We start from the raw sequence: 56975 nt of genomic DNA on the forward strand, positions 1-56975 counted from the left end.
AATTCACGCTATTTAACTTAAAAGTTGAGGTTGTCGCTACCGATCAACCAATGGTATGCAGGCATAAGGAAGGGGACTATTTCTTAGTGATTGGGGAAGACCTGATCTTCCCGGAAACGAATTCATTTTCCATGTACGCTTTAAGCGCTATTTTGCCATTACTGCCGGCCAAGCAGCGGCCATTGCACGCTAATGACTGGATGCTGTCTGATAGTTTAATAGCCTGTCCAGATCCAAACTGCGGTGCCAGATTTAGAATAACCCGCACCGGAACGAAAGAATTTAGTCATGCTGAATGCACAATTGAACCTATACATAAAGGGGAGTAACCATAATGGCAGAACGATTCGAATTAGCAAAAGATTATAAAATCAGCAGAGTGATCAACGGCTGTTGGCAGCTATCTGAAGGCCATAGCTTAGAAACAAAGTTAGATATGCAAGATGCTATGAAGGCCTTCCATATGCTTGCTGAAAGAGGATTTACGACATTTGATTGTGCAGATATCTATACGGGTACGGAAGAATTCCTTGGTGAATTTTTAACGGAACTAAAAGCTGGGAGCACCCTTTCACCGCATGATATCCAAATTCATACCAAGTATGTACCGGATATCAATTTGCTTAGTGAGGTTGATTACAACTACACAGAAAAAATAATCGACAGAAGCCTCCAACGTCAAAAACGGGAAGTCTTGGATCTGGTGCAGTTTCATTGGTGGGATTATGATGTGCCTGGCTATATTGAGACAGCGGGGGATTTGTTAAAACTTAAAGAAAAAGGAAAGATCCGCAATATCGCCGTTACCAACTTTGATACCAAGCATTTGAGCGAGCTCGTTGATGCCGGTATACCGATTGTGTCCTGTCAAAATCAATACTCTGTTTTTGATCGACGTCCAGAAAAGGAATTACTCGATTATTGTAAAAGCAAAGGAATTTCCCTGCTGTGCTACGGTACATTGTCAGGAGGTTTGCTAGCGGAAAAATGGATTGGCCAACCATCGATTCAACCTGAAACTCGCTCACATGTTAAATATTTTCAGGTGATTGAGGATACCTTGGGTTGGGATGACTATCAAGACCTATTGTTAATGCTGCAAAGAATCGGCAAAAAGTATTCTGTCAAGGCTTCTCAGATTGCAACAAAATATATATTAAGCCAGCAAGGTGTCGGGGCATCTATTATTGGCGTTAGAAATAGCCGGCATGTGGAGTCAAATGCGCAAATATTTACTTTTGAACTCGATCACTCCGACATCGAAGAAATCAAACAATTCTTAGACCACTATCCAATCTTAGACGGTGAACCCTTTGAGTTAGAGCGTACGGTTGGTTCAAAATATCGCAATATTATGAAGATGAATCTAAATGAAGAGTAAGTGAGAGTGTACGTTTAGTCTAGAATAGAGAGTTTAGTAGAGGAGAGGGAGTTTAGATATGAATCAGAGACTTGAATTTAGGGGTGGCTGGGGAACAGCGTTTATTCCAGTTGTGATCTTTCTTTTTTTCTGCGTATTGTATTTTATTGTCTTTAAAGCGTTTGAAATGTATGCTCTCGCAATGGGTGCTTTCGTCGCACTGATGGTCGGTGCCCTTTTTGTAAAAAAGGGTCACTACGATCGCTTCTGGGATTCGGTATATGACGGCGTAAAGGAAGCCGTTCCGATTGCCATTTTGCTGTTCGTCATTGGGATGTTCTCGGAGTTGATCAAAAGCACGAACATTTCATCAGGTTTCGTATGGCTTGCCGACTTGCTGGGCGTGGATGGGGGATTATTCACTGCGTTTACCTTCTTAGCGGTTTGTGTCATTTCTACTGCTACAGGGTCATCGATTGGGACCATGTTTACTTGCTTCCCAATTTTCTATCCGGCAGGAGTATTGTTGGGATGTGATCCTGCTGTTCTTGCGGGTGCCATCGTCAGTGCTTCTATTTTTGGTGATAACTTAGCGCCAATATCAGATACGACCATCATCTCTGCAGGAACGCAAGCATACACGAAAAAAGAAGGTTTTGCTGATGTGGGCGGCTGTGTTTCCAGCCGACTGAAGTATTCCTTGGTCGCAGGGTCTATCTCTTTTCTTCTGTTCTGGATCTTCGGGGGCGGCGGCACGGTAGGTGAGGGCGCTTCGGAAATTCTTGCGAAGAACATGAATCCTACCACACTGGTCATGCTGCTTCCAGTCGTCGTCATGTTAATCGTAGCAATCAAAACCCGCAATATCTATAAAGCTATTACGATCGGTATCATTTTAGGGACCATAACAGGTCTGGCATTTAATCTCTTAACTTTCGATAATGTGATCTCAGTTAAGGATGGTGCTCCAAAAGGATTCCTAACGGGCGGCATCAGCAGCATGATGGCAACCGTCACGTTGGTTATTTCTGTCTACGGTATAATGGGTGTGCTCAACGGTGCGGGAGTGCTTGAAAAAGTAACAAACGGCATCCTTACCAGCAAAATGGGCAAGACGGTTCGCGGTGCTGAGATCGCCATGATGTTAGGTATTTCGTTTACAACTTTGATCTTCGGCGGTGTCACCAGTGCATCGATGACGACTTTTGGAAAAGTACAGAATGAGATTGGCAAACGCGTTGGATTGCATCCATACCGTCGTGCCTACCTGCTGGATGGTTTTGCCAATGCAATCGTGCTAGTCATACCATTTTTAAGTGTTTTTGTATTCATCGGTGCGTTGCTTTCAAAAGGGTATGATTTTGTTGCACCGTTATCACTAACACAAGTCAGCAGTGGCATGATCTATTGCATGGTCCTGTTCTTGGTTCTACTGTCCTCTGTATTAACGGGATGGGGCCGGGAATATGAGGGGCCTGGTGGGAAAGTGGTTAGAAATTCTCAAGAAGATACAAACCAAAGTGCTTCAATGTAGAGGGTGACTTCCACACCTTTCTTTATCATAAAATATAGAACACGCGGTAGCAGAGCTAACCGCGTGTTTTTCTTAAATATTCTCCTGTTCCAAGCCATCAATAATGTTTTCTTTCTTAATTTTTGAAAGTAAGCGGAGATTTTCCGGTTAGATACAGAATGAAGCCCGTTTCGGGGTATATAAGCGGAGGTTTTCCGCTTATGCAAAGAAAAATCCCTTATTTTCATGTTTTTCGAAATAATAAGCAGAATCTCTCCGTCTATTTAAGCCTGTTTTATTAATAATTACTAAATTAGCGGAATTTTTCCGTCTATTTATCAACTCGGGCACATAACCTGATTCCCCAAAAGAAAAAGCATATTACACTCATAAAAAGCAACCCAAAAGGTAAATCAATGTTTACTATGTGGTGAAATAAATATTGATTATTAATTAATATGGTAATAAAATTATTACTATTAATTGAAAAGGGGTCATAATTTATGAATGATAAAATCGCAATAGAATACATTGCGTTAATCCCTAATTTATTTCAAAGCTTTAAGGAATTAAACAAAAATGCCCCAGAATTAACTCATATTCAGAATCATGTAATCGAGTTTTTATATATGCAACAAAGGGCAGTAAATATCAAGGATATCAGCAGAGGGTTAAGTATAGCCAAGCAGCAGCTAACAAATGTTATAAGTGATTTGGAAGCAGGCCGGTATTTGGTTAAAGTGCCAGACCCAAAAGATAAACGCGCTGTGCAGGTCTTGATCACATCGAAAGGCAAAGAAATCCAAGATAAAAAATGGACTGAAATCTATCAAGCATTCACCAATAACTTATCAAAGCTATCAGACGAAGAGAAGTCGGATTTAGCTTTTGCTCTTCATAAAGTAAATGTTCTATTAAAAAAGATGGAGGAATAATATGAGCCAGAGTGAACGAAATAAGTTGAAATGGTCTGGATTAACTTTTGGAATATATCCATTAAGTCTGGCAGGAACTCCTTTTGGTTTAGCTCAGGGACCAGAGGATCAATATAAAAAGATTCAAACCACAATACGTGATCTTAAAGGTGAATCCAAAAAACTAAATTCGAGAAACTATCTTATCTATACAAAGAAATGGGAAGCAAAAATGCTCTCGCGTGCTGAGGAGTATATGGCTGCCGGTTTATTAGAAGACTTGACCGTGGGTGTCGGTGATTGGACGGATGAGCAGGAAACAGAAATCGAAATACGTAATTGGCTTAATTTTATTATAACCATCATAAACAAGTATGGCTCTCGATTGGTATCTCTGCAAATAACAAACGAACCTAATCTGTCCTTTATGGAAGGCTCGAAGCCCTATATCATGCAAGCCCTGGTGGAAGGAGTCATTACGGCAAAACAAGAAGCTAAAAGGCTCAATCTGCCCTTAAAGATTGGGTTCGGATCGGTGCCGGAAAGTCAGGCGGCGGTTCCTCGTTTTTGGGAGAACCTTGCGAAGGCAGGGGGAGAATCATTTATAAACTCCGTTGATTTTGTTGGGCATAATTTTTATGTGGATGTATTCGACGAACAGCCTCTCGATTTAAAAGACATACAAGCTTCAGTGGAACGAATGCTTCGTAACCTTAGAGAAATACATCTTTGTACTGCTGGAATACCTGCTTCAGTTCCCATACGAGTGACAGAGAATGGCTGGCCAACCGGGAAGAATCCAATGACAAATAGAGAGAGAACCTATGAGCATCAAGCGAACGTTCTTGAAGTCCTGATCCAAACTATTTATGATTTGCGTGCGGACTTGAATATCACCCACTATGAGCTGTTTGGACTCCGAGATGCAGATAGTACGAAAGCGGACCTATTCCATCAATATGGTATTATGCGGGATGATTACTCTCCCAAACCGGCTTATTATACTTTTAAAAAAATGATAAAAGAACTTGGAGAATGAAAAGGGGAGCTGATGATTAAGAAACCATCAGCTCTTTTTCTTTTTTGAAGGGTGGCTCAAATTAAGCTTTAATCCTACTGCCAAAAATCTATAGACCATTAGTAAGGAAGGTCTAAATCAGGTTTATCAAATAGCAATCACCTTGAGTGTGTTGTACAACTCGAAGAAAGGCAAATAGCCCTCCGGCGTTGCCTTTTTAGGTACTAATAATTAATGAAAGAAAGTGTTCACATAATTGTTGAAAAGCTTTATATAGGATTAATTTTATTTGAAATTTAATGTGATATTATTTTTTTAGTAGGAATGAGCAAGATGATTTTTTAAAATTTTGGCGTTTCTGTCCTTCATAATTTTCTCCATCAAAACCACGGTATCATAGAATCCTTAAGAATGTAACACCTCATGAATTATTCAAACGTTTCCAAACACCCTCTTAATTGAATCTCCACATTTTCTACCGTAGCTTCCTTTTTCCTTGCGTAATGTTTAAACAAAAGGTTCTGAATATATTAACAAACGTGAAAGGAGTGATAAGACATGTAGTTTATTTATTATCATTTTTCAACTCCCTAAGGCGCAGTATATCATTTCTGGTTTACAAATTTATTTTTGAAGGAGGATTATAAAATGGGTCACGATATTTCAGGATACAATAAAGCAGGAGAAGAAATTGCTTATGCGCGGTTTAGCATGGGGAATTATAATGCTATCTTACTGTACAGTTTTTTTGATGCAAATGATTACAATGCAGGGGTTAGTGGATCAGGCGACAGTTCTACGTACTCAATACAACAAATTGAAATGGCCTTGAATTCCTACAATCATTTATTTGATAAAAGTGATTCCCAATCAGATAATGATCCTTTAAATTGGGATCAAAAACAAATCCTGAATTTTATACTAAACTGTTTAGCAACAGCGCAAAAAGAAGGGAGTGTAAGAGTGTTTTTTGGTTAATCTTTGAAGACTGTTGCTGAATTACTCCATTTCGCTGCCGATCTCTATAGCTATTCAAAGTAGGCATTACTTTCATATTTAACAATTTGCACTGCATCCCAGCCAATCTTATGTATATATTTTCCCCTCAAAAAACACCTGCTAGTCTTAGACATTTATTCCTTATTAACAAAACCACACCTTGTACTCTATTAAATATCTCTATCGACAAGCAGCATAATAATGCAAAAAACTCTGGAAGTAGGTCTTGCTACTCCCAGAGTTTTATTTTTTTTTAGAAAATAAAGAAGGGGAGATTTTGGATAACTAACTACTCTACGATAAAAAATTCCTTTCCGCATTATTATTAATTTTGGTGGAAAATTCGATCATTCCTATGTTTTGCAGTGCATTTTGGCAAAATGAAAACAAATAAAAATTTTTACTATTTAAACGTAGATTTAATAAGGTTTACAGAGTTGGCATATCTTTTGCATATACTGCTAATAGGTAGAAATATTAACGGCAGCATTTTCAGATTAACTAAAATTAGGAGGCATCATAATCATGAACTATTCATCAAAACTCGTAAAAGTAAATAAAGATCCAGGCCATGGCTCACACATTCCCCCTGTTTATTTGACCTCAACATTTGTTTTTGATAATGCAGAAGTAGGAGCACAACGTTTCGCAGGAGAAGATCCAGGATTTATGTATTCACGTCTGGGAAATCCAAATGTAAGAGAACTGGAAGAGAAGGTAGCGGAACTGGAATTCGGTGAAGGGTGTTTGGCTTTCTCCTCCGGAATGGCTGCCATAACGGGCTGCCTTTTCGGTGTTTTGCAGGCTGGGGATCACGTTGTCGCACACACAGCGTTGTATGGGGCGACACACGCATTTCTATCCAAAACGGTAAAAAAGTTTGGCATTGATGTAACATTTGTACCGTTTAAGACAGGAGAAGAGCTTGAGCCACACATTACAGACAGAACAAAAGTGATTTACTTTGAAACCCCTTCTAATCCTACGCTTTCCTTAGTGGATATGAAAAGTGTAGCGGAGGTAGCTAAGCAAAAGGGAATTTTGACTGTTGTCGATAATACGTTTTTGTCCCCATATTTACAAAATCCAATTCTTTGCGGCATTGATATTGTCGTCCACAGTGCAACGAAATATTTATCGGGGCATGGATACCTTATTGGCGGACTTGTGATTTCCAACAAGGAGATTATTGAACCGATGCGAAAAGAAGTGCAGAAGACGATGGGAGCCAATTTGTCCCCTATGGATGCCTGGCTTCTCTATCAAGGAATACGTACATTGCACATTCGTATGGATCGCTCACAAGAAAATGCACAAATTTTGGCGGAGCGCTTGGAAAAACATAAGGCTATTGAGAAGGTTTATTTTCCAGGGTTAGCTAGTTTTGAAGATAAAAAAATCATGGAGAAACAAATGAAAGGTCCTGGAGCCATGATTTCTTTTGTCTTGAATGGGGGATACGAGGCTGGTGTTAAACTGATGAACTCAGTAAAACTGAGCACTTTAGCAGTTTCGCTGGGGGATGTAGGCACATTAATTCAACATCCAGCTTCGATGACACATGCGATTATCCCTAAGGAAGAAAGAGAAAAAGCAGGTCTCGTTGATGGACTCGTTCGTTTTTCGGTCGGAATTGAGGATGTAGAAGATATCTGGAAGGATCTCGAAATGGCCTTGCAATAACGGTGCGGCTTAAGGAATTTGTTAAGCGGAGCTGGTAGGTGATGACACCGGCTATCACGATCCATGTTTATGGAAAGCAATGAAGGAAATTTTTCCGGTATTCGTTCCTTTCGACGAAGAAGGGCTATATCTTGCTGGAGTAAAGCAGGCTGGATACTCCCCTGCCTAGTAATGGACAATTTACCCTGATTAGTCATAACACCTAGAGAAGGTTATGGGTCTTTCATTACGACCGGGTGCTACAGTTTTAATAGCGCTCGGGTGTTATGAGCCTTTCATAACGACCGGGTGCCCCAGTTTTTTTAGCGCTTGGGTGTTATGAACCTTACCATAACACCCGGGGACCTCTGTTTTAATAGAGTTCGGGTGTTATGAGCCTTGCCATACCTACCGGTGCCTACAGTATAAGTACCGAAAAAGTGAAAAGAGAGTTTTTGCGGATGTTAGCTAGAATGGAGTTAAACCCTGCAAAAATGGAATTGGTCATTGGCTTCTTTGAAACGTATTTAAAATTGAATGAAAGCGAGGAGAAGGAACTAATGGAAGAGAATAAACAATTGTACAAAGACGAATCTGAGCAATTTTTTAAAATTACCTAATTCGTGGAGAGAACAGGGAATACTTGAAGGTATTGAATAATTAATACAAAAGGGGAAACTTGAAGCCAAAAGGAAAATTGCTCTCAATTTGTTAAAAGAGGGATTACTAATTAAGCTGATTGTAAGAGCAACAAATCTTGATTATGCTGCAATTGAAGAGTTGAGTGAAAAATTGTAATACTCAAATACTATGGCTATTATGGTCTTGACTCTTTTTGGGATCTGATCCCGTTTTTGGGCTAGAATAAACTATGGAGAGGGGAAGTCCCTCTCCATAGTTATTTTAAGTGGTAATTACAACCATATAGGCGATATTATAAAACTTTATCCTTCTGCTTCAATCCAATCCCAATTTCCAATTCACCTGATGCCACTTTATCCAAGTGCCACCACCATTCTTCAAGTGGTTCGGCCGAAAGTGAGAAATCATAGACCTTTCCGAGATGCTCCACCATTCGTTCTACATTTTCGAGCAGCTTTAAATCATATTTCATCAGAAGAATTCGCTCTTGCTGTGTCATGTTTGAGGAACCTTTGTAGAGTCTGCTGCGGCGGTGCAGCATATCAATTGTTTCAAAGGGGCTTACTTCAAAGTCAGTAACATCTTCTCCGTAATATTCGATATCCTTTAAGAATTCCATGTTTGCCACACCTCTTTAATTACACCAATATATCTATAACCTTTTGCTTCGTCTAAGTAATTAAAATAATTATCATCAATCATCGCTGTATCAATAATACCATCTTCTCCAATTATAACAATCCAAGCGTTTCCATCTGCAAAAATAAAGTAATTCTGTAAAAAGCCTTCTTTAAAATAGATATAAATATCGTTCTCCTTGTCATTAAGTATATTCATAATCAATCTTTTATAATCCTGTAGTTCCCAATCTAGTGGAATGTGTCGGCGTTTCTTTCGTTTTAATAAGTGATAATATTCCTTCCCGGGTTTCCAAGAAGGACCATTTTGATTAATGATTAAAAGAATTTGTTTAATTTGATTTTTTAGTGCAATGTTCAAGTTATTACACCTTCTGTCCAAGGCTATTTCCTTAATTATAATTGCAATTTTTGGCATTACGAGTCTTCAATCATGGAGATTTTATGAAGGAATATTGATCTAACGACTGTATTAAATAGCAAGAAGGTATAGCCTAAATTTATATTATAATAAAGGTATCTTTGGGACTTTTTTGAAAAGGTGTGAGGGCTTTGGAAGAGGCACTATTACATGGCGATATCATAAACATAGAAGCTAAGAGAAAAGAGCTTGAATCTGAAAATTTTAGTAGAGACGATATAATAAGCAAGCTAAATGATCAATACCGGGCACTTTCGAAGAAAAGAGCATTTACCTGCCGTTGCTGCAATGAATCCGTCAATATGAATTTAACAAAAGAAGAAGGCTGGCCTTTCTACTTTAAACATTATGATGGAAAAAAGTGCTCCTATTCAGAAAACAGTAAAACCTATGAAAAACAAATGTCCTTGCAACAAGATAAGAAAAAGAAAGACATTGGCTTAACTGTCTTTAGAGAGATATTAGAAGGGCAGCTAAAACCCATTGGGGCAGAAATTGAACGGGGATATTTTTATAAAAAGAAGCTTTCGTTTATTCCGGACTTTATTGTCCGTTTTCTACATTCTAAGGAACGCTGGGCCATTGATTATTACACCTCAATCACACAAGGCAGCTATGCCCAAAACATTGAAAAACGGTTAGCAGCCTATAATAAGGAAGGTTTTAAAGCATTTTCTTTTATTGACGATGCCTGGCTGGCAATTGATCCTGAAACCAGCAAGGGGACGCTGCTTACACCTGAGATGCAGGTCACAAGGAAGAGTCAAGAAGATGAAGTGTGGGACCATGCATTAAACCATGACCTGCCATTGGATCTTCAGACTATCATATCTGAGGTTACTGACCTTCCGTTTCCCGTGGAAACTAGGAGTATTGCTTATGTCGACACTGCATCAAGCAGTTGTAAAATCATTAGGTTTGCCATAATCAATCGAAATAACAGCAATGTAACCTTTTTAAAACTATCAGAACCGACAATTCCGTTGGAAAGGGCATTAACTTTAAATGCTAGGCAGGACGACTTCCTCCTGCATCTTGATCATGAAGAAGAACTAAGACTAGCATTTCTCAATGAAATAATGGACAAGCAGCAACAAGCAGAACGTGAAGAAATGGCTAAAAGAGAGGCTTTGGAAAAACTAAAGCGGGAAGAAGAGGAAAAGCTAGCGGTTGAAAACTTTTTAAGATTAGAAGCACTGGAACGTGCTGAATCTGTTAAAAAGAATAAACAAATAGATGATGAACAAATAGAGCAGGAAATGGCTCGACGTGCAGAGGAAGCAAGGAAGCGGCCAATTGATATGACGCCCGAACAATGGGAATGGCGCAGAAAAACAGGAAGAATATATACATCAAGAGAACCTGGGGCCGTTCGGCGTTCATCTAATCAGGCAGAAAGCGTATATACAAAACAACAAAGAGAGAAATTTTTAGAGAAGTTACTGACACACCCAATCAGGGGAGACCAATTCATCGATGGCCCGCCATCAAAATGGCGTGCGTTTATATTGAAATGGATGAATACTCATCAAGAGGAAGACAATTTAGTAGTTTCCATGAGGGGGCTATTAAGTGACATGAAGGCTGGTGAGATTACCTTTAACCAGATAGATTCCCATGTTCAGCATCCAGTGAGGGAATTTTTGATGTTTTACCAAAATGGACTGAAGAGAGAGATGAAAAAAAGGGTAAATATTATCTTTCTAGATTGAATTAACAGGTAGGTGCATGGGGACGGTTCTAGAACACTTGTTGTGGAGTATTATGAGAGGATTAAGTGGAAGGGGACTCTATATTGGGAGATTACCAAAAGCTATTAGAATTCATACCTTACTTTGAAAACAACGAAATAGAATTCTGCCTATAGAATTCTGGCTATCCACAATATGATGAGAAGTTAAATGAATTTATTGACACCGTCTATAGCACAGATTTATTAAAAAAAGACTACCTCGAATACTTGGAGGAAAGTGTAAAAGACCGAAACTTACCTGCTGCGATTCCAACCGCTGATTTGGAATTATTAAAAGCGATATTAACCTATTATGTTCGTCAAGAACGTTTCTGTGATGGAACATGGGCAACAGCGGCAAAAGACAAAGTGTTTCTACGGATTCTTTATCGATTAAGAGAGAGTGATGGAGGTACTTCGATGAAAGCCATAATAAATGGGAATACACTTGAGCTCGTACTTGGAGATATTACCAAAAGAAATACAGAAGCAATTGTAAATGCTGCAAACGGTTCGCTTTTAGGGGGCGGCGGTGTTGATGGGGCCATCCACCGGGCAGCAGGGCCAGAGTTATTGCAAGAGTGCAAAAAGATTCGTTATGAGGTATTAAACGGAAATAATCTGCCTACCGGTGAAGCTGTTATTACCAAGGGGTACAACCTGCAGGCAAAATATGTGATCCACACGGTTGGGCCGGTATGGAGAGGAAATACGAACAACGAAGAAGAGTATTTAGCCAACTGCTTCCAAAACTCGCTGAAGCTAGCTTCGGAAAAAAACCTTAAAAGCATTTCATTTCCTTCTATTTCTACAGGGATTTTTCGTTTTCCAATTGAATTGGCAGCTGGCCATTGCTCTTAGAACCATCATCGAATTTTTGAAAACGAACCAGTTAGGTGAGATTGCCATGGTTTTATTCTCTAAGGATGATTTTGAGGTATATGAATCTTCCTTAAAAAGAATTTTGGCGGAAAAGTAGCAAAAGGTCAGTTTGATTTAGGCAAAACAGTAAATCTGTTAGTAATGGGTTTTGCCTTATTCAAATGAAGTAATACTAGTAGATAAAATCAGAAAGGATGGCAAAATGTCAGAAATGAAAGATGAAATCATTTTAAGAGGGCTTAAAGAACATAATTTAAAAAATATAGATTTAAACATACCAAAAGAAAAAATCATCGTATTTACCGGTCTTTCAGGCTCAGGAAAGAGCTCAGTCGTCTTTGATACATTGGCAACGGAAAGCCGAAGACAAATGACTTTGAACTATCCTCTTTATGTGAGAAATCAAATGCCGAGGTACGAAAGACCTCACGCCGATCTGATGCAAAACTTAAGCCCGGTTATCGTAGTAGAACAAAGGCAAATAGGGGGCAATTCTCGCTCAACAGTTGGCACCTATATGGATATAAATCCATTAATTAGACTGTTGTTCTCGAGAATAGGAAATCCGCCAATAGGGTCTGCCAACGATTTTTCGAGCCAAAGTTCCTTTGGCAGATGTCCTGAATGTGGCGGATTTGGGGAGGTCATTGCGCCCGACCTAAATAAGATGATTGATTTTGATAAGTCACTTCGAGAGTATGCAGTGCAATTTAAACCATTATCGCCTTCAGGCTGGCAAGGTCATTGGATGATGACCTGCGGATTATTTGATCCGGATAAACCGATAAAGGACTACTCAGAAGAAGATCTCCACCTGTTTTTATATGGTCCACGAGAAGGTGAAAGAGCCTATGCGCCGTTTCATACAAAAAATGGACCCCATAACGCAGAATGGGATGGGTTATTGCCTAGATTTACGCGCGTTTATATCAATAGAGACATCTCAAAACTAAAACAAGTATCCCAAGATGACATTTTAGCCGTCTCAACACATTCATTATGCCCAACCTGCCAAGGTTCAGGTTTAAACCCAAAGGTATTAGAGTGTAGAATAAATGGCCTAAATATCGCAGAATACGATCAATTAGAGCTTCCAGAAATACTGGAAGAACTAAAGAACATAAAAGATCCTATGGGAGAATCAATAGCCCGACAAGCAATCCCGCATGTAAAACAACTAGTCGACATGGGACTAGGATATTTGAGTCTATCAAGAAAAATGGGCACCCTGTCTGCTGGCGAAGCTCAAAGGGTAAAAATCGCCCGTCATTTGGGAAGCAGTCTTAACAATATCACCTACATTTTCGACGAACCAAGTGCAGGACTCCATCCAGAAGAAGTGGATATGTTAATACAGATGCTTAAAAGGCTAAAAGACCAACATAATACTGTCATCGTAATCGAACATAATCTATCAGTCATAAAAGTAGCGGATGAAATAATAGAGATGGGGCCGGGAGCAGGTGTCAATGGAGGGGAAGTTGTCTATCAAGGAAAATTGGAAGGGCTAAAAAACTCTCCGACCGCCGCAGCCCTAACCCACAAGCTAAAAATAAATAAATATCCAAGGGATATAAAAAGTTATTTTTCAATAAAAAGAGCAAGTAATAATAACTTGAAAAATATAAGCGTAGATATTCCTAAAAATGTTTTAGTCTGTATAAGTGGAGTATCTGGTTCAGGTAAAAGCTCCCTCATGTTGGAAGCCTTCACGAAAAAGTATCCGGGAACCATCATGGTAGAACAAGGCGGTATAGGAATCTCCAGCCGTTCGACCCTGGCTACATATATGGGAATAATGGACGATATTCGCACCATATTTTCAAAAGAAACCGGACAGCCAGCAGGTTTGTTCAGCTTTAACTCTTTAGGAGCATGTCCTATCTGCAAAGGAAAAGGAGTCCTAACGCCAGAAGTGGCATTTGCAGATCCGGTGACAATCCCTTGCGAAGCGTGCGCCGGAACGAGATATTCAGACGAGGCACTTTCATATCGATATCGAGATAAAAATATAGTAGAGATTTTAGATTTAACAATAGACGAGGCTATTAAATATTTTGAAATACCAAAAATCATAAAAAGAGTGCAAACGCTAAAAGATGTAGGATTAGGGTATCTGACCTTAGGGCAGACGACAAGTTCCCTAAGCGGAGGAGAAATCCAACGTCTAAAACTTGCAAGCCACTTACAAAAAGAAGGACAAATCTACCTATTAGACGAGCCATCCTTAGGACTACACACGGAAGATAATGAAAAACTCCTAGACGTATTTCAAAAACTCGTAAACAGAGGAAATTCTGTCATCATAATCGAACACAATCAAAACTTTATAGCGGCGAGTGACTGGGTAATCGAATTGGGTCCAGGCGGAGGAAAACAAGGCGGACAAATTATATTCGAAGGCACACCGGAAGAGATGTTACATGCAGAAACATTGACAGCGAAATGGTTAAAGGATGGAGTTAGAAAGCATTCAGGACAGGCGGTATGGTGATACTATAGAGTGCGAGAGGTACTAGGAGTATTGAAAAAGAAATTTAAAGAAAGGCAACTCACAGTGCGTTGCCTTTTTTCGTTTCTTGTACCGGCTGCAAAGCTGTATTGAATATGGACGGTGTCATCATAAAACTGTCTGAAGGAGGTTAATCAAAATCTACTGATTGTTCCCAATAGTATATTGAAAGGTTATAATGGTTATATATTCCAACAAAAGAGAGAACATCTGACACTGAAAACGTAAAAGGCAACTTATCCACTGCGGACGTTGCCCCTTTAGGTCTTAACTTATTTTACATATCGCATCAAGGTTTCAGGATCAAAGCCAAGGACCCAGTGGCCATTGACCTTTGTCTGCGGTACGCCCATCTGTCCGGTTTCCTGGAACAGCTTTTGGGCGGCGATAGGATCTGACTGTACATTCACTTCTTTGTAGGTTAATCCCTGAGCCTCAAGGAATTGTTTCATCATTGTACAGTACGGTCAAGTATTGGTCGAATAAACAGTGATATCGTTCATTGTGTATACCTCCTTATTTTTTTCATACCCCGTTATAAGGTATATTATTAGATTTTCCCGGTAATGGTAATTTAATCAACCGTGTTGTACCAAAAAAATTTAACACCTGGGTGTTGCCTTCTTATGTTTCTTGTTTTACTAATTTTAATTAGCAGTCATCTAACAAAAAAGGAGAGGAAGCAGTTGGAATCGTTAGGTAGATTAAGCTCGTTATTAAAAAGATTTGTAGAAAATGGTCCTGCAGGCTGTGCTTTATCGGTCATGCATAATGGCGAAGTTGTGTTTGAAGATTATGTTGGCAATATGGACCAGGAAACGAAAAAGCCAATTGCACCCGACACCATTTATCGAATTTATTCAAACTCAAAAGTGATTACCTGCGTGGCTGCTTTAATGTTATATGAGCGCGGTCTTTTTTTGCTAAATGATCCGCTTGAAGAGTATTTGCCAGAATTTAAACATCCTCAAGTCTATCAAACTGGCAAAGATAATGAGCTTGAAATAGTACCTGCCACAAGGTCTATCACCATTAAAGACTTATTTATGATGACTTCTGGGCTGACATACGCAGGAAACCAGTTTGAAACGGAACGCCAAGTGGCCAAGAGGTTAGAGACAGATGCTGAACGCGAGGATTGGAATGTACGAAGCTTGTCAAAAGCCCTTGCATCCATTCCACTCGCATTTGACCCGGGGACCCGTTGGCATTATGGATTTAGCCATGATATTCTTGGCGCCCTGATTGAAGTGTTGTCCGGTAAAACCTTTGGTCAATTTTTAAAGGATGAAATCTTTGAGCCGCTTGGAATGAAGGACACATTCTTCAAGATTCCTGAAGAGAAGAAGCACCGGCTTTGCAGCTTATATGACCGCAGCGAAGAAGGCCAGTTAATCAAAAATACCAGCATGGATGGACGATACCAGCCGGGTACTCTAATTGAAAGCGGAGGAGGGGGGCTACTGTCTACACTGGAGGATTATAGCCGCTTCGGGCATATGCTGGCGAATGGAGGAGAGCTGGATGGTGTCCGCATTTTAGGGCGGAAAACCATTGAGCTTATGTCTACCAACCATCTATCACCAGAACTTTTGCAGCATTATAATTGGGATGCTCTGAAAGGTTATGGATATGGCCTTGGTGTTCGCACGATGATCAATCCAGCCGCCGGTGGCAGCAATAGCTCGTTAGGCGAATTTGGATGGATGGGCAGGGCCGGTACATGGCTAATGGTCGATATGAAAGAAAATTTATCAGCTGTTTACATGCAGCAAATGGTTCCGAACTTTGAAGCAGTTCACCACCCAAGGCTGCGGAATGTTATATATGGTGCGGTTTAGTTAAAGTACGCTGTTAACTCCTGCATTTTGAAAATGGATATTTTGGCGGTTTTTAAACATGAATATTTCATAAACAACCAGAATACTATTTTGGAAGGATTAAAACGGTAAGTAAAAGAGGGTGGGGGAAATACATGGGATCCTTTGGAAATTACTATCGTATTTTAGACGTGCCCTATGATGCAACTTTTACTGAAATTAAAGAAGCTTATCGAAAAAAAGTAAAAGAGGTACACCCAGATACAGAAAAAGGGAATGCTGAACAGTTTAAACGAGTCAAAGAAGCATATGAAATTCTTAATAACGCTGAAAAAAGAAAGAAGTATGATAATCTCCTTTTTTACGTCACACATAAACCAAAACAGGAAGCTCATGGTTCCATAAAAATACTAAACATGCGGAAAAGCCGAAAACAGAGCACCCTTTCATCTGTAATCATGAATACGGCTATTATTTTAATTGGAATTCTAGGTAATGTGTATTTAGATAAAAAGAAATAGAAAAAATATACGGTTAGTTTGAATGCCTGTCACATCCCCCCATTTCGCCGAATTCTTCGGCACGGGGCGTGACAGGCATTGTTTTAATTCTGAAATTAATTCTATCACCTTGTAGCTTATTTCGTATAAATGTCATAGATTGATAACATTGTATTTCATCTCATTTATATATAATGAATTTAAACAAATTTGTGGAGGTATTTCTATATGCTGGAACAAGACTTGACAGGCAAAAGGATCGTTATTACCGGAGCAAATAGCGGGATTGGCTTGGAGGCCGCTAAGGTTCTCGTTCAAAAAGGTGCTGAGGTTATTCTGGCAGTTCGTAACGATCAAAAGGGGGCGATTGCCAAAGAAACGATACTAAGTGGGAATCCAAAAGGTTCGGTTTTGGTGATGGGGCTCAATTTGGCGGATTTAAGCAGTGTTAGGGAATTTACGCAAAGTTATCGCAGCCGTTTTGACACATTGGATATTCTAATCAATAACGCCGGTGTGATGGTTCCGCCATACCAAAAAACGAAAGACGGCTTTGAGATGCAATTCGGCACCAACCACTTAGGCCATTTTGCTTTAACTGGATTATTGCTGCCGTTACTAAAGAAGACGCCTCATTCTCGCGTCGTGACACTGAGCAGTATTGCCCACAGAGGCGCACGCATCTTTTTTGACAACTTGGACGGCGCCAAGGGCTACAAGGCGATGAAATTTTACGGACAAAGCAAGCTTGCTAATTTGTTGTTTGCCAAAGAATTGGATCATCGGTTAAAGCAATATGGAATGGCGACAAAAAGTATAGCGTGTCACCCAGGCATTTCCTCCACAAACCTGTTCAAAATAGGGAATAAAGATGCTCCTCGATATGTAAAGGCTTTAATGAAGCTATTTCTACAGCCAGCTGAAAAGGGAGCACTTCCAACACTCTATGCTGCAACAGAAACGAGCTTAAATGGAGGGGAATACATAGGTCCAGATGGAAGGGGTAACCGAAAAGGGAACCCTGCGATTGAAACCCCTCGATCAGGTGTATATAATCCGGAAACCATGAAAAAATTATGGGATGTTTCGGAGAAGTTAACGGGAGTGACTTACAATTTTAGTATAGGGCCCCGGGTGTTATAAAAGGCTCATAACACCTGAACAGTTTGAAAAGCTAGAGCTCCTGTCGTTATAAAAGGCTCATAACGACCGAACAGTTCGAAAAGCTAGAACCCCGGTCGTTATGAAAGGCTTATAACGACCGAACAGCGAGGAAAGGCAGAGTTTCGGTCGTTATAAAAGGCTTCATAACATCCGAAATGCATGGAAAGGCAGAACCCCGGTCGTTATGAAGGGCTCATAACACCCGAAATGCATGGAAAGGCAGAACCCCGGTCGTTATGAAAGGCTCATAACACCCGAAAGGCATGGAAAGACAGAACCCCGGTCGTTATGAAAGGCTCATAACACCCGAAAGGCATGGAAAGACAGAACCCCGGTCGTTATAAAAGGCTCATAACACCCGAATGGCGAGGAAAGTCAGAGTCCTAGTCGTTATGAAAGGCTTAAAACACCCGAATAGTGAGGATAGGCAGAGCCCCAAAAGGAATTTCATCAAAAGAGCTTGTCAGTGAATAAAGGAGAAATAAGATCAAATGCAGAAATAAGAATCTATCTACCAAATTTTATTTAAGAGGAAAGTTATGAAAAAGCTCCAGTTCGATTTTAACGATTACTCCGTTTTATTTAATAATGAAAAAATACTATTACTACCTAAAGAATACCACCTTCTTAAATGTTTATATGAAAATAGGAGTCAAACACTATCCAGGCAAATCTTACTAGATAAGGTTTGGGCAATGGAGAATCCTACAGACCGGACGATTGACGATCATGTGTACCGTTTACGAAAAAAGTTAGCTTTTTTAGATGATATTTTAATAGAAACGGTTCGAGGCATTGGGTATCGATTAACCATGAAACAAAATCAGCAAGATAATCCCCTCTATCATGATAAAGAGTTTAGAGAAAGTATGGATGTCTTATATAATAAATACATTCTTTACGGGCAAGCAAACGGGTTAAAAACCATTGTGATGCAGCATGAAGCATTAGATATTCCCATTGAAGTACATAAGAAAATATACCTTCATTTTGTACAGGGAGATTTTCAATGGTTTGTGACCAACTTGGATATTCCTCTTTCGCAAAAACTGTTCTATCTCCTGCATATTTATTGGATGATCCAATTTAATATTGATAAAACTTATGCATATGTTCAAAAGGCACTCCGATTAAAAATGGTTCCATTCCAACAACAGCAGGAGTTAGAAGAATTGGGCATAATCGGCATAAACATCGATAAGGGTAACTTTGAAAATGCTAAAAAGAGGATCAATTTAGTACGTTCACAAATTGATCAGGGTGCCGTTCATGAAAGTATAGTAACGTACCTAAAGATTCAAGAGATGAAAACTGAATTGTTAACAAGAAATTTTCATTCCGTTGAAACCCATATGGCAGAAGGTGATCAACTCTTTGAAAAATATCCTTATTTGCGGGAAAAGGGGAGGTATCTAATGTTAAAGGGGTTTATCAAATGGATGAAAGGAGATGGGAAAGAGGCCCTTCAACAAATGGATGAAGGGTTCATGATCTTATTGTCTTCTAAGTTTGTTCCCCATATCATAAATGGAGTAAGAGATATCATTTTACTAAGCAATCATTTAACCATCGATCTTCCGCACGATTATAAAAATAAATGGGAAAGTTTCTCCGAACAGTATGATTTTCCAACATTAACAGTAAAGATTGAACAATTATTAAATAAATCCATCTGATATTCCTCTGACATTTCCTTGCTATCCTTTTCTTACCTGAAAATTAAAGGTAAGAAAGGGATGTTTTTTTTGAAAAAATCACAAACATTTTCCTTATTAAAACGAAAAAATTTTTTATTGTTATTTTCCGTTCAGGTATTTTCAAGCTTTGGAAATTGGCTTGATTTACTTGCGGTTAATGCCCTCATTTCCTTTCAGTGGGGATTAGACTTACGGGCGAACGCTGCGTCTGTCATCGTCATGTTTCTCCCGTATATTGTCATTGGGCCATTGTCATCAGTTTGGATTGACCGATGGGATCAAAAGAAGGTCATGATGTTTTCTACTTTGTTTCGTGTCATGGTGATTGTTGGTTTCTTTGTTGCACCTAACATATGGGTCTTGCTTGCTCTTATTTTCCTGAAATCATCCTTGGCTTCTGTTTTTGAACCAGCCCGACAATCTTCTACTCGAAAAGTAGTTCCTGATGAGTATATGGCAGAAGCTTCGTCCCTTAGCCAGATTGTGCTGAATGTAACCAAGATTGTTGCCCCCTTAATGGGTGGAGGGCTGCTGGTTATGACAAAACCACAAATGATATTTTTGATAGAAGGAATCATGTATGGTATGGCACTAATGTTGATTTTCAAATTTCCACCCTTAGAAAAGGAGGAACAAGACAATTCTTCTGCCAAAGCTTCCTACTGGGTGGAGTTTAAAGAAGGCTTTTCGCTTATTCGATCTAATAGACTTTTATTATCAGCTATTTCGATTACATCCATTTCCATGTTTATCATCTTTCTTTATGATAGTTTTTTTGCTCCTTTATCCTTGTCATTGGGGCTAGATAAAACAGGTTATGGATTAATCAGCAGTGCACTTGGAGTGGGTTCTGTCACGGGATCTTTCTTATGCGGCACCTATACTAATTGGAGAAAAAATCCACTGAGGTTTATGTCCATAGGCAGGATCATATCTGGAGTATTCATGCTTTTAGTTGGATGGGGCTGCTATGGTCTTGCTCATGGGAACCTTCTATTTTGGATGATGGTTTTTGCCATGATTGGTTGTGTTGGAACGGCTCTATTTGTTCCATATGGTTTTATTTTAACGACTGAAACACCAGCGAATATGCTAGGGAGAGTTAGTGCTTTTTCAACAGCCGTTCAAAGTGCATCAAGTCTTCTTGCCCCAGTAATAGGATCGCTCCTTGGGAAATGGCTTGGCTTAGCTAGTGTATTTACCGTTTCTGCCGTTACTTTTATCTTATTAGGAAGCGTTTCTTTGTTTGTTACAATCAATAAGAAAAGTTATGAAAAGAAAAATTTAGAAGTTTAAGTGCCTGTCACCTCCCGTATTTTGTCGATTTCGTCGGCACTATTCGGGGCGTGACAGGCACTTTTTTCTTCGCAACGCTTTTAATTCTTAGTTAAGAATGATTTTTTATATAATTGAGAACTTTTTGTGTACCCCAACTGGATAAATAAGGTAAAATTAAGAAGTACATAATTTTCAGATGGGAGTGTGGGAGAGAATTGATTTTTTTAAGAAAAAGGAGAAATTTGTTCGCTAAGTTGACAACGCTGATTCTACTATTTTCATTACTATCTCCGGTGTCCAAAGGAATAGCAGCAGGTGACGTTACACCTCCAAAGTTAGCTAGTATTTCGTTATCCGGAACTAGTGCTACTCAAGGCGAATCCATCACGCTTAGTGCAGAAATACTCGAAGAGGAATCAGGGGTGGATGTAGCGTATGCCTATTATGATGGCCCAACCGGTTATTCAAAGACTGTTTATTTAAGTTTTAACCCTGAAACGACAAAATATGAGGGGTCGTTCGATGTGTCCACGTATGATGGTGCAGGCGTATGGGAACTTTCATCCATCTATTTGAGGGACAAACAGGGGAACAAATATAGTATTTATTACAGAGAGACACCGTATCAGGGATCAACCTATGAATATAGGAATCTATCACAATACAATATTGAAGTGTATGGTACTTTAGTCGATAATACAGCACCAAGACTAGGTGATTTATCTCTTTCTTCAACAAGGGTTGCTGGCGGAGAGTCCATAACAGTGTCAGCAGATATCATCGAAGAAGGTTCTGGGGTGGAATATGTACACCTAAGTTTTGTACCACCAAATGGGGATAGCGAAGGTGGCAAAGGTATTGAGTTAACCTATAACCAAGAAACCGGTAAATATGAAGGCACATTTTATGCCGACCCATATGATGTTCCTGGAATTTGGTCGATTGGCACAATCCAAATGGGGGATAAGCTCTATAACCATTATTACTATCGAAATGGGGAGACACCGTCTCAAGATAGTTACTACGAAGTAAAAGATTTTAGTGCTTATAATATTGAGATCTATGGAACGGTAGGTGACGTTACCCCGCCGAAATTAAACGGATTTTCCGTTTCAAAAACAACCATCATGCAGGGTGAACAGGTACAGCTATCGGCAGACATTGTTGACGATCTCTCAGGGGTTGACCATGTCTATGTTTCGTATAGTTTTCCTGTCGGCTATGATACTAAAGACGTAGAATTAACCTACAATGCGGAGACTTTAAAATACGAAGGAACATTTGGGACAAGCCCCGATGATCCAGCGGGCACCTGGCCGCTCTATTCTATTGAAACCGTTGATAAAAAGGGCAATTTTTACACGTACTATAATAGCAAGGAAGATTCCGAAGGCAGTACTTTTAAACATAGGGATCTATCTCAATACAACATCCTTGTGAATGCGCCCGATACCACTAAACCTGAGACATCGCTGAATGTCCAGGGCCAAACAGGAACGAATGGCTGGTATGGGTCGGGCGTGACGGTTTCACTCACTGCTGCCGATGATGATACAGGAATCGAAAAAACGCTTTACCGAATCAATGGAGGAGAATGGCAGCCATACGCTGTGCCGTTTAGTCTCTCGGTTGACGGCACAACGGTCGTTGAATATAAGAGTATCGACAAGGCCGGTAATGAAGAGGTTGTAAAATCAGCAACCATCAACATTGATACACAAAAACCGGAGACAAAAATCGGTGATATTCCTTCCTATCCGGTAAAAGTAGATGTGCCGCTGTCCTTTCTTGCACAAGATGGAACGTCCGGTATAGCACGGACAGAGTACAGAGTGAATGGAGGAAATTGGATAACCTATCAGGCTCCAACGTATGTCCGAACGGAAGGTACAAACACCGTTGAATATCGCAGCATCGATATGGCAGGCAATGTGGAAGATGTAAAAAGAGTGGAGTTCGTCATTGATAAATCAGGTCCTTCCACTACCACTTCCACGCTAGGGACTGTCTGGTACAACAGTGATGTAGAAGTTAGCCTGACTGCAACTGATTCTATTTCAGGTGTAGCAAAGACCGAATACAGGCTAAATGGAGGGAGTTGGACTGCCTACAGTAGTCCGGTGAGGATCAGCGGGGAGGGTATAAATACCCTTGAGTATAGAAGTATCGATAAGGCCGGCAATGTGGAAGCAACTAAGCAAGTCCAAGTGAAAGTAGATAAAACGGCCCCGACGACCACAACTTCGGTGAGGGATGGCTGGTATAACAGCGACACGACTGTAAGCCTTGTAAGCAGTGACTCCTTTTCTGGTGTAGCCAAAACTGAATATAGGCTCAATGGCGGTGCATGGGCAACGTATACAGGCAGCATCGTTGTTTCAACGGAAGGAATCAATACACTGGAATACCGCAGTGTGGATGTTGCAGGCAATACGGAAGAGATAAAGACAGTCCAAGTGAAAATTGATAAAACCAAGCCAGTGTTGAATGTTACGTTCAATCCGTCAGTCATGATTGGCAACACCGGAAAGCTTATAAATGTGAAGGCTGCTGTGGATGCCAGTGATGCAGTATCAGGTATTGCTTCGTTTGAGCTCGTATCGATCACAAGCAGTCAGCCCGATGTGGTGAAAGGCGGGAAAATTCCTGAACCGGATATTCAGGGCGCGGAATATGGAACGGCGGATACCGACTTTTATTTGAGGAATGAAATAAGCGGTTCGGACCGAATCTATACCATCACCTATAAAGCATTCGACAGCGCAGGAAACTCAATAGTTACATCATCAACTATATTGGTGAAAAAGAAATAGAAGAGCAGTTCCGGGTTTAATAAACAAGTTTAATTTATGACGGTAGAGGTTGAAGGGAGAAGTGTACAGCACTTCTCTCTTTATTTTTATCCATTAAATTTGGGTGGTGACAGGCGGTATGAAACCCACTTTTAATAAAAATAATAATTTTACAAATAATGTACTTAAGGTGTAGACATTTCACCGAGGAGTATTAATTTGTATGTGAATAAAATGTCAGCTGGAAAGGAGGTGTGCTTCATGAATACCCTGCAAAGAATTGCCTTAGCATTAACCATCATTGGGGCTATAAATTGGGGATTAATTGGTTTCTTTCAATTTGATTTGGTTGCAGCAATATTTGGCGGACAAGACTCTTTCCTATCAAGAATTATTTACAGTCTAGTTGGTCTAAGCGGGTTAGTTTGTTTAACTCTCTTGTTTAAGCGATGGGAAGCGACGGATGCCAGCAAAGAAGTGAACCGGAGTAACTATAGTGGACAACCAAATTATGGAACGGAATTTGGTGAGGAAACGGACGTACCTGACCTTAGAAAAACTGCCAGGGAAAAGGAATAAAAAAGAAAATGAAGAAAGCCATGGACGCATGGCTTTCTTCATTTTCTTTTTGACCAGATTTCCTCAACTAAAAGGCTGTTAGCATGGTTAGAGAATTCTAGCTTATTACAGCCGTCGGCACCATTCGGGTGGTGATAGGCACTTTTTTTACCATTCTTTTGGCTCATAATGAAGTTCGTTAAATAATTGAGTACGTTCTTTCTTGGATAAATCTCTCCACTGGCCAATAGGGAGGTTCCCTAAATGGATATTCATGATTCGTATTCGTTGCAGTCGACAAACCTGGTATCCCAAGGCAGAACACATACGGCGAATCTGCCGGTTTAACCCCTGTGTCAAAATGATTTTAAAAACATATTTAGAAAGCTGTTCTACTTTACAAGGCAGCGTTTTTGTATCAAGTATTTCTACACCTGCTGCCATTCTTTTTAAAAACTCTGGAGTGATGGGCTTGTCTACTGTCACGATATATTCCTTTTCATGCTTATGTTCAGCCCTTAGTATTTCATTGACAATATCTCCGTCATTAGTCAGGAGGATCAGACCCTCTGAATCCTTATCCAGTCTTCCGATATGAAATATTCTTAATGGATGGTTGACTAAATCAATAATATTTCCTTTAATATGTCGTTCTGTCGTACTAGTAATGCCAACAGGTTTATTTAGGGCGATATAAACGTAATTTTTAGCCACTTTGACCGGATTTCCTCCAATTCGAACATCATCGCCTGGTTCGACTTGGCTTCCTAATGTGGCAACTTTTCCGTTAATGGTCACTTTTCCTTCACTAATCAATTTATCTGCACCGCGTCTAGATGTTTTTCCAGACTCGGAAATATATTTATTTAATCGCAGGTTAGACACATCCTTAAAGGGAGATTGTGCTTTAAGAATACCCAACCAATGTCGTATTTTCAAGCACATATTAAATCTCATTTAGAAGAAAGAGGAGAAACGTATAAATAAGTAAATGAGTTTTTTTAAGTAGAATTAATGAAGTGCCCAACACCAAATAAAATAAGTGACAGGCACTTTTATTTACTTTATGGGGGACTGACCTAATTTTTAATATTTAAAATGCTGAACGAAATGAAAAAAACCAATGAGGATTCTCGGTGAGAGTTGGCGGGTAACTGGGGTACTAACATATATAGAAAACAACATGATTAAAGATGCTTGTAGACATCACCGCGGCTATCGATGTCTTGAATGAAAATCAGAAGTATTTCATTTACTATCTGAAAAATGATTCTAAATTTTCCTATCCTTACCCTATAGGTATCTTCATACCCAGCCAATCTAATAATTCCAGGGTATGAATATGGATTTTCTGATAAAGCGTGAATCACATTAATAATTCGGTTTCTTGTTACTTTATCACTTTTATCAAGGAATTTTTTCGAGCTTTTAGATAATTGAAGTTGATATCTACTCATTTCCTAAAAACTCCTTACGCAAATCCTCTATTGAGTAAGAATGTGTTTCTCCATTTTCATACTCCTTACGTGCTTCCTTAATCGCTTCAACTTCATCCTCAGTCGGTGCCTCTTCGGGAATGGTGAGAAGTTTAATCCATTTTACCAACTCTGATAATTTTTCATCCGGGACTTTATCAATTAATTTATAAACATCTTCTCGTCTGATTGCCATTTGATCATCTCCTTTGATTTAAATTATATCGTATCCTTTAAAGGTTTAACATATTTCTACATTAAATATTCTTAATCAAGATTAGTAAAGAAAGGTAGTGCCAGGCACTCTTATTTAAATGATACTTAGTTAGTTAATAGTGAACAACATTAGTCCAGAATCGATCCTAACTTCGTAGTATCAGTCCATTTATTGGTCCAGGATCGGTCCAAATTCTCGTAGTATCGGACCATTTATCAGCTCATGTTGTTCACTAGCTGGGAGAGGCTTTAACATAATATGGGATTTGAAGAAGGATACCAGGCCTTTATGAATGCTCGCTTGCAGGCAAGAACCTGAGAACGGTTGATGCTTATACGAAGAAGACAATCATGTTGTTTTTGAAGGAGTAGGGTGGCGTTTAGTTTACCATTTCCGATATATCTGATAAATAGACGGAAAAATTCCGCTTACTTTCTAAATAGCTTTGAAAATAGCATACATAGACGGAGAGATTCCGCCTATTGACACGAAAAATGCGAAAATAGGAGATTTTGCTTTGCATAGTCGGAAAATCTCCCCTTATTTTCCCCGAAACGAGCTCCATTTTGCATTTAGTCGGAAAAACTCCGCTTATTTTACTTTTGGTTACTTAATTAAGGACAAAACCTCTTATTTAATTGGAATGAAGATAAAAACATCATGATGATTATAAAAAAACACATTGAATTCCCTAATTCAATGTGTTTTTCAGGCTCTCTATTATTATTTAGGCGTAACAGCTATAAATTCGTCAATCGTTTCAGGGGTATTTTTACCTTCTTTTCCTTGGAAAAGGTCGATATTAACGGTCACATCCATACAGCCAAGGTATTTTCCATTTTCATCACGTACAGCCATGAATTTTTGGTAAATTTGGCCGGTTTCACCCGTGCGTTTTGGGAACCAAAATTCCCATTCATCGCGTGTACCCGAACGGAAATCATTCAACAATTTTTCAACGTGGTGAGCCACTTTTGGGTGAAGCTCAAGTACAGGGCGACCAATCGCTTCTTTACGGCGACCATGCACGCGGTTTGGATTATTTGAATACCAACGGAAAATATCGTTGGCATCGCAAAAGCCCATTTCAAATGGCAAAAGGTTGATGATTGAATCCAAAGTGCTTGCTTTAATCGCACCAGTTTCAAAGTTAATCACAGCTTCAGGACTAATTAATTCAGACAACTTTTCTTTAGACATTTAAAAAACCTCCTATATATGATCTTCTGATTATGAGAAGAATAAAATAGTACAATTATTAGTGAGAAAAAAATCGGGCTCTTCTGGGTAATTGTTTCCTAACTTCATTAATAATGATAGCATTAATAATGATTGCCAATTGTGATGTATCTCACAAAAGTTGTTTTTTATAATAATTGTGAATGAGAGACTGAAAGGACCATCACCAAATTAAAATGCGATCCTATTCGTATGTTCAAATGTCAGTTATTATTGTTCAAATAATGTTAGTGTATAGGTTGCGAATTTTTGTAAAGATATACTGCTAGGTGCAGCTTACGATAAGTAAATAAGGTCTTTTAGGGAAATGGAACAACACCAATCCATAATAGGACTGGTGTTTTGCCAGGCACTCTTTTTTATCTTATTAGGCAGCATTTCTTTGTTTATAACGATTAATAAGAAAAGTTATGAAAAGGAAAGTTTAGTGAAGGAACCAGCATAATAAAAGCAAGGGTTAAGCTATTTTTTTCAGCCGGCTAAAAAGGGAACACATCCACCCCTCTATGTTTGCAACAGAAACGAGCTTAAATGGAGGGGAATACATAGGTCCAGATGGAAGGGGTAACGGAAAAGGGAACCCAGCGAATGAATTCCCTCAATCAGGTGTATATAATTCGGAAAACCATAAAATGAAATATAAGCGGGGCAGCCCCATTAAGGACATAATCCCACGTAAAATTTTCAAAGATTACTATTTAACAACAGTAAAAGCCGAATATCAAGTGGCATAAAAACATCTTACCCGTATAGACCGACTAAACCGACCATGGTATTCAACATGATATGGATTGCGATGGGGACAGATAATCGGTTTGTATAATAATAGGATGTAGATAGAACAATGGATGTCCAAAACCGCTGAGGTAACCCCGTCAGTGTCATGTGCCATCCGGCAAAGAGTAAAGAGGTCAACACAATGCTTACTATAGGATGAAATTTTTTATGAAAATAGCGCTGAATAGTTCCTCTGAAGATCACTTCCTCCAAAACCGGTCCGAGGATGGCCTGAACAAGAAGCAGCAGAGGAATTGACTTTAGAAGGTTTTCACTGTCAGGGCCTGCTGCATTTTGAATATGAAAAACATTTGTTAACAATACCATAATCATCTTTTGACCTATAAACATTAAAATGAATCCGCCTATCACTGCTAGCAGGGACTTCATTAACGAAGCCTTTTTCGTCTCCACCCCTTTTTTTAGTTCATCCCTTAAAAGAATCAAAGTAATGAGCAACAAAACAGGAATGACAGTCAGGAGCAATGCGGCTCTCTGGTGGATGTCAAAGGTAAAAAACAACTTTGTGATATCAAGTACGATATATACCCCGAAATAAACCAATAGAGAAAGAATTACATTATTATTAATTATATATTTTCCTGCATGTTCTTTAGTAACTTGTCTCATTCTATTACCTCATTAAAATTGGCGTAATAAATGCTTCGATTGCAGCTGAAAGTACCACCAAGGGCACACATACAACCAAAAACGTCATAAGGTTGGCTTTTACTTGCTGCCAGATTAAAATTTCACTTTTTCTATTAAAAATTTTCTTTGTAATCGTGTGGCTTAAGTAAATCGACATACTTACCACTATGAGAAACTCAGTAAATTCAGTTATTCCATTTGGAAGAATACTGGTGCAAAATACCCAAAAAGGATTTTCTTCATCCATTTTGGCATTCGCAAGAACAACGCCGATTATTGCAATAGATGGTAAGCCAATCAACGTGACAAAATAAAAAGGGATCAACCCGCTTATCAGTACGATCAGAGAGACTTTTAGGTTATTTTGCAAAATAAAAAGAAAGGAACTATTTTGACTTTTCATCTTTTCATGTATAGCCTGTTCGCCGCCAAGACTATCCACGACCCCCTCCATAAACTGGTCAATGGTTTCTTGTCCGATGGCCATCATGGTAAAATAAGTTCCCAAAATGACAATAAAAGCTAGTCCTGCATAATAAAAAAGTATCTTTTTGTAGGTCTGAGTAAATTTCACAAATTCATTTTTTGCAAGATACATATTCACTTTCCTTTCATTTATTGAACAAATCTAAGGCATAAACGTCTTTTTAAGTACTGTAAATTATAAATTGCTGGCTATTGAAAGAATATTACAACATACAACCATTGCATTGTTTTTATAGTATTCTTTGTGTTGCGTTGCCGCTAAATTTAATTCGCATATTTCCATCAGGTTTAAGATTTTAATAGAAAAAAGAATTGCTTCATATTTATACCATTTTATAAAATTTTTGGCGATATTAACCTGATTTTTCTGCTGAAAACGCAGGTGCTATTAAAATTACGAAATCAAAGTGAAAAATTGTAACCTGGAAACGGAAGGGTGTTTAGAGGTATTCTAAGGCAAGTGCCTGTCACGGCTTCATCTAACGGAAAAAACTTCGCTTATTTTACTTTCGCTGGTTGCTTAATTAAGGACAACAATTCTTATTTAAAGAGAAGTGTTTTTGAAATACAAGAGAACCCCATTTTGATACATCACGATGAACCGTACCATAGTAAATAAGGTAATTTAATTCCGGTTATGATAATCTTAAGAGATATTAAAAGAGGAAGTGAATGTAGTGATAAATATAACCATTCCAAAACCAAGTGTTACCATTACCAAACAGAATAATCCTGAGTTAAGTAATATTTATGGGTTTACTGATTTTCATCTTATCCCTAGAGATAAGGGTGGTATTTTTATGTTCTATAATAGTAACCAAGAGTTATTATTCGTTGGTAAAGCAAGGAAGTTGAGACCAAGAATTAAAAGGCATTTTGAGGATAATGTATCCCCAATCAAAATGCATAGAGATGAAGTCACTAAAATTGAAGTTTGTGTGATTGAAGAACCTGTCCATAGAGAAATATACGAAACGTATATTATTAATGAACTCAAGTCGAAGTACAATATAGACAAGGTGTTTTTTAGGTAAAACTATATCAAGAGAGGCGATAGGTCATACCTATTGCCTTTTATTATTTGAGAAATCGAAGGATGTGAACAATTGGATTGTAAACACGAAAAACTAACGACCTATATATATACTTACGCCTGTTATGAGGATGAACGTTCATTGTGTGCTTTGGAAATGCGCTCCTTATTTGGGGAGGAGTCACAAACAAACATCTTGGAAAGCCATGTGAAAATGGACCCAAGTCGGAGTCCGTTTATTAAGGAACGACTTGCTGTCATTTATGAGGGGCAAAGTCTTCAACAGCTCATCGAACAAGTAGCAGCCCTGAAAGTAACTGGGGAAACGTTTAAAGTGTATTATGTAAAAAATGGCGGGCAGGTAAAAAATGTAGAGAAAGGCATGGAATACCGCCGGGCCATTGAGAAGGAAATCGGATTACATATTAATGGTGAGGCTGATCTTCATCATCCGAAGAGAATATTTGGCGTTATGAATATAAACGGAAGATGGGTATTCGGGGATTATATGAAAAGTGAGTCTGTTTGGTTTCGGCATCAACAGAAACCGCATAGTTATTCCACCGCGCTTAACACACGTGTGGCAAGAGCGATTGTGAATATTGCCATTCCAGACCCAAGTGGAATCAAGGCCATTGACCCTTGCTGTGGGATTGGGACCGTACTAGTAGAGGCCTTATCGATGGGGATTGATATAGTTGGGAGCGATCGAAATCCTCTTATTCTTGGTGGAGCTAGAGAGAATATCGCACATTTTGGGCTTTCTGGAGAAGTGAAATTGGCAGATATCCGCAATGTCACAAAACAATATGATGTAGCGATTATCGATTTACCTTACAATTTGTGTTCTGTTATCTCTCCTGAAGAGCAGCTCGAAATGCTTCAAAGTGCGCGTAGGATTGCTAAGAGGGTCGTACTCGTTACGGTTGAATTAATCGATGAAATCCTCATAAATGCGGGATTTGACATGATTGACCGCGCTGTTGTTAAAAAAGGTTCATTTACTCGTGAAGTAATTGTTTGTAAATAAGTCTTTAATCATTTATAAAATGGTTGCCCCAAATGTGAGGACAACCTGTTTTTTTAGGCAAGTGCCTGTCACTACCCGCAATTTTGTCAAATTCTCCTCGACAAGATTCGGGTGGTGGGCACTTTTTTAATCAACTGGTATTTCTTGTGTGAATGTTGGCTGTTTTCTCTCTTTTTCTTTTTTACGTTTTACCTTTACTTCCCCAGACTCTTTACTGTAGTATTTCCCCTTCGTATACACAGCTATTGCAACAGTGAGGAATGACGCAAGTATGGCTGCAAAGAAAGTGGCTGTATTTTGTAGGAACGTTCCCATGTACCCTAATGCAGCAATCGTTCCAAAAACACTTGAGATAATTAATGGTGCAACCCCAACTGGATTCCATTTATATAATTTTTCCTGTCTCGCTTCATATTCTTTCGGTCCAATTTTCAACAACTTCTTCACGACTAATGCATCTGTAACTAAAATAGCAGCCCAGGCCATTAAGAGAACTCCTTGGAATGTCATGGCACTACCTAAATAATCTAATATACCGCCAAGCATGAGCGCAATCGATACGATGGCTGAGACAACAACCCAAAAGTGACGATTAGGTTTGAAATGGAATACATTCTCGAAAAAATTGGACAATGACAGGGAAGCACTATAAATATTTGTAACGTTAATACGTAATTGTGTTAATAACGTAAAAGCGACTCCACCTAGTCCAAGAATGGTGACAATATAAACTCCTGGATTCGATTCAGCTAACCGGACACCAAACCATATTCCAAGTAAGCCCATGACACCAAAACAGAAAATTTGCGGAATAAATCCAATCATAATGGATCCAAGTTTAATATCTTTTGGTTTAAGGAACCGCGCATAATCTGACGCAATTAAGGCGGTTAATCCCATAATCCCGTGCTGCATCCCGATACATAGAAGTAAACCTGTTCCACCTATCTGTAACCCTTTTGGCAAATAGGTCCAAAAGTGACCATCAAATTGAGACGGTAAATTGGCTGCAACAATGATGATGGCAATTAAAAATAGAAAGAAGATCGGTAATGACCATTTTTGTAATTTATCTAATTGTTTAATACCAAACCAATTTAGCGGGATGACAATGGATCCAAAAACGATAATTAAAAGCCATAGTGGAATAGCGGGGAAAAATGCATGTACTGCGGAAACGAGAATCATACCTTCAAAGGCGCAATACATAATGAAATTTGATGCGTATATCAATGAAGTTAACGAAGCACCAATGTACCCAAACCCTTGCCTAGACATGAGGTTTACATTCATTCCTGACTTCGCGGATAAATAGGCAATCACTGTACCTAAGACCCCAGCAATTACGATGGCATAAATCGCTGAAATAATAGCATTCATTGCACCATACTGAAGGGCCATAACACTGCCTGTTTGAAAATAAAAAATCGCAGTGGCAATACCAAACGTTATGTTGGTTACGCTAAACCAACCCATATTCCGTTTTCCTGCCGGAACCTTATCAAATGAATAATCGTCTTTTTCTTCTTCTTGGAGACCTTTAGTTTGATCTACACTCATGCAATCATCCTTTCATGATGCTCCTAACATCCTACCTCCTTCTAGCATTTTATTTTCACATTCAATCTAGACCCCTACAAGATTGAATGCTTGTTTTAGAGGGTAATAGAATGTGTTTTTTTGAGCAAATTTTTATTTTAGAAAAAGTAAATATATCCGATTTCGCAGACTGCGTTTGTCTGCAACAATAATATTATATACACAATCAGTTTACATAATCAAGTGTAAAGGGGGAAAAGGACTTAATAAGTCCTTTGAAAATAAGGGTTTTACCTCAAGTTAATACGTTAGACTCATACGTTCCTCTGAATAAAAATGCAATAGTCATAAAGCCTCGATTTTGGGTGCCCATTTTGTGCTCCGTTAAGAAGGTATTGTCACAAAATATTCACCTTTCTATTAAAACCACCCTATCCGTTTTTCTCACCAAACCCTAAAAAGAGAAGTGTAACAATGCCGTCCATCAATAATTGAATTAATCAATTCTAAAAGTAAAAACTATTTATTAAGGAGGATAATTAATGAAATACAAAGCAGAGAAAACTATCGAAATTTCATCCTGGATAATTGTGTCATTATTATTAATAATATTGACACCAAAAAATAAAATTCGTGAATCACTAGTTGTATTTTTATTTAAACAAGTACTAACATGGATTTTTGGATTACTAGTGGCAGAAAAAAACTTAATTTCCTATCCATATCGCTTATTTTTCATAAAAGCAAATAAAGCATCTTTTTCATTTGAATACTTTATATATCCTGGACTGTGCGCTTTATTTAGTTTGTACTATCCAAAAAATAAATCTAACCTTTTAAAAATCCTGCATTGCTTTATTAGTACTTCTGTAATAGTCATCTTTGAAATAATTGCAGTGAAATATACAAAATTAATTAAATATAAAAAATGGACTTGGTATTGGAGTTTTATAACAATTTGGATAACTGATTACTTAACACAAGCTTTTCACAACTGGTTTTTTAAAACTAAGTTTCATGAATAAAAAGGGCAGTTAGACTGCCCGACTGCCCCTTGTATTAAGTTAGGTGCACGATATCAGTCAAGTGCAATAAAAGAAGCCTATTATTCATTTATATCTAATCCAGATAAATTTAAAGAAAGTTCATCTAATACTGAAAATACACAACCAAAAACGGTTCTGTAATCGATAAAATTCCCTTTAACTTCAACATTTATCTCAATAATATTCCTTTTATTATGTATGTAATTTTCTTCAAATTGATTAAAATTAATACTTGTAATAGATACACTAATTTCCTCTAAGGATTTTTTTAGCTCTCTTTCAAATATTGAATTATTGAAGTTTTCGCTAAAGAAAATACGAATAGTAAATTTCATTTTCAAATCCTCCGTCTACCATTAACCTGCCCCGTTAAAGAAAATAGCCTTTCTTTTTTATTGGAAGCAAAGTATCAAAATTTTAAGTACTTCTCACCCTCCTTTTTGCTTCCTAGACGTATCTGTGTTAACGGTACCGCTCTTCTTTAAATGGATTTGCTGTCATCGAATAGCCAAGCTCTTCCCAAAAACCAGCTTCGTCTTCTTTCATAAACTCAATCCCCGAAACCCACTTTGAACCTTTCCATAAATAAAATACTTCTGGTGGAATAAACCTTAGTGGATAACCATGTTTTGAATCAATATCTTGCCAATCATGACTTTTATCCTTCCAACGGTATACAAACAAAGAATCGTCCCCTAATAAAGGCTCTAGCGGCAGGTTTGCAGAATAACCAAATCTGTCCCCATTGTAGTAACCGTAAATTTTAATGTATTTTACACCTTCATTAATTTCAACAAATTTCAATAACTCTCTAAGTGCAATTCCTTCAAAAGTGGTATCAAACTTAGACCAGGTGGTAACACAATGCATGTTAACGCTTGATATGGTCTTTGGAAGTTCCATGATTTCCTTATAGGATAAGGACTTTTCTTCCTTCACCTCACCAAAAAGTCTGAAATTCCATGTGATTTCATTAAACTCGGGAACATCCCCTGTGTGCAGTATTGGCCATTTTTCTGTTTCGAATTGGCCAGGTGGAAGCTGCTTTATCATTTACACCATCCCTTTTTCTTCTTAAACGTTAATTAAATCACTGTGCTTAGTATAGTGTGCTTCAAAATAATGAAAGCAAATCGTAGCCAAATCCATTACTTGGGGTTTACCTAAAACTTGGGACCATTATATTCCTATAAATTTCCTATTTGACTATGGGAGCGTTAGCACAATAAGAAAACGGGATAGCCGTAGCCATCCCATCTAAACTTAAGTACCAGTTCGTTTAATCCTTCACAAATTAAACTAAACACCAAAAACAGGCGGTGCTCTTGGAAAGCCATGTGAAAATTGATCCAAGTCGGAGTCCTTTTATTATGGAAAGACTTGCTGCCATTTATGAGGGGCAAAGTCTTCAAAATCTCATCGAACAAGTAGCAGCCCTACAAATAACAGGGAAAACGGGTAAACATCCATTGATCGTGAATACAGAATGGTTAGCGGAGCGGTTGGAAGATCCAAATTTAAGGATAGTAGACGCCACTACATTTTTAAAAATCGCAGATAGTGAAGAGGAAGAGGTAGGCAAGTGGTCGGGGAGAGATGCGTATAATCAAGGTCATATTCCCGGGACGGTTTTTGCGGATTTAATGCATGAATTATCAGATCCCGAAGCTCCCCATCCTATGACCGTTCCGCCACAAATATTGGCGATTACTGTGAGGAAGTCTATGGTGTGTAAATTATTCAACATAAAAACTAGGTCGATAATCGGATTCTTAAAATCCTCTCTCAACCCTTATCTAATTGTCCCAATCAATCCATTTTAACAAGAAAAAAAGACCGCTGCTGCGATCAAACTTTAACTAACACATTTAGCAAGAAAATTTGAATTAAAATAATGGGTATTTAATGAGGCGAGTTCGGTTTTCTCTCTAGTAAACTCATAAAGTTATTTCTATAATAGAACAACAAAAATCCGAAAGTGAGGACAAGCATTATCGCTAAAGGCAGTAAAGAATGGTCTAGGAACAAATGGAGCAAGAAAATATTGGCTACAATTGGCGATAATATTGCAATGGCTAATGGGATAAATTGATTGATTATAAGTAATATTCCACATATAACTTCTAAAGTTTTTTCTGCGATTAAGAGGTATTTAAATTCGAATAATGCCATTGCTGCTGAACTAGTTGCTATAAATGGTTCTAATCCAAAGATTACAAAAAATCCGTTTATACCTGCAATCAAGAAAACGACCCCTAAAAATAATCTGCTGATGTGCATTGAAATTTTAATCACCAGCACCCCCCACTTAAAGACTATTCACAAACCAAAATTATTTTAACTCAAAAACTTGGGGAATTTGGGCTATTTCGAGGATCTCCCAAAGAGTTTTTTTATACGGAAAGGAGCTTTTGTTGTTTTACCAAGCGGGGTTCTAAGAGGAAAAATATAAATTTAATTGAATTTATAAATATGACCAACAACATTACCTGTAGGAGATGAAGAACGTGGGTATATTTGATAAATTCAAAAAAAAGGAAAAGAAAGATTATATAAAAGAAATAATTGCTATATTGGATTGTGACTGCATGATTATTGAGGAGAAAAATGTTAAAGGTGTCATGACCAGGTATCATCAAGTTCTCATGGAAGGCAAAAAAGAAGGATATACACCACTTATCATTATCCCTTCGGAAATGATGTTAGAAGTCATTGAAGCCGAGTCGGATAAAGAATACTTAAACGATAATCGGGAATCAATTTTAGCTAAAGCGAAGGATATTGATGTAAAGGAATTGTTAAAGAGCCTGCTTGACGAGGTCATGCCTATGGAAGAGGATGAAGACTACGATATCACTGGCGAGTTTGCGATAGAGGAACAGACAAATCATTTTCTATCAATTGAAGAAGCAGTTAATGAAAAAATCATTATCGCAAAGATACCAACGGATAAACCTTGGGAAGTAGCTGCTTGGGTTCCAATGGGCGGGTTTAATGAATGCCCAATGCCAGAAGAGCAAGTTGCAGTGTTCAAATATTGGTATGAAAAGTATGGAGCTACTCCCGCTTTAGTAACACCAGATGTATGGGAATTATATATTGTGAATCCTCCAAAGACTCAAGAAGAATCAGAATTACTCGCTTGGGAACAATTTGGATTTTGTGGTGATATAGTTTGGCAAGGTGTAGGGACAGTAAATTCACTCGCAGGAACACTTATTAATTCTTCTTATTGGTATTTTTGGTGGGATTAAAAAGTAATAGTAGCTACTAGACGTACGGTTTAAAATTACTTCGTTAGTAGTTGCAGCACAGCCTAAAAGCTGAGCTTTTAGGCGAGCACTACTTATCCGCCTCCCCCTTTAAGGGCTCGCCAATCGGCGAGTTTTCTTAATATATTTTTCACTCGTGAATATAATCTAAATAGGCTTATTTTCGGAGGATGCGAAAAGGGGGGCTAATGAATGAATAACTTGAAGCAGTTGGGAGACCAATTTGCCCAAATATTAAATGGAAAAGCTAAAATGGAGAAAAATGGCTGTTCGGTTAGCTTAAAGCGCAGTTTTAATGTTCATGTCCAAGGGCGGCCAAGTCATTCTGTTATACCAGTTGGAATTTCATTTGAGTCATTGGATGTAAATGGCAATGCACTAAACCTTGGGGAGATCACTTTACTTGAACAGGAAATCCCAAACTTCACAAGATCTGTTGTGGGGCAAGGCTTAATTGTGAGTGCCTTGCATAATCACTGGATATTTGCCCAACCAAATCTGATGTATATTCATATTCAATCGGTTGAACCGCCTCTCTCGTTCGCGAGAAAAGTGGCAAACGCATTTACAACATTAACAAGCCTCCCCATACAGGAAAAAGATGAATAAAAACATCTTAGTAAAAGGCAAGTGCAGCTGTCACTATACTACCCGCAATTTGTCGAATTCACCTCGACAAGATTCGGGTGGTGACAGGCACACTCTTTCAAGAAGCAACGTTAACCAAGAAGATCAGAAAGTGCACTTTTTACATCTGTAAAATGAAAGGAGTAATGGTGGTAAAGTGCTTTTTGAGGAAGTACTCGCCGCCCTTTTAATACAACCTGACTCATTTCACCCAGTGCCACTTTTAAAATAAATTCAGGCACACGGAGCCAATGTGGGCGGTGAAGGACGTCTGAAATTGCCCTTCCGAATGATGACATGCGAATGGGATTAGGAGAGGTCACATTCAACGGTCCATCTATTTCGGGATTCATGATGGCGAAGTAAAGCATCTCAACTACATCTCGAATGTGAACCCAGGAAATCCATTGCATTCCATTGCCGATTGTCCCCCCAATACCAAATTTATACGGTAGCACCATTAGTGGTAAGGCACCCTTTTGACCAAGAATGATACCGAAGCGTGCGAAGACCGTTCGAATGCCAAATACTTTGGCCTTAGCCCCTTCATTCTCCCACAGCCTTACAACTTTTGCTAAAAAATCATTTGCATTACTTTGTGAGGTCTCATTAAACGTCTTGAAGTCTGACATCCCGTAGTAACTTAAACCTGAGGCGTTAACGAGAACTTTTGGCTTGGGATGAAGCTGTCCTAGAATTCGAATGACTTCTTTTGTGGCGGTGAGACGGCTATTCAAAATAGCCTCCTTTTTAACCTTGGTCCATCGCCCGCCATTGATCGATTCCCCGGCTAAATTGACGATTGCATCCACATCCTGAAGTTCGTTTTCAGGCTGATGATCTTCAGAAAGCCACTCCACATAATGAACGAACTCATCTGTTCTATTAGTATCAGGAAGACGTCGTGTTAATATGGTTACCCGATGGCCTTTTTGAGTCAACAGGTGTGTTAAGGCTTGACCAATAAACCCGGATCCTCCCGTTAAGACAACATGCAATTTACTCGCCTCCAGCCACTACCTTTTTATGATGGATTAACTTATCGGTTAAATGAGGAAAAGCAGCCATTTTATTCGAGAATGAAATGCTGACCAAGTAAAAAAGTGAGTGAGGACCAGTTAGTGAATAAAATAACGGCCTAAGAGATTGCCAACAAGAAAAATATGGATCATTAATAGGCTGACGGGAATACTTGCGAAAATGAAATGCAAGTCTATCAGGCCGCGCTCGAACAAACTGTAATAGGCAATAAGACAGTAAGGGATGAGGAGGAACAGCGCCGTTATGATACCAGGTGTATAGCCTCTAAAAAAGATGGACTGAACAATATGCATGGTCGCCTGCAGGATAAATAAATTGAGAATTGCTGTATATAAGAGAAAGCCCCCTCCGTTTACGGAGAAATGGGCAGTCATCAAGGTGGTGAATGTGATAATCAGCAAAATCCATGTAGCCGAAACAGAAAGTTGGGCAGCGGTCGAACCTAGTTTTCTCCTCATTTTTAATGTTAGTTCGACGAATGGAGTTTTTTGAGAACTATATTTGTATTTACTCATGGAAGATTCAATGGTTATGATCTCTTCTAGGTCATGGAAAATAAAGATGATAGGGAACAACCAAATGACGGTAGTAAGGTCGAAAAATGGGAGTAAAGTTTCCAGCATCTTTTGCCTCCTGCTTGTTGGAAATAATTTGTAATCCACCAAGACTTTGTATGGATGTAGTTTGGTTCATTGTATGGGACAGGATATAAAAATATGCCAGTCTATATGTTTATCACTCTATCTAGCAACTCTAGCTGCCAACTCGCCCTGTTTTTTAACTTCCTTCAGCCAGCTTTTTATAATGTGCCAGTGCCAGTAATGGAAAAACGTATTCATAACAATGATAATTGAGATAAAAGGATCCCGCCATTCCCCTTCCTTTTGGATAGGTCTTTGTCCAATCTTTTTCTTTTCCGTCCACTAAAAAAGCTGCACCGTGTTCCATTTCAGGTGTAACAACAGTCGCGGCTGAAATAAGGGTGTCAAGGGCCCATGCTGTATGTGTGCGGGTACTTTCGCCGAGCGGCACATAACAGTTATCGATATCACTCTTACAGGATTCTCCCCAACCCCCGTCTTGATTTTGAATGGATTTTAACCAGTTTACAGCCTTCTGAATGGATGGATGATTAGGGGAAACCCCAACCGCAACCAATCCCGTTACAGCCGCCCATGTTCCATAAATATAGACGCCCCAGCGCCCTACCCAAGAACCATCCGAATTTTGCTTCTTTAACAGCCAACGAATCCCACGTTTCACCATGGGATGGTGAAAATCCAAATGGGTGTAGTTACCGAAAAATTCCAATGTCCTTCCTGTTAAATCAACCGTCGACGGATCAATCAACAAATCTTTTCCGCCCTCAATCGGTAACAGGTTCAATATTTTCTTGTTCACGTTCTTTTCGAATGCTGCCCAGCCACCGTCATCGTTTTGTATGGAAATGAGCCAGTTGATTCCGCGATCCCATGCCTGTCGACAATCTACCTGTTCGATAGCCAAAGTTCGAATCGCTCTTAGTGCTGCCGTCGTGTCATCAATATCCGGATGGATGGTATTCAAGTCCGCAAAACCCCAGGCTCCAGGCAGCAAGTTCGGTTCATGAATGACCCAATCCCCGTATTTGATATGTTGACGGGAGAGGATATATTGGTTTGCCTTCTGGATGGTATCCGCTGAATAGGGGACACCAGATTCTTGCAGAGCATAACTAATTAACGTCGTGTTCCATACCGTAGCCGTCGTATATTGGCAATGAAGTTCTCCGTCAATACGGCAGGTCATCGCTTTTAAGCCTTGCACGGCACGAGTAATCACCGGATGTGAAGTCGAATACCCCCTCGCCAGTAAGGCATAAATCATGAGAGAAGTAGTGCTGAAATAATTTAAATAGGTGCCGTCCGGTTCGATTCGGTCCAGCATATATTTTTCGGCACGATATAATGCCAATTCGCGAAGATTTACATGGGATTTCAGACCCTTAATCCCCTGTTTAATCCATTTGATCACCGAGCGGGCCTCTTCTGCTTGATCCTCTGTAAAAAAACGAATCGCTTTCTTTTGAAACAAATCGGAGAGATTGGGCGATCGAGGCGTTCTCTTACGAAAATTCGTATTGGCGAGAATCAAAAAAGGGATAATGTTCGCTCTTCCGTACACGGAGAGGTCAAAGAAATTGATGGGAAAGGAGTCTGGTAAAAGCATCACTTCAATATTAATGGGGAAGTGCGGCCACTCACATTGTCCTGTTATGGCCAACATGATTTTCAAAAACATATGGACTTCCGTAGCCCCTCCGTTGGCCATAATAAACCTTCTTGCAGCCTGGAGCTCCGGGTCTTTTCGATCGCGGTAACCAGAATAAAGAAGGGCATAATAAGCTTCAACTGTGGCTGTCAGACTTCCTTTTTCTTGGTCATGAAACAGCTTCCATGACCCATCTTCCTGCTGTTTTCCTGCGATACGTTTCACCAATTCTTTTATGAACTCCTCATCATTTATCTCCAATGTCCGTAATAGGATAATCATACTGCAGTCTGATGCGATTCCGGTCTCGAAGGGATATTGCCAGGACCCGTCAGCTGATTGGTCCTTAATGAGTTGATCGGTGATTAGGTTGATTTCCGCATTTACCCGATCCATCATGATACCCACCTTCTTTCAAAAACTCATTATGTATTCATATTCATCTAGCAATATGAATATGCATTTATTTAATGAGTAAAAAAATCAAACAATTAGTCACAATTATAATAAGAAAAGGAGCACAAATTTTATTTCGCGCTCCTTTTAAATTTTCTTTTTTTTTGACGTGCAATCCCATATGTTCAAATTACTTTTGCGTGCTGGTAGATTTTTTGAAGCCATTTCTGCCGAGTTTTGTAGGTAGAATGTTTAACATATGTTAATCGAGTTCTTTTAATATTTTTAATGCCGCAGAACTTTAAAATGTAATTTTTTACTACAATCCATTCGACATTTTTTCTAAACAATCGAATAAATAAAGAGGGGGCATCAATGGTGTAAATAACCCATGCCGATTTATTCTTCAATAACCCTTTCGGAAATGCTCCTTTGTGTTGATACGCAAATCCGGAAACAAACACGCGATCAAAAAAGCCTTTTAAAATGGCTGGTACACCATACCACCAAATCGGGTAAATGAAAATTAACAGGTCAGCCTGCTCAATCTTTTTTCGATACTTTTCAGTATATGGATCATGGACTAAATCCCTTGGTTTATGCTGATTATCGATGACTAAAACAGGATCAAATTTCTCCGCATATAAATCAATTAATTCAAATTTCCGTTTGGCTTCCTTTAACCCTTTCATGACGTTCTCTAATATCGCATGATTAAGGCTATCCTTATTTGAGTGGGCATAAATAATTAAGGTAGTCATATGGGTTCCCTCCATTAATGGAAAATGAATTTTCCCTAGGCCAATATTGACGGTTTTAGACATATCATATTCTAAGTAAATTGCTAAGTTCCCTGTGGATAGCTCGAAAAGTGATCGTTGGAACAAATTGATATTAGAGGGCTTTACAATCATGTTGAAAAATTCAAAAAGGATAATGAAGATGTTAAAGACCACAAAGAGTTGAAACTGTAAATAAACAAGGGTAAATGACAAGAGCAATACAATAGGAGGTTGGGAACGTAGTATATCCTATATATTCAGCAATCGGGCGCTTTTCTTGAATAAGAAGGCGCCTTTTAAAAAGGATAAATTCGGTAAAAAATAGAGCCTTCCAGACCGGTCATCCCTTCCTAGGAATAACAAGCCCACTTTGATGAAAACGGTTGATGTCACACTTCGTCATATAATTAAATATTACAAAGTGATTACAATTATATTACGTAAGGCAGGGTGTGAACATAGAATTTCCTCAGTTACATTATTCTTCCTGCATAGTTATTAATATACTATTTGTAATAAAAAGTATAGATTCTACCAATTCTGTATTCATATTAGTAGATTAACAACGAACTACCACTTTTGGTGGATGTTTTTTTGTTGGTTATTTCATTATTATGTCTTATTGGAGCAAAATAATGAAAGGTAGGAAGTAATACAGTGAAGAAAAATCTAGTAACAGCAGCTGCAACAGCTGGGCTCGTCCTTACTGCTTTTGGGGCCACAGCAAGTGCACAGGAACCCGCATACACGGTTCGTCCTGGTGACAGCCTTTGGAAAATTGCCAATTCCAATCATGTATCTATTAACCAATTAAAAGAATGGAATTCTCTTTCAAGTGATACCATCTATGTCAATCAGAAACTATCACTTACATACACTGTCAAACGAGGAGATAGTCTTTGGCAAATTGCTAAGGACAATGGTACAACCATAGATGAACTAAAACGGTTGAATGGCATGACATCAAGTTTTATTCGAATTGGACAGACATTAAAAATTGTCGCAACAAATTCAAATGATTCTTCTTATAAAGTTCAAAAAGGTGAGTCTCTTTCAGTCATTGGAGCTCGTTTTAATCTATCAGTGTCCGAGCTTAAAGCAATGAACCAGTTATCCTCTGACACGATTTATGCTGGACAGACGTTAAAGGTTAGTAGTGTGGAAAATCCTGCCGTTGCGACGAAATCAGAAACAGTTACAACTGAAAATATAGCAACAGCTTCAAGTGCTGGATCAACACCAAGCACTCAAGGCACTTCAAATGCAGGATCATCACAAAGCGTATTGACAACATCAAGGGTACCGGTAACTGATACTGCAGAGGGAGCTTCTAATACAGAAGCTGCAGAGAATTCTGCAGTAACTTCTGGTGCAACAACCGGACAAGCACCGACAGCATCCAGTACACCAACAACGCAGGAAAAAGCACCGGTAACACCAAGTGCACCAGCAACAACAGAAAAAGCACCGGCAGCATCTAGTTCAACAGCAACAACTGGAAACTCAACAACGAATTCAAATCCAGCAGCACCGGTTCAACAGCCAGCACCTGCTACTGAAGCAGCTCAAAAACCTGCAACTTCATCAGCTTCTCTCGTTCAGGGAGTGATAGAAGAGGCTAAGAAATATCTTGGTTCGCCGTATAAATGGGGAGGAAACACTCCAGCAGGTTTCGATTGCAGTGGCTTTACGGTATATGTGTTTAATAAAGTCGGCATCTCCTTACCACGGACTGCTGCAACACAATGGGATGCAGCAACACCAGTGGCTTCGCCAAGCGTAGGAGATCTTGTTTTCTTTCAAACCTATAAACTCGGACCATCCCATGTTGGCATCTATTTAGGAAACAACAAATTTATCAGCGCAGCCTCAACAGGTGTAACAATCTCAGATATGACATCTACCTATTGGAAGACTAGATATCTCGGTGCAAAAACTCCTTACTAAACTTTAATAGTATCTCTGATTAATAAATCAGAGATATTTCTGTTGTATCAAGTGAAATTAACCGGCCTAGCGGCCAGGGGAGAAAGGGGGGGAATTCTGAGTGGACCACTACCGTGGGATTTGAGGGCATTAGGCATAGGCATCGCCGCAAGCTGCTTCCCTTTTTTTGATTTTCCTTTTACTAAGTTGGTGTCGCCTATCGGCTCTTTGGAGGAGAAGAGGGGTGTTCCCCTCACCCTTGATGAAATTTTTCTAGGCTGTCCAAATGGGCAGCTTTTTTTTATTTTCAGTAGTTTTACAATGCAGTCGATTTATTTCGCTCATCAGTTTAGATGTTAGGAAGAAGTTGTATCGTTTCTAGGCAGCACTGTCCAGAGGGAATACTTATCACATAGGAACGTACTGGCATAAATTAATAAAATAATATTCATTTTTTAAAAAATGGCGGTGAGAGAGAAAATGATTGAAGTAAAGGAATCAAAATATGGCAGAGGGATATTTGCAACCCGTGATATTCATAATGGTGAACTGATACACGAAGCTCCAGTTATTGTATCTCCTGGTAAGGATTACAAATATTTAACAAAGACGATAATGAGGGACTATGTGTTCTGGTGGGACCAAGATAATGATGAAGTTGCACTTGCGTTAGGATATGGTTCTTTATTTAACCACTCCTATAGGCCTAATGCCATATATGGACTCAACTTTGCAAATAGAACAATTGACTTTTATGCACATATCGACATAAAAGCTGGAGAAGAAATTCTAATAAACTATAATGGAGAACCTGATGACGATGAGTCCTTATGGTTTGACGTCATCTGAACCTCTAGGCTTGACAAAGTTTTATGATAAAAAATAACGAATAAAAAGTGCCAGGCACCACCCAATTTTCTGGATGGTGCCTGGCACTTTTTACTGTAGTTAGCATTTTTAAGAAGCGGGCGCATGAACGGAATAAGAAGTGCGGCTGTCTTGTTTATAATGACCAATTGTTTAAGGATTCAAAGGGACAGTATTTTACAAAAAACAGGAACCCTCCCCCGAATGACATGCTTAATCATAATGTAACTCGGGTGGTGCTAGGCACTCTTTTTACCTAAAATGCACTGAATTATATAAAAGGAGGCATTTAATTAACGGAATATTCATAAGATTAGTATTGGTTAGACCGCCATACCGCCATACCGCCATACCGCCATACCGCCATACCGTTAGACCACAAAAGAAAGAAGGGTTTAGATGAAAACAATTATTAAGAATGGGATGGTCGTAACTTCTGGGAGTACCTTTAAAGCTGATATTTTGATTCAAGGTGATTCCATTACATCCATTTCAAGCGACATTACTCCAGAACCTTCAGACAAAATCATCGATGCGGAGGGACAATATGTTTTTCCGGGCGGAATTGATGTACATACCCATCTGGAATGGCCGCTTATGGATACAGAAACTGCGGATGATTTTGTAAGCGGAACCAGAGCAGCTGCAGTCGGTGGAATTACAAGTATCATCAATTTTACGAAACCCAAAAAAGGGGCATCCCTGATAGCCACTCAAAAGGAATGGATCGAAAAGGGGAAAAAATCGGTCATCGACTATGGTCTCCATGCCATTATCAACGAATACAGCGATAGGGTACTAGAGGAATTGCCAATTTTAGCAGAAACCTACGGTGTTGGTTCGATCAAGCTCTTTATGGCTTATAAAGGGGAAATGATGGTCAATGATCTTGAAATGTACAAAATCATGAAAAAGGCAGGAGAGCTGGGAGTCATCACCAATGTCCATGCTGAAAATGGAGATATTATTGACGAAATGATTGCGCAGGCATTAGCGGAAGGAAACACAGATCCCATCTATCATGGATATACTCGGCCAACCATTATGGAGGCAGAGGCGACAGGGAGAGCCTTGGCCATTGCGGAAGCGGCAAATGCCCCCATTTATATTGTCCATGTTAGCTGTTCGGAGGCTTTGGAAAAAGTAGTGGAAGCGAAAAAACGTGGTGTGCAAGCCTTTGCTGAAACCTGCCCACAGTATTTGGTTCTTGATATTAGTTATTTAGACCAACCCAACTTTGAAGGTGGAAAATATGTATGTTCCCCGCCACTTAGAGAAAAGTGGAACCAAGATGTTTTATGGAATGGGTTGCAAACTGGCATGATCTCCGTTGCAGGTTCTGATCATTGCCCTTTCCGGTTTCATGATCAAAAAGCGATGGGCAAGGACAATTTTTCAAAAATCCCAAATGGGTTACCTGGTTTGGAGGATATTTTCTCCATCCTCTATCATTTCGGCGTTCACGAAGGACGAATTTCATTAAATCAATTTGTTGAAATCATCAGTACCAATCCTGCCAAGATATTTGGAATTCCTAAAAAAGGAGATATATCGATTGGGTATGATGCCGATCTCGTCATTTTGAACCCTAATGGTTCCAGAGTCATTACCTCGGCAAGCCAATATCAAAATGTAGATTACAATGCTTACGAAGGATTGGAGGTGCAAGGAATCATTACAAACGTTCTATCTCGTGGAGAAGTGATTGTGAAGGATGGACAATTTATAGGCGATGCAGGCCGCGGAAAATATCTGCACCGCAACAGGCGGCACAATCGAGACAGCCTCTTCCACTCACCAAAGAACGACCAAGCTACAGAAACGATTAGATAAAATTGCTATTCATATGGGGAAGGCAGACTTTGATGGTCTATTAACTTGCTGCATTGAAGAAGGGGGAAAATAAATTGAGTACAACAGCCATTTTGGTGACCATATACTTTCTGTTGTTGATCGGATGGGGTTTTTATAACTATATAAAAAAGCAGAAGTCAGGACACAACTCGCTTGAGGAACAATTTATTGGGGATCGCTCCTATACGACAGGTCCATTAATGGCCTCACTAGTAGCCATTTGGGGTTCCAATTATACCTTAATTGCGGCGGCTGAATCAGGGTTTACTAGTGGTATATCGGGAGTCATCTGGTACGGTATGGGAATAGTCATTCCATTATTCCTATTTTCTTGGCCATTAAATATCCCAGCGAGAATTCGCGAACTGCATCCTAAGGGTCTTACCTTTATTGAAATCATCGGGAAAAGATATGATGAAAAATCAAGGCTGGCTGCGCTAGTGATCTTATTTATTTCTAATATCTTGTTTATCATATCGATCGTTTTAGCGACGGGAATTGTCCTTAAGTCATTGCTGGGGATTGACCTATCAACCGCAATCATGATTGGCGGTGGGGTTATGATCATCTATACAGCCTTAAGTGGTTTCGACGCTTTAATCTATGGCCGGATTTTTCAGCTTGCTTTAGCCGGAGGTGCCGTTGCAGTTGCGATTATCTTGTCTGTGAACGCATTATCCCTGCCCGAATTAATCAATAAAGTGTCAACCAATAGTGGTGAAATGTTAAACGCGGTTAAATGGGGACCAACAGAAATGCTTGACTTCTGTATTGCGAGTGTTGGTTTTGTTTTTGGCTCTCCAATTCTCTACCAAATTGCATTTTCTGGTAAAAATGACAAAGTAGTGACTCGGGCGTTTCGTTTGTTCCCGCTTGCATGGGCTCCCTTTGCTGTTGGTACGGCCATTATGGGAATGGTTGCCTTTTTATTATACCCTGGAATCAAGGGTCAGGATGCGGCGATGACATTGGTTGCAAATTTATTCCCGGAATGGGCAGCCGTTCTATTCTTTCTTGGTGCTCTTGCATTGGTTTTTTCTACCGCAGATGGAGCCATCAATAATTTAGCCTCTATCGTTATATTTGATGTCTATCAAAAGCACAGCAAAAAAGGGCTGACTGCTAAAAAAGCCTCTATATTAAGTATGACTACCCAAGTGTCACTGGGTGTGATTGGGATCATTGGAGCACTTAACTTTGGAGATGGAGTGCTAGCCTTGTTAGTGTTAAATGGAACAGTCAATATTCCATTCATCTTTACGATTGTTCTAGGGTTATATTGGAAAAGGACCCATCCTACTGCGGCATTTTGGTCGATGATTATAGGAATCACTTCCGTCATTGTTCTTTACTTTGGCTTCAATCAGTCTATCTATACAAACTTTGCAGGAATCGTTACTTCCTTCCTGATCTTAGTTGTTGGTAGTTTACTATTGACGAAAAAAGACACTGATTATATATCTTTAACGGCTGGAATGTCTCAGGAGGAGGGTGATGGTGTTGCCTAAAGTAGTCATTGGTTCCATTATATCTGTCATTGCCTATATCGTGATCTTTTTGTTCGCAAAAGCATCTGAGGGAAGTTCCTTAGTGATTCCAGTTGAATTTTTATATTTATTTTTAGTATACGCAGTTGGGGGTTGTTTGTTATTCGTCTTTGTTTTACCAGTCCTAATCATCGTTGGTGAATTAAAAGGCAAGAAAAATAGTAATCAATCAATCAACCCTGAAATAGCAGACTAATTCCAGACGCAAGGGGGATCCAATTGTTTAAGCCAGTTGAAAAGAGTAAACGAAACTATGAACTTGTCATTGAACAACTGCATTTGTTAATTGCTGAAGAAAAAATAAAACCAGGTGACTTAATTTTGCCTGAGCGTAAACTTGCGGAGCAGCTAAATGTAAGCAGGACCTCGGTTCGGGAAGCATTGCGCATTTTAGAAGCACTCGACGTGGTGTACGTAAAGCCGGGGGAAGGCACCTTTCTTAAAAAGCCGTCTATGAATGGGATCATTGCCCCTTTGCTGATGTTTTTACAGGAAGATACCGATAGTCACAGTAACCTTTTTGAAACAAGAACATTGCTGGAATCCGGAATTGCCAGGCTGGCTGCCCTAAGAAGAACTGAAGAAGATTTGGAGGCCATTGGAACATATGCCTACGAAATTAAGGAAACCAGTGATTTAGAAAAAGTCATTCAAGCGGATATCAATTTCCATGAGAGTGTGTTAAAGGCGGCCAAAAATCCTACTCTTAATAGTTTTATCACGATCGTACAAGAATTGATGAAACATGGAATTCGAAAAACAAGAAGCATTCTCTTTACGGAGGAAGGAGAAAACGAAATATCAGCAAACTACCATATCAAAATCTATCATGCCATTCGTGATCAGAATCCGGATGCAGCTTATCATGCTATGTATGAGCATCTTGAATATACCGCTAACAAATCCATTGCTATGCAGAATCAGCAGAAAAACCTCTTATGAATACAAATGTTTTTCTAAATTTTTCAAGGTGGTGGAAGCGAAGTTTCCCCTTAGATAGTAGATTTGCCAAAATATCGCTCAAGGTAAACTTGGTTCATTATGTTCTATGCCTTGAGCGAAGCGAAAGGAATGGGGATAACGATGAAAAAAGGGATACATGATATACCTTTTCTTACTAAATGGACGATTGATCAGTTTTTGGAGAGGGCTGCTTTTTACGAGCTAGAAGGCATAGAACTTAATCTGCTTGAGAGGGAAGGGTATCTTGATTTAAGTACATCGCTTTCCGAAGTGAAGGCATTAGCGGAAAAAGTAAAAGGACTTGGTTTGGAAGTGCCAACATTGTCAACAGGCTTGCATAATCAATACGCACTGTCATCAGAAAACACAGGCCTGCGGAAACGTGGAGAAGAAATTGCCTTTCAGATGATTGAAATAGCTGCTGAGTTAGGAGCCTCGATCATTCAAATTGTTCCTGGCACCATCAGCCGGGATTCTACCTATGAACAGGCCTATGAAAGGGCACAGGAATCACTTGCTTATTTGGCCTCTAGCGCATCTGCAGCGGGTGTGACCATTGCAGTTGAAAATGTATGTAATAGGTTCTTGCCTAGTCCATTGGAATTTGCTCGGTTTCTTACGGAAATTAATCATCCCGCAGTGAAAGCCTATTTTGATACTGGAAATGCAATGGTTACAGGCCATCCGGAACATTTTATCCACGCGCTCAGGAACCAAATCGTGGCGGTCCATGTAAAGGATTATCGATATGAATCAGGCGATTTTACCGCCCCCCTTAGCGGCGATGCGGAATGGCCGGGGATTATGAATGCCTTACAGGGGGCTGAAATGGAAGGGTATCTCATCTCTACGCCGCCTTCCTATAAGCATTGCCCTGAGAGATTAATAGAATCGGCTTCAGCTGATTTAACAGCATTGCTTAATCTAGTTGAGAAATGAAAATGGATCGTATCCTAAGCTATCTAATTTAATGCAAGAGAAAGGATGGTTTAAATGACTGTTTTACTAACCGGGGGTTCCGGCTTTGTGGGGATTAATATTACAGAACGACTCCTAGATGAAAATTTACATGTTGTAAATTATGCGACTCTTCCTGTGCCGGATGAAGCGCTCCCGTCCTTAAAGGGCCGACGTGGACATTATGAATTTGTGGAAGGAAATGTTTTAGATCGTGAACGATTAGACTCCGTCATTGAAAAATATAACATTAAGACGATCATTCACGCTGCCGTGATGACACCTGATTTTAAAAGAGAACAACAATCGAGTAAGGATGTCACCAATGTTAATTATATGGGCACGGTGGAAGTGCTGGAAGCTGCCCGAAGACATGGGATTGAGAAATTTGTTTATTTAAGTTCCGTATCCGTGTATGGTGACACTGCTTATATCGATAATAGGCTGTCTGAAACAGACTCTATTCCCACGCCGAGATCTTTGTATGAGATTACAAAGTATGCCGCGGAGAGAACTGTACTTAGGTATAAAGAGTTATTTGGTTTACCAGTATTAGTGGTACGAATCGGTCAAGTGTTTGGACCGTGGGAGCGTTATACGGGTATTAGGCACACTCTTTCGGGACCGTTTCAGGCAACGAGGCTTGCATTTATGAATCAGGAAGTGTTGATGCCATGGCCTGGTATGAGAGATTGGGTCTACAGCCGTGATGTTGCCAATGCCATTGTGCATCTGATGCAACATAATGATTTACACTTCGATCTATATAATATTGGCCCAGGTCAGCAATGGAGCGTGGAGGATTGGTGTAAACTGCTAGAAAAAGAGTTTCCGAGTTTCAGCCATCGTGTAGTTGACAATCCAGACGAAGCCAATATCGACTACTTCGCTCCGAAAGATGCCAGCAGATTAGTGATTGAGCGTCTGCAACACGACGGAGGCTACACTCCTAAATATGGACTTAAAGAAGCTTTTAACGATTATATGAAGTGGATCAAAAATACCTCTCTGTTTTGGACGGATGAAAAGGAGCCTGCTTCCTCTCATAAGGGGTGAGTGGAACAGACTAGGGTGTCAGGCTGAGTGTAAAATATCTCTGCCTTCAATCGGGAATACTTTAAACTGCACCATAAGTAATTGAGGATTTTAGCCAAAAGCCTCCCCTTAAAGTTTGGGAGGCTAGAACGCTTATAAGAAGGTAACAAACAGGCTGAAATGTTGTTTTTGAAGCAGGTATGGCGGCCTCTATTTTACCAATTCCGATATCTTCATCCAGAATAGGAAGTCAATGATTTCAAGGATGGAAAAGGTATTTAGATTTAGCTTATAACAGCCATATGGATTTGCCATGGGGCTAAAAAGTACTTACCCAACTAGTCGATAAAAAGATGTTGATTCCTGCATCTGGGATCAACAGATCCGCTCATATCGGTTGGGGAATCACATTAAGTACCCGATCAGATAAATAGACGGAAAGATTTCGCTTAATCAGTGAATATAATTAAAAATATCTTAAATAGACGAAGAATTTTCGCCTATTGACTCGAAAATCCTGAAAATGGAGGATTTTGCTTTGCATAAGCGGAAAAGCTTCCCTTATTTACCCCAAAACGTGCTCCATTCTGCATTTAACCGAAAATCTACGCTTATTTTACTATCGCTCAAAAGGCATTACGACTAAAAATGATTCCATTCAAATGCGGCGCCTGATTTGGGGACTGACCCAACCGGGTGGTGCCAGGCACTCTTTTTAAGTCCTATTTGTGATGCGGTGAACCTTATCATAAGTAAATGACGTTTTTTTGCTGTCATTTTTATCGAAGAAATATGGGGTTATATTATGAGTTTAAAAATTATTTTTATAGACTTTTGTTCAATACTCCCCTATTGGACAGTAACTTAACCGTAAAATAAAATGCATATCTAATAATACGTGCCTTCACTATCCGCATTTTGTCGAATCCCTCGATATTATTCGGGGAGGCACTTTTCTTATTTTAAGGTAAACTTTAACTAGTGTTTTATAGTGGAAGCTTTGTGTATAATTAGTTTGATTGCCATGGGAGATGGAATGGGGAGAACTTATGTTTTTTCGCTTAATGTATCATATTGTTTTGCCTGTTTATGTAGTATTTGTCATTTTCGCCTCGGTTTCGTTAGAGAAAACTCAAAATGCCTTTTTTATGATTGTATTTGGTCTTCTATTTATAGCCAGTATCTTTTTGGAAAGAGTGTATACCCACTTATTTTTGTTTATCGCATCTGGTGAAATCATTTCGTTACTATTGTTTCATTACACCAGCCAACTGAATTGGTGTTATTCCATTTATATCATTTTACTTAGTAAATTTTTATTCCAAGTCAAGGGAGCCGTCAAGGGGATTTTTCTTGGTTTTGGTTTCATGGTTTTTTACACTGTTATTCGCGCTACGTATTCCCCTGTAAATTCCTATAGCATATTTGGGGTTGGATCGGACTTTCTAACTTCAATAGCTGTCGTACTGATCATTCAGTATATTATTGAAATGGAAGCGAAAAAAAATACTCTTATTGAAGAGAAGAAACGTGAAGAATTACGGCACAAAGAGGAAAAAGTGAAGCTAATAGCAGAAATGGCTGCTGGACTTGCACATGAAATTAGAAACCCGTTGACGATCATTCAAGGGTTTCTGCAACATTCCAAAGAGGATCATTATAATATACAGCCTTGGTATGATTTAATCTTTAGTGAAGTCAGCAGGATGAATAAATTAACGGTTGAATTCCTACAATTTTCAAAACCAGATGTTTCTCAATACCAAGTTTATTCCATCCACGATTGTTTAAAGAGGGTCATTTCCTTAACCAAATCCGAAGCCCAAAGTGTAGGACATCAAATTGTATACACAAACACGGAGTATAATTCTGATCTTTTGGTGAAAATGGACTTCAATAAAATGGTACAGGTTTTTGTAAATTTAATTAACAATGCCATTCAGTCTATGGGTGAAAGTGGACATATTACGATTCGATTGTTCAAAGTGGGGAACTTAGCAGTTTGTGAGGTTTGTGATACGGGTGTAGGTATAGAAGATGCAGACCTGAAAAAAATCTTTAATCCCTTCTTTACAACGAAAGCAGAAGGAACGGGTCTGGGGCTATCCATATGTCAGAAAATTGTTCAGGACCATGGGGGAACTATTGAGGTGAGTAGTACTCCGAAATATGGGTCTATTTTTACTATTTGTCTTCCTTTAGATACTGGTGCTAGTCACGCTCTGGACTTTTCCAAAGATTAGTAGATGTTTAGTTTATAGGACCTAATTGGTCCTATTTTTTATGGAAATGGTTTTCCCACACAAAATTAAAAGTCTTTTAGTTTAAGCAGCAAAAAATAGTATATGAAAGTACGAGCCCGTTATTCAATCACCGAAGCCTATTATGACAAGGATTCTCAAGTTCATTCCCTTGAAATCATTGTCTCGAAAAACCGAAATGGCCAAATTGGGACCTTCGCCGTGAATTACAACGAGTATACGGGTGCAATTGATGAACGAAAGGAACAGAGCCAACCCTTGTTTAGCCGTTCAGCATCCATTAAGGACGATGCACGTGGACCATATTATAAAAATAATGAGATGTGATCACATGTTGGTGAAAGAACTTTACGAAAATAGTTTTCTCTTTGAAGAATCCACTTTGGGTCAATACATCTACCATTTCCTAGCAGAACAGAAAATTTCCTTAGAAGACGACATATTCGGAAAAACGTCCTAGAACACAAGAAAACCACCCGACGCCGTTCAAAGCAGGGTGGTTCTCACAAATAAATTGCCCAAACAACCATCACCCTGACGGTAAAGGCTGCAGGGAGAAGTGTTACCAGCACTTCTCTTTTTTATTATATATTCATTATATACCATAAAAATTCCTTTTTAAAAGAGGTAAAAGTGATGGTGTTGGAGGTACTTTATGCGGTTCCGTTTTGCGCAACAATTCTTCTCATCGTTACCATGACATTTCATACCTCTTTCCTAATAAACTCAAGCTGCAATAAAAAGTGCCAGGCACCACCCAATTGTAGGAATGAAGTTCTAGATAAATTGGTTATGAGTACAACGATTTTTCATGCAGGGAACCAAGTAAACTCAGTTCCAGAAAAAGAAGTAGCTGAAATAAACGTGCGTACGATTCCGGAATTTGATAACGATGAAGTGATTGACTTATTCAACACAACAGCGAGCATTTACAATAAAGAAGGCCCCAATATTGATGTTGAAGTGACCATGTCATTACCAAGTGTTTTCACTTCAGGACAGTCTAAAATGGTTGATCTGGCTAAAGAACTCGGTAAAAAACATTTAAATTTGGAAATTTCCGTTAAAGGAATTGGTGTAGTGACCAGTATTCTACACACGTGGAGTGTGTTTCGCAGATTATTTTAAAATAAGTACCAGTGTTTTTGAATGCTTAGGGGTAATAAAATATGTGATATAATGGAAGCAGAAAAACCATGGGGCGGTGAGAGGCTTGAGTATAGATCGTGAAGAATTAAAACGATTGATTGACCAAATTCCAGAACAAGATGCTCTTGAGGTGTATGACTTTATTGAATTTTTGAACCTGAAGCGGGAAAAGGCAACTCTAAATCAGACGGAAGTTGACTATCTTGCAAAAGATGAGAATCTTATAAGGCAAGTTCAAAAAAGTCGTGAAGATCGCAGAAATGGACATTTTTACAGCAAAGAACAGGGGCTTGAGTATCTTCGTAAAAAGTTCGAGGAGTCCTGATTATGGACAAGGAATATACAGTATTTTGGTCAAAAACTGCTCTCGATGAATTAGGTGAAATTCTTGCATACCCATTTGATGTAAAAGAAAGAATCTACATGGACTCATTTAGCCGTTTATCCTTTGCGCCAACCCTTACCGCCAAGAAAATACCAAATGGCATGCTTGAAGGTTATTGGGTTAGACTTGGTCTTTATAAAAGTAATTCTGGTGTTTGAAATAGATGAAGAGAAAGCAATTGTTTGGATAGATGGAGTCAAACATAAGCGAGAAAATGTTTAATGGAAAAATAAATAATATCCGACCTACAGCGCCTGTGCAAAATGCAGGTGTTTTTTTCTGTTCCAAAATAAAAATACTAGAAAATATTATTTAGGTTAAATAAAACAGCGGAGACTAGGTTCCTGCTGTTTTTCTCACCATTCCCCCTGTGTTGTCCATACACACCGCACAAGTGTGCAGTGGGGGTCAGGCACTAAATTAAGGCCACTAATTTCTGGATTATGTAAAAAAAAAGAAAAGCGCCTGTCACCTCCAGTTATTTGTCAAACATCTCCCGGCATTAGTGGGTAGTGGCAGTACACTTTTTCACACCTTTCCCTAACCCTCAGTTGCAAACTTATACCCAATCCCTCTTAACGTTACGATAAAAGGATAATCTGTGTACTCAGCAATTTTTTCTCTTAAATTTTTGATATGGACATCTACTGTTCGTTCATTGATTACCTTTTCATTCTTTTTATATAAGGTATTGAGATTCGGGTGGTGACAGGCACTCTATTTTAAGGAAGCCGGCCTTGAAAGGATTAATATAAGTTTAGATAGTTTAAATGATGAACTTTTTGGTGAAATAAATGGCAGGAATGTGGGAGTTGGCCCGGTACTCCAAGGAATTGAGGCCGCAAAAGCCGCAGGCCTTCGCATAAAAATCAATATGGTTGTAAAAAAGGGATTGAACGACGCTGAAATTATTCCGATGGCAACCTACTGTAAAGAACAGAACCTAGAACTACGGTTCATTAAATATATGGATGTCGGCAGTACAAAAGGTTGGAGGATGGAGGACGTTGTTACAAAGCAACAAATATATGAAATTTTAAAAGAACACTTTGAATTTGAACCGGTGGAGGCTGCTTATTACGGAGAGGTGGCCAAGCGTTACCGTTATAAAGGGACGGATATTGATTTCGGCTTTATTACCTCCGTATCTGAATCGTTTTGCTCAACCTGTACCCGTGCAAGATTGTCAGCAAATGGGCAAATTTTCACCTGTTTATTTAACGGAAACGGCCATAATATTAGGGGTTTTATTAGAAGTGGAGCTACCGATCAAGAGGTAGAAGAAAGAATTAAAGGCATTTGGAATCATCGTTCCGACCGTTATTCTGATGAACGCACCGAGGAAACGAGAAAAGCCAGGAAAAAGATTGAAATGTCATATATAGGTGGATGAGCATCTAATTATTAATACAGACTCCAAAGGTAATGGGGGTTACGAGTTTCTTCTATTCAGCCAGATATGGAGAACGTTCCAGATTTAGAGATCCGGGCCCACTAAATTGCATTTAGGTTTTTAGTAACGGATTATTTTTTAGTAACTTACCAGCATTCCATGTGCTCCCACATACACTCGGAACATTTGGAATACGTATTACAGATCGTTTTAAAAGAAAAGGCAGGCTCTTGATAAGGGTTTACCTGCTTTTATTCCATTGGTGGATTCGAGAATCTGTAGTGAATTCTAGGGCTGCCATCAACATTAATTTCGAGATCCCTGTAACAAAACAGCCTTCAATCAAATATGGATTGCATGAAGAAACAGATGTCGAGATAATCCAGGTTTGATTATAAGGTTTAAACGTAATTATGTTAAATTTACTTTTTTATTGCCAACGCTTACAATCTCGGATATACTTAATTTAAAGTTAATATTTTGTGAAGAGGACTCGGAGACTCACTAAATTATTTTTTTCAAAAGATAATTTTAGTGTGTCTCCTTTTTTGTTTTCCTTTTCAATATATTGCTTTTTTTGGGGGGGATGAGACTTTTTAGAGTAGGACTACAGAACTGGTACACGTTTTTATATTTTCGGTGTGCTGCTAGAACTAATACCTTATTAAGTTATAG

Annotated in this window: 56 protein-coding genes and 3 pseudogenes (1 of these 59 only partly in view); 41 read left to right on the top strand and 18 right to left on the bottom strand. The window is 39.1% G+C overall.

What is annotated here, in order from left to right:
- From ACNQGS_RS13805 to ACNQGS_RS13840, 8 genes are all read left to right on the top strand, one after another.
- Nucleotides 1-329 carry the 3' portion of a TIGR04076 family protein gene (locus tag ACNQGS_RS13805; RefSeq protein ID WP_491487807.1) on the top strand. Its footprint begins 10 nt before the window's first position, so 329 of the gene's 339 nt are visible here — the last part of the coding sequence; its start codon lies off the left edge, out of view; it ends in the stop codon at nt 327-329.
- Between the two features lie 5 nt (nt 330-334).
- Nucleotides 335-1381 (top strand): aldo/keto reductase, encoded by a 1047-nt coding sequence (locus tag ACNQGS_RS13810; RefSeq protein ID WP_491487808.1) that lies wholly within the window; start codon nt 335-337, stop codon nt 1379-1381.
- Between the two features lie 58 nt (nt 1382-1439).
- A complete protein-coding gene (locus ACNQGS_RS13815; RefSeq protein ID WP_491487809.1) occupies nt 1440-2894 on the top strand; it encodes a Na+/H+ antiporter NhaC family protein in 1455 nt (484 codons plus the stop codon).
- A gap of 482 nt (nt 2895-3376) precedes the next feature.
- On the top strand, nt 3377-3808 hold the full coding sequence (locus ACNQGS_RS13820; RefSeq protein ID WP_491487810.1) for a MarR family winged helix-turn-helix transcriptional regulator: 432 nt from the start codon (nt 3377-3379) through the stop codon (nt 3806-3808).
- A 1-nt stretch (nt 3809) separates the two neighbouring features.
- Nucleotides 3810-4826 carry a hypothetical protein gene (locus ACNQGS_RS13825; protein ID WP_491487811.1) on the top strand — a complete coding sequence of 339 codons (1017 nt, stop codon included), beginning with the start codon at nt 3810-3812 and terminating at the stop codon, nt 4824-4826.
- A 627-nt stretch (nt 4827-5453) separates the two neighbouring features.
- Nucleotides 5454-5783, top strand: a complete 330-nt coding sequence (locus tag ACNQGS_RS13830) for a hypothetical protein (RefSeq protein WP_491487812.1) — start codon at nt 5454-5456, stop codon at nt 5781-5783.
- Nucleotides 5784-6329: 546 nt separating this feature from the next.
- Entirely contained in the window at nt 6330-7487 is a 1158-nt protein-coding gene (locus ACNQGS_RS13835) for a trans-sulfuration enzyme family protein (protein ID WP_491487813.1), read from the top strand.
- 371 nt (nt 7488-7858) lie between these two features.
- The gene (locus ACNQGS_RS13840; protein ID WP_491487814.1) at nt 7859-8086 is read left to right on the top strand and encodes a hypothetical protein; all 228 of its coding nucleotides are present in this window, start codon (nt 7859-7861) and stop codon (nt 8084-8086) included.
- 314 nt (nt 8087-8400) lie between these two features.
- Here the strand turns inward: ACNQGS_RS13840 and ACNQGS_RS13845 are convergent, their stop codons facing one another.
- Both ACNQGS_RS13845 and ACNQGS_RS13850 read right to left on the bottom strand, forming a co-directional pair.
- Complete coding sequence (locus ACNQGS_RS13845) at nt 8401-8727, bottom strand: hypothetical protein (protein ID WP_491487815.1); 327 nt, start codon at nt 8725-8727, stop codon at nt 8401-8403.
- Nucleotides 8715-9107 carry a hypothetical protein gene (locus ACNQGS_RS13850; protein ID WP_491487816.1) on the bottom strand — a complete coding sequence of 131 codons (393 nt, stop codon included), beginning with the start codon at nt 9105-9107 and terminating at the stop codon, nt 8715-8717. The genes ACNQGS_RS13845 and ACNQGS_RS13850 overlap by 13 nt, the downstream gene beginning before the upstream one ends.
- A 191-nt stretch (nt 9108-9298) precedes the next feature.
- Between ACNQGS_RS13850 and ACNQGS_RS13855 the strand changes: the two genes are divergently transcribed.
- From ACNQGS_RS13855 to ACNQGS_RS13875, 5 genes and pseudogenes are all read left to right on the top strand, one after another.
- Nucleotides 9299-10879, top strand: a complete 1581-nt coding sequence (locus ACNQGS_RS13855; RefSeq protein ID WP_491487817.1) for a hypothetical protein — start codon at nt 9299-9301, stop codon at nt 10877-10879.
- 173 nt (nt 10880-11052) lie between these two features.
- A pseudogene (locus ACNQGS_RS13860) lies at nt 11053-11289 on the top strand (DUF6508 domain-containing protein); the annotation flags it as partial.
- 30 nt (nt 11290-11319) lie between these two features.
- Entirely contained in the window at nt 11320-11760 is a 441-nt protein-coding gene (locus tag ACNQGS_RS13865; protein WP_491487863.1) for a macro domain-containing protein, read from the top strand.
- Nucleotides 11732-11878 (top strand): hypothetical protein, encoded by a 147-nt coding sequence (locus ACNQGS_RS13870; protein ID WP_491487818.1) that lies wholly within the window; start codon nt 11732-11734, stop codon nt 11876-11878. Before ACNQGS_RS13865 ends, ACNQGS_RS13870 begins: the two co-directional genes overlap by 29 nt.
- A 105-nt stretch (nt 11879-11983) precedes the next feature.
- Entirely contained in the window at nt 11984-14275 is a 2292-nt protein-coding gene (locus ACNQGS_RS13875) for an ATP-binding cassette domain-containing protein (protein ID WP_491487819.1), read from the top strand.
- A 290-nt stretch (nt 14276-14565) separates the two neighbouring features.
- Here ACNQGS_RS13875 and ACNQGS_RS13880 read toward each other — a convergent pair whose 3' ends face one another.
- Nucleotides 14566-14748, bottom strand: coding sequence for a glutaredoxin family protein (locus ACNQGS_RS13880; protein WP_423800713.1), 183 nt, complete (start codon nt 14746-14748; stop codon nt 14566-14568).
- A 231-nt stretch (nt 14749-14979) separates the two neighbouring features.
- Between ACNQGS_RS13880 and ACNQGS_RS13885 the strand changes: the two genes are divergently transcribed.
- The 7 genes from ACNQGS_RS13885 to ACNQGS_RS13915 all read left to right on the top strand — a co-directional run bounded on the left by ACNQGS_RS13885 (nt 14980) and on the right by ACNQGS_RS13915 (nt 24123).
- Entirely contained in the window at nt 14980-16134 is a 1155-nt protein-coding gene (locus tag ACNQGS_RS13885) for a serine hydrolase domain-containing protein (RefSeq protein ID WP_491487820.1), read from the top strand.
- 134 nt (nt 16135-16268) lie between these two features.
- On the top strand, nt 16269-16634 hold the full coding sequence (locus ACNQGS_RS13890; RefSeq protein WP_491487821.1) for a J domain-containing protein: 366 nt from the start codon (nt 16269-16271) through the stop codon (nt 16632-16634).
- 207 nt (nt 16635-16841) lie between these two features.
- Entirely contained in the window at nt 16842-17756 is a 915-nt protein-coding gene (locus ACNQGS_RS13895; protein ID WP_491487822.1) for an oxidoreductase, read from the top strand.
- Nucleotides 17757-18316: 560 nt separating this feature from the next.
- On the top strand, nt 18317-19453 hold the full coding sequence (locus tag ACNQGS_RS13900) for a winged helix-turn-helix domain-containing protein (protein WP_491487823.1): 1137 nt from the start codon (nt 18317-18319) through the stop codon (nt 19451-19453).
- Between the two features lie 69 nt (nt 19454-19522).
- Nucleotides 19523-20770: an MFS transporter gene (locus ACNQGS_RS13905; protein WP_491487824.1), complete on the top strand. Its 1248-nt coding sequence runs from the start codon at nt 19523-19525 to the stop codon at nt 20768-20770.
- Nucleotides 20771-21006: 236 nt separating this feature from the next.
- On the top strand, nt 21007-23565 hold the full coding sequence (locus ACNQGS_RS13910) for an OmpL47-type beta-barrel domain-containing protein (RefSeq protein WP_491487825.1): 2559 nt from the start codon (nt 21007-21009) through the stop codon (nt 23563-23565).
- A 240-nt stretch (nt 23566-23805) separates the two neighbouring features.
- On the top strand, nt 23806-24123 hold the full coding sequence (locus ACNQGS_RS13915) for a DUF378 domain-containing protein (RefSeq protein ID WP_491487826.1): 318 nt from the start codon (nt 23806-23808) through the stop codon (nt 24121-24123).
- A gap of 147 nt (nt 24124-24270) precedes the next feature.
- Here the strand turns inward: ACNQGS_RS13915 and rluF are convergent, their stop codons facing one another.
- The 4 genes from rluF to ACNQGS_RS13935 all read right to left on the bottom strand — a co-directional run bounded on the left by rluF (nt 24271) and on the right by ACNQGS_RS13935 (nt 26994).
- Entirely contained in the window at nt 24271-25047 is a 777-nt protein-coding gene (gene rluF, locus ACNQGS_RS13920; protein WP_491487827.1) for a 23S rRNA pseudouridine(2604) synthase RluF, read from the bottom strand.
- 242 nt (nt 25048-25289) lie between these two features.
- On the bottom strand, nt 25290-25559 hold the full coding sequence (locus tag ACNQGS_RS13925; RefSeq protein ID WP_491487828.1) for a type II toxin-antitoxin system RelE family toxin: 270 nt from the start codon (nt 25557-25559) through the stop codon (nt 25290-25292).
- Nucleotides 25552-25773, bottom strand: a complete 222-nt coding sequence (locus tag ACNQGS_RS13930) for a hypothetical protein (protein WP_491487829.1) — start codon at nt 25771-25773, stop codon at nt 25552-25554. Before ACNQGS_RS13930 ends, ACNQGS_RS13925 begins: the two co-directional genes overlap by 8 nt.
- 744 nt (nt 25774-26517) lie before the next feature.
- Nucleotides 26518-26994 carry a PAS domain-containing protein gene (locus ACNQGS_RS13935; protein WP_491487830.1) on the bottom strand — a complete coding sequence of 159 codons (477 nt, stop codon included), beginning with the start codon at nt 26992-26994 and terminating at the stop codon, nt 26518-26520.
- Between the two features lie 545 nt (nt 26995-27539).
- Between ACNQGS_RS13935 and ACNQGS_RS13940 the strand changes: the two genes are divergently transcribed.
- A complete protein-coding gene (locus ACNQGS_RS13940) occupies nt 27540-27767 on the top strand; it encodes a hypothetical protein (RefSeq protein ID WP_491487831.1) in 228 nt (75 codons plus the stop codon).
- Nucleotides 27768-27774: 7 nt separating this feature from the next.
- Here ACNQGS_RS13940 and ACNQGS_RS13945 read toward each other — a convergent pair whose 3' ends face one another.
- Nucleotides 27775-28440: a CPBP family intramembrane glutamic endopeptidase gene (locus ACNQGS_RS13945; protein ID WP_491487832.1), complete on the bottom strand. Its 666-nt coding sequence runs from the start codon at nt 28438-28440 to the stop codon at nt 27775-27777.
- A 4-nt stretch (nt 28441-28444) separates the two neighbouring features.
- Entirely contained in the window at nt 28445-29059 is a 615-nt protein-coding gene (locus tag ACNQGS_RS13950) for a stage II sporulation protein M (protein WP_491487833.1), read from the bottom strand.
- Nucleotides 29060-29624: 565 nt separating this feature from the next.
- On the opposite strand from ACNQGS_RS13950, the gene ACNQGS_RS13955 reads away from it, so the two are divergent.
- Nucleotides 29625-29981, top strand: a complete 357-nt coding sequence (locus tag ACNQGS_RS13955) for a nucleotide excision repair endonuclease (protein ID WP_491487834.1) — start codon at nt 29625-29627, stop codon at nt 29979-29981.
- A 72-nt stretch (nt 29982-30053) separates the two neighbouring features.
- On the top strand, nt 30054-31010 hold the full coding sequence (locus tag ACNQGS_RS13960; RefSeq protein ID WP_491487835.1) for a TRM11 family SAM-dependent methyltransferase: 957 nt from the start codon (nt 30054-30056) through the stop codon (nt 31008-31010).
- A gap of 126 nt (nt 31011-31136) precedes the next feature.
- Here ACNQGS_RS13960 and ACNQGS_RS13965 read toward each other — a convergent pair whose 3' ends face one another.
- A complete protein-coding gene (locus tag ACNQGS_RS13965; protein WP_491487836.1) occupies nt 31137-32570 on the bottom strand; it encodes a purine-cytosine permease family protein in 1434 nt (477 codons plus the stop codon).
- A gap of 521 nt (nt 32571-33091) precedes the next feature.
- On the opposite strand from ACNQGS_RS13965, the gene ACNQGS_RS13970 reads away from it, so the two are divergent.
- Nucleotides 33092-33574, top strand: a complete 483-nt coding sequence (locus tag ACNQGS_RS13970) for a CBO0543 family protein (protein WP_491487837.1) — start codon at nt 33092-33094, stop codon at nt 33572-33574.
- An 80-nt stretch (nt 33575-33654) separates the two neighbouring features.
- Here the strand turns inward: ACNQGS_RS13970 and ACNQGS_RS13975 are convergent, their stop codons facing one another.
- Both ACNQGS_RS13975 and ACNQGS_RS13980 read right to left on the bottom strand, forming a co-directional pair.
- Nucleotides 33655-33930 carry a hypothetical protein gene (locus ACNQGS_RS13975; RefSeq protein ID WP_491487838.1) on the bottom strand — a complete coding sequence of 92 codons (276 nt, stop codon included), beginning with the start codon at nt 33928-33930 and terminating at the stop codon, nt 33655-33657.
- 127 nt (nt 33931-34057) lie between these two features.
- A complete protein-coding gene (locus tag ACNQGS_RS13980; RefSeq protein ID WP_491487839.1) occupies nt 34058-34648 on the bottom strand; it encodes a molybdopterin-dependent oxidoreductase in 591 nt (196 codons plus the stop codon).
- A gap of 317 nt (nt 34649-34965) precedes the next feature.
- Between ACNQGS_RS13980 and ACNQGS_RS13985 the strand changes: the two genes are divergently transcribed.
- On the top strand, nt 34966-35418 hold the full coding sequence (locus ACNQGS_RS13985) for a rhodanese-like domain-containing protein (RefSeq protein WP_491487840.1): 453 nt from the start codon (nt 34966-34968) through the stop codon (nt 35416-35418).
- Nucleotides 35419-35497: 79 nt separating this feature from the next.
- Here the strand turns inward: ACNQGS_RS13985 and ACNQGS_RS13990 are convergent, their stop codons facing one another.
- On the bottom strand, nt 35498-35890 hold the full coding sequence (locus ACNQGS_RS13990; RefSeq protein WP_491487841.1) for a hypothetical protein: 393 nt from the start codon (nt 35888-35890) through the stop codon (nt 35498-35500).
- A gap of 212 nt (nt 35891-36102) precedes the next feature.
- On the opposite strand from ACNQGS_RS13990, the gene ACNQGS_RS13995 reads away from it, so the two are divergent.
- Together ACNQGS_RS13995 and ACNQGS_RS14000 are read left to right on the top strand one after the other, a co-directional pair.
- The gene (locus ACNQGS_RS13995; protein WP_491487842.1) at nt 36103-36849 is read left to right on the top strand and encodes a DUF4253 domain-containing protein; all 747 of its coding nucleotides are present in this window, start codon (nt 36103-36105) and stop codon (nt 36847-36849) included.
- A gap of 210 nt (nt 36850-37059) precedes the next feature.
- Nucleotides 37060-37476 carry a DUF1259 domain-containing protein gene (locus ACNQGS_RS14000; protein ID WP_491487843.1) on the top strand — a complete coding sequence of 139 codons (417 nt, stop codon included), beginning with the start codon at nt 37060-37062 and terminating at the stop codon, nt 37474-37476.
- Nucleotides 37477-37586: 110 nt separating this feature from the next.
- Here ACNQGS_RS14000 and ACNQGS_RS14005 read toward each other — a convergent pair whose 3' ends face one another.
- The 4 genes from ACNQGS_RS14005 to ACNQGS_RS14020 form a co-directional block, all read right to left on the bottom strand.
- Complete coding sequence (locus ACNQGS_RS14005) at nt 37587-38492, bottom strand: TIGR01777 family oxidoreductase (RefSeq protein WP_491487844.1); 906 nt, start codon at nt 38490-38492, stop codon at nt 37587-37589.
- A gap of 120 nt (nt 38493-38612) precedes the next feature.
- Complete coding sequence (locus ACNQGS_RS14010) at nt 38613-39158, bottom strand: HXXEE domain-containing protein (protein WP_491487845.1); 546 nt, start codon at nt 39156-39158, stop codon at nt 38613-38615.
- Nucleotides 39159-39312: 154 nt separating this feature from the next.
- Entirely contained in the window at nt 39313-41184 is a 1872-nt protein-coding gene (gene shc, locus ACNQGS_RS14015; RefSeq protein WP_491487846.1) for a squalene--hopene cyclase, read from the bottom strand.
- A gap of 182 nt (nt 41185-41366) precedes the next feature.
- Nucleotides 41367-41942 (bottom strand): NAD(P)H-dependent oxidoreductase, encoded by a 576-nt coding sequence (locus ACNQGS_RS14020; protein WP_491487847.1) that lies wholly within the window; start codon nt 41940-41942, stop codon nt 41367-41369.
- A gap of 678 nt (nt 41943-42620) precedes the next feature.
- On the opposite strand from ACNQGS_RS14020, the gene ACNQGS_RS14025 reads away from it, so the two are divergent.
- The 13 genes from ACNQGS_RS14025 to ACNQGS_RS14085 all read left to right on the top strand — a co-directional run bounded on the left by ACNQGS_RS14025 (nt 42621) and on the right by ACNQGS_RS14085 (nt 55065).
- Nucleotides 42621-43910: a C40 family peptidase gene (locus ACNQGS_RS14025; protein ID WP_491487848.1), complete on the top strand. Its 1290-nt coding sequence runs from the start codon at nt 42621-42623 to the stop codon at nt 43908-43910.
- A 441-nt stretch (nt 43911-44351) separates the two neighbouring features.
- Nucleotides 44352-44738, top strand: a complete 387-nt coding sequence (locus ACNQGS_RS14030) for an SET domain-containing protein (protein ID WP_491487849.1) — start codon at nt 44352-44354, stop codon at nt 44736-44738.
- A gap of 417 nt (nt 44739-45155) precedes the next feature.
- Entirely contained in the window at nt 45156-46589 is a 1434-nt protein-coding gene (gene hydA, locus ACNQGS_RS14035) for a dihydropyrimidinase (RefSeq protein WP_491487850.1), read from the top strand.
- 74 nt (nt 46590-46663) lie between these two features.
- A complete protein-coding gene (locus ACNQGS_RS14040) occupies nt 46664-48118 on the top strand; it encodes a sodium:solute symporter family protein (RefSeq protein WP_491487851.1) in 1455 nt (484 codons plus the stop codon).
- The gene (locus ACNQGS_RS14045) at nt 48105-48353 is read left to right on the top strand and encodes a hypothetical protein (protein WP_491487852.1); all 249 of its coding nucleotides are present in this window, start codon (nt 48105-48107) and stop codon (nt 48351-48353) included. The genes ACNQGS_RS14040 and ACNQGS_RS14045 overlap by 14 nt, the downstream gene beginning before the upstream one ends.
- Before the next feature lie 23 nt (nt 48354-48376).
- Nucleotides 48377-49099 carry a FadR/GntR family transcriptional regulator gene (locus ACNQGS_RS14050; RefSeq protein ID WP_491487853.1) on the top strand — a complete coding sequence of 241 codons (723 nt, stop codon included), beginning with the start codon at nt 48377-48379 and terminating at the stop codon, nt 49097-49099.
- Between the two features lie 141 nt (nt 49100-49240).
- Nucleotides 49241-50059 (top strand): sugar phosphate isomerase/epimerase family protein, encoded by an 819-nt coding sequence (locus tag ACNQGS_RS14055; protein ID WP_491487854.1) that lies wholly within the window; start codon nt 49241-49243, stop codon nt 50057-50059.
- Nucleotides 50060-50113: 54 nt separating this feature from the next.
- Nucleotides 50114-51133: an NAD-dependent epimerase/dehydratase family protein gene (locus ACNQGS_RS14060; protein ID WP_491487855.1), complete on the top strand. Its 1020-nt coding sequence runs from the start codon at nt 50114-50116 to the stop codon at nt 51131-51133.
- Nucleotides 51134-52176: 1043 nt separating this feature from the next.
- Entirely contained in the window at nt 52177-53355 is a 1179-nt protein-coding gene (locus tag ACNQGS_RS14065) for a two-component system sensor histidine kinase NtrB (RefSeq protein WP_491487856.1), read from the top strand.
- Between the two features lie 102 nt (nt 53356-53457).
- A complete protein-coding gene (locus ACNQGS_RS14070; RefSeq protein ID WP_491487857.1) occupies nt 53458-53700 on the top strand; it encodes a hypothetical protein in 243 nt (80 codons plus the stop codon).
- 369 nt (nt 53701-54069) lie between these two features.
- Complete coding sequence (locus ACNQGS_RS14075; RefSeq protein WP_491487864.1) at nt 54070-54501, top strand: peptidase dimerization domain-containing protein; 432 nt, start codon at nt 54070-54072, stop codon at nt 54499-54501.
- A gap of 76 nt (nt 54502-54577) precedes the next feature.
- Nucleotides 54578-54847, top strand: coding sequence for a hypothetical protein (locus ACNQGS_RS14080; protein ID WP_491487858.1), 270 nt, complete (start codon nt 54578-54580; stop codon nt 54845-54847).
- Between the two features lie 2 nt (nt 54848-54849).
- Nucleotides 54850-55065, top strand: a complete 216-nt coding sequence (locus ACNQGS_RS14085) for a hypothetical protein (protein ID WP_491487859.1) — start codon at nt 54850-54852, stop codon at nt 55063-55065.
- 382 nt (nt 55066-55447) lie between these two features.
- Here the strand turns inward: ACNQGS_RS14085 and ACNQGS_RS14090 are convergent.
- Nucleotides 55448-55582: pseudogene (locus ACNQGS_RS14090) on the bottom strand (helix-turn-helix domain-containing protein); the annotation flags it as partial.
- Nucleotides 55583-55631: 49 nt separating this feature from the next.
- Here ACNQGS_RS14090 and ACNQGS_RS14095 point away from each other — a divergent pair.
- Nucleotides 55632-56300, top strand: a pseudogene (locus ACNQGS_RS14095) (GTP 3',8-cyclase MoaA); the annotation flags it as partial.
- Nucleotides 56301-56975: the final 675 nt, after the last annotated feature.

The organism is Neobacillus sp. PVCKKU3 (genome assembly GCF_058323225.1).

Coding starts and splice junctions, on each gene's coding strand:
- ACNQGS_RS13810 (WP_491487808.1), top strand. CDS start 335: ATGGCAGAACGATTCGAATTAGCAAAAGATTATAAAATCAGCAGAGTG.
- ACNQGS_RS13815 (WP_491487809.1), top strand. CDS start 1,440: ATGAATCAGAGACTTGAATTTAGGGGTGGCTGGGGAACAGCGTTTATT.
- ACNQGS_RS13820 (WP_491487810.1), top strand. CDS start 3,377: ATGAATGATAAAATCGCAATAGAATACATTGCGTTAATCCCTAATTTA.
- ACNQGS_RS13825 (WP_491487811.1), top strand. CDS start 3,810: ATGAGCCAGAGTGAACGAAATAAGTTGAAATGGTCTGGATTAACTTTT.
- ACNQGS_RS13830 (WP_491487812.1), top strand. CDS start 5,454: ATGGGTCACGATATTTCAGGATACAATAAAGCAGGAGAAGAAATTGCT.
- ACNQGS_RS13835 (WP_491487813.1), top strand. CDS start 6,330: ATGAACTATTCATCAAAACTCGTAAAAGTAAATAAAGATCCAGGCCAT.
- ACNQGS_RS13840 (WP_491487814.1), top strand. CDS start 7,859: ATGAGCCTTGCCATACCTACCGGTGCCTACAGTATAAGTACCGAAAAA.
- ACNQGS_RS13845 (WP_491487815.1), bottom strand. CDS start 8,727: ATGGAATTCTTAAAGGATATCGAATATTACGGAGAAGATGTTACTGAC.
- ACNQGS_RS13865 (WP_491487863.1), top strand. CDS start 11,320: ATGAAAGCCATAATAAATGGGAATACACTTGAGCTCGTACTTGGAGAT.
- ACNQGS_RS13875 (WP_491487819.1), top strand. CDS start 11,984: ATGTCAGAAATGAAAGATGAAATCATTTTAAGAGGGCTTAAAGAACAT.
- ACNQGS_RS13880 (WP_423800713.1), bottom strand. CDS start 14,748: ATGATGAAACAATTCCTTGAGGCTCAGGGATTAACCTACAAAGAAGTG.
- ACNQGS_RS13890 (WP_491487821.1), top strand. CDS start 16,269: ATGGGATCCTTTGGAAATTACTATCGTATTTTAGACGTGCCCTATGAT.
- ACNQGS_RS13895 (WP_491487822.1), top strand. CDS start 16,842: ATGCTGGAACAAGACTTGACAGGCAAAAGGATCGTTATTACCGGAGCA.
- ACNQGS_RS13900 (WP_491487823.1), top strand. CDS start 18,317: ATGAAAAAGCTCCAGTTCGATTTTAACGATTACTCCGTTTTATTTAAT.
- ACNQGS_RS13915 (WP_491487826.1), top strand. CDS start 23,806: ATGAATACCCTGCAAAGAATTGCCTTAGCATTAACCATCATTGGGGCT.
- rluF (WP_491487827.1), bottom strand. CDS start 25,047: ATGTGCTTGAAAATACGACATTGGTTGGGTATTCTTAAAGCACAATCT.
- ACNQGS_RS13925 (WP_491487828.1), bottom strand. CDS start 25,559: ATGAGTAGATATCAACTTCAATTATCTAAAAGCTCGAAAAAATTCCTT.
- ACNQGS_RS13930 (WP_491487829.1), bottom strand. CDS start 25,773: ATGGCAATCAGACGAGAAGATGTTTATAAATTAATTGATAAAGTCCCG.
- ACNQGS_RS13935 (WP_491487830.1), bottom strand. CDS start 26,994: ATGTCTAAAGAAAAGTTGTCTGAATTAATTAGTCCTGAAGCTGTGATT.
- ACNQGS_RS13940 (WP_491487831.1), top strand. CDS start 27,540: ATGTTTGCAACAGAAACGAGCTTAAATGGAGGGGAATACATAGGTCCA.
- ACNQGS_RS13945 (WP_491487832.1), bottom strand. CDS start 28,440: ATGAGACAAGTTACTAAAGAACATGCAGGAAAATATATAATTAATAAT.
- ACNQGS_RS13950 (WP_491487833.1), bottom strand. CDS start 29,059: ATGTATCTTGCAAAAAATGAATTTGTGAAATTTACTCAGACCTACAAA.
- ACNQGS_RS13965 (WP_491487836.1), bottom strand. CDS start 32,570: ATGAGTGTAGATCAAACTAAAGGTCTCCAAGAAGAAGAAAAAGACGAT.
- ACNQGS_RS13970 (WP_491487837.1), top strand. CDS start 33,092: ATGAAATACAAAGCAGAGAAAACTATCGAAATTTCATCCTGGATAATT.
- ACNQGS_RS13975 (WP_491487838.1), bottom strand. CDS start 33,930: ATGAAATTTACTATTCGTATTTTCTTTAGCGAAAACTTCAATAATTCA.
- ACNQGS_RS13980 (WP_491487839.1), bottom strand. CDS start 34,648: ATGATAAAGCAGCTTCCACCTGGCCAATTCGAAACAGAAAAATGGCCA.
- ACNQGS_RS13985 (WP_491487840.1), top strand. CDS start 34,966: ATGGAAAGACTTGCTGCCATTTATGAGGGGCAAAGTCTTCAAAATCTC.
- ACNQGS_RS14000 (WP_491487843.1), top strand. CDS start 37,060: ATGAATAACTTGAAGCAGTTGGGAGACCAATTTGCCCAAATATTAAAT.
- ACNQGS_RS14010 (WP_491487845.1), bottom strand. CDS start 39,158: ATGCTGGAAACTTTACTCCCATTTTTCGACCTTACTACCGTCATTTGG.
- shc (WP_491487846.1), bottom strand. CDS start 41,184: ATGATGGATCGGGTAAATGCGGAAATCAACCTAATCACCGATCAACTC.
- ACNQGS_RS14020 (WP_491487847.1), bottom strand. CDS start 41,942: ATGACTACCTTAATTATTTATGCCCACTCAAATAAGGATAGCCTTAAT.
- ACNQGS_RS14030 (WP_491487849.1), top strand. CDS start 44,352: ATGGCGGTGAGAGAGAAAATGATTGAAGTAAAGGAATCAAAATATGGC.
- hydA (WP_491487850.1), top strand. CDS start 45,156: ATGAAAACAATTATTAAGAATGGGATGGTCGTAACTTCTGGGAGTACC.
- ACNQGS_RS14045 (WP_491487852.1), top strand. CDS start 48,105: ATGGTGTTGCCTAAAGTAGTCATTGGTTCCATTATATCTGTCATTGCC.
- ACNQGS_RS14055 (WP_491487854.1), top strand. CDS start 49,241: ATGAAAAAAGGGATACATGATATACCTTTTCTTACTAAATGGACGATT.
- ACNQGS_RS14060 (WP_491487855.1), top strand. CDS start 50,114: ATGACTGTTTTACTAACCGGGGGTTCCGGCTTTGTGGGGATTAATATT.
- ACNQGS_RS14065 (WP_491487856.1), top strand. CDS start 52,177: ATGTATCATATTGTTTTGCCTGTTTATGTAGTATTTGTCATTTTCGCC.
- ACNQGS_RS14070 (WP_491487857.1), top strand. CDS start 53,458: ATGAAAGTACGAGCCCGTTATTCAATCACCGAAGCCTATTATGACAAG.
- ACNQGS_RS14075 (WP_491487864.1), top strand. CDS start 54,070: ATGACATTTCATACCTCTTTCCTAATAAACTCAAGCTGCAATAAAAAG.
- ACNQGS_RS14085 (WP_491487859.1), top strand. CDS start 54,850: ATGGACAAGGAATATACAGTATTTTGGTCAAAAACTGCTCTCGATGAA.